This window comes from Bradyrhizobium sp. LCT2 (assembly GCF_009931255.1).
GTDB lineage: Bacteria > Pseudomonadota > Alphaproteobacteria > Rhizobiales > Xanthobacteraceae > Bradyrhizobium > Bradyrhizobium diazoefficiens.
Map to the genome: position 1 here is coordinate 115,343 of NZ_CP034431.1, position 57,671 is coordinate 173,013.

General features: G+C 61.3%; 40 protein-coding genes, 10 pseudogenes and 1 other annotated feature (2 of these 51 running past the window's edge). Of the genes and pseudogenes, 31 read left to right on the plus strand and 19 right to left on the minus strand.

Going from position 1 to position 57,671, the window contains the following annotated elements; genetic code table 11:
* The 3 genes from EI171_RS00430 to EI171_RS00440 form a co-directional block, all read right to left on the minus strand.
* Positions 1-2,638, minus strand: the 5' portion of a protein-coding gene (locus EI171_RS00430) for a DEAD/DEAH box helicase (RefSeq protein ID WP_161532275.1). 68 nt of this gene lie to the left of the window's left edge; 2,638 of the gene's 2,706 nt are visible here — the first part of the coding sequence; the start codon lies at positions 2,636-2,638; its stop codon lies beyond the left edge, outside the window.
* Positions 2,639-2,725: 87 nt separating this feature from the next.
* Positions 2,726-3,103 (minus strand): hypothetical protein, encoded by a 378-nt coding sequence (locus EI171_RS00435; RefSeq protein ID WP_161532276.1) that lies wholly within the window; start codon positions 3,101-3,103, stop codon positions 2,726-2,728.
* Positions 3,104-3,112: 9 nt separating this feature from the next.
* The gene (locus EI171_RS00440) at positions 3,113-5,314 is read right to left on the minus strand and encodes an ATP-dependent RecD-like DNA helicase (RefSeq protein ID WP_060913170.1); all 2,202 of its coding nucleotides are present in this window, start codon (positions 5,312-5,314) and stop codon (positions 3,113-3,115) included.
* A 1,739-nt stretch (positions 5,315-7,053) separates the two neighbouring features.
* Here EI171_RS00440 and EI171_RS00445 point away from each other — a divergent pair.
* Entirely contained in the window at positions 7,054-7,407 is a 354-nt protein-coding gene (locus tag EI171_RS00445) for a hypothetical protein (protein WP_161532277.1), read from the plus strand.
* Positions 7,408-7,842: 435 nt separating this feature from the next.
* Here the strand turns inward: EI171_RS00445 and EI171_RS00450 are convergent, their stop codons facing one another.
* Both EI171_RS00450 and EI171_RS00455 read right to left on the minus strand, forming a co-directional pair.
* The gene (locus EI171_RS00450; RefSeq protein WP_161532278.1) at positions 7,843-8,529 is read right to left on the minus strand and encodes an SMC-Scp complex subunit ScpB; all 687 of its coding nucleotides are present in this window, start codon (positions 8,527-8,529) and stop codon (positions 7,843-7,845) included.
* Between the two features lie 17 nt (positions 8,530-8,546).
* Positions 8,547-9,581, minus strand: a complete 1,035-nt coding sequence (locus EI171_RS00455; protein WP_246740220.1) for a DUF1403 family protein — start codon at positions 9,579-9,581, stop codon at positions 8,547-8,549.
* 29 nt (positions 9,582-9,610) lie between these two features.
* On the opposite strand from EI171_RS00455, the gene EI171_RS00460 reads away from it, so the two are divergent.
* The 3 genes from EI171_RS00460 (at position 9,611) to EI171_RS00470 (ending at position 11,588) form a co-directional block, all read left to right on the plus strand.
* Positions 9,611-10,756, plus strand: coding sequence for a tyrosine-type recombinase/integrase (locus EI171_RS00460; protein WP_161532279.1), 1,146 nt, complete (start codon positions 9,611-9,613; stop codon positions 10,754-10,756).
* Positions 10,757-10,899: 143 nt separating this feature from the next.
* Positions 10,900-11,166 (plus strand): type II toxin-antitoxin system VapB family antitoxin, encoded by a 267-nt coding sequence (locus EI171_RS00465; RefSeq protein ID WP_161532280.1) that lies wholly within the window; start codon positions 10,900-10,902, stop codon positions 11,164-11,166.
* The gene (locus EI171_RS00470) at positions 11,166-11,588 is read left to right on the plus strand and encodes a type II toxin-antitoxin system VapC family toxin (RefSeq protein ID WP_161532281.1); all 423 of its coding nucleotides are present in this window, start codon (positions 11,166-11,168) and stop codon (positions 11,586-11,588) included. The genes EI171_RS00465 and EI171_RS00470 overlap by 1 nt, the downstream gene beginning before the upstream one ends.
* Before the next feature lie 212 nt (positions 11,589-11,800).
* Here the strand turns inward: EI171_RS00470 and EI171_RS00475 are convergent.
* The 6 genes and pseudogenes from EI171_RS00475 to repA form a co-directional block, all read right to left on the minus strand.
* A pseudogene (locus EI171_RS00475) lies at positions 11,801-12,246 on the minus strand (plasmid maintenance toxin (PemK-like)).
* Positions 12,233-12,376, minus strand: a complete 144-nt coding sequence (locus EI171_RS00480; RefSeq protein WP_371740228.1) for a hypothetical protein — start codon at positions 12,374-12,376, stop codon at positions 12,233-12,235. The pseudogene EI171_RS00475 and the gene EI171_RS00480 overlap by 14 nt, the downstream one beginning before the upstream one ends.
* Positions 12,377-12,515: 139 nt before the next feature.
* A complete protein-coding gene (locus EI171_RS00485) occupies positions 12,516-13,133 on the minus strand; it encodes a hypothetical protein (protein WP_161532282.1) in 618 nt (205 codons plus the stop codon).
* A 79-nt stretch (positions 13,134-13,212) separates the two neighbouring features.
* Positions 13,213-14,532 (minus strand): plasmid replication protein RepC, encoded by a 1,320-nt coding sequence (gene repC / locus EI171_RS00490; RefSeq protein WP_161532283.1) that lies wholly within the window; start codon positions 14,530-14,532, stop codon positions 13,213-13,215.
* Between the two features lie 169 nt (positions 14,533-14,701).
* A pseudogene (repB, locus tag EI171_RS00495) lies at positions 14,702-15,556 on the minus strand (plasmid partitioning protein RepB); the annotation flags it as partial.
* A 236-nt stretch (positions 15,557-15,792) separates the two neighbouring features.
* A complete protein-coding gene (repA, locus tag EI171_RS00500; protein WP_161532284.1) occupies positions 15,793-16,980 on the minus strand; it encodes a plasmid partitioning protein RepA in 1,188 nt (395 codons plus the stop codon).
* A gap of 411 nt (positions 16,981-17,391) precedes the next feature.
* Here repA and traI point away from each other — a divergent pair, with 411 nt between their 5' ends.
* The 14 genes and pseudogenes from traI to EI171_RS00570 all read left to right on the plus strand — a co-directional run bounded on the left by traI (position 17,392) and on the right by EI171_RS00570 (position 29,913).
* Positions 17,392-18,018 carry an acyl-homoserine-lactone synthase TraI gene (traI, locus tag EI171_RS00505; protein WP_161532285.1) on the plus strand — a complete coding sequence of 209 codons (627 nt, stop codon included), beginning with the start codon at positions 17,392-17,394 and terminating at the stop codon, positions 18,016-18,018.
* A gap of 5 nt (positions 18,019-18,023) precedes the next feature.
* On the plus strand, positions 18,024-18,992 hold the full coding sequence (trbB, locus tag EI171_RS00510) for a P-type conjugative transfer ATPase TrbB (RefSeq protein WP_161532286.1): 969 nt from the start codon (positions 18,024-18,026) through the stop codon (positions 18,990-18,992).
* Positions 18,982-19,347, plus strand: coding sequence for a TrbC/VirB2 family protein (locus EI171_RS00515; RefSeq protein WP_161532287.1), 366 nt, complete (start codon positions 18,982-18,984; stop codon positions 19,345-19,347). The genes trbB and EI171_RS00515 overlap by 11 nt, the downstream gene beginning before the upstream one ends.
* The gene (locus tag EI171_RS00520) at positions 19,340-19,639 is read left to right on the plus strand and encodes a conjugal transfer protein TrbD (protein ID WP_161532288.1); all 300 of its coding nucleotides are present in this window, start codon (positions 19,340-19,342) and stop codon (positions 19,637-19,639) included. Before EI171_RS00515 ends, EI171_RS00520 begins: the two co-directional genes overlap by 8 nt.
* Positions 19,640-19,648: 9 nt before the next feature.
* On the plus strand, positions 19,649-22,099 hold the full coding sequence (locus EI171_RS00525; RefSeq protein WP_161532289.1) for a conjugal transfer protein TrbE: 2,451 nt from the start codon (positions 19,649-19,651) through the stop codon (positions 22,097-22,099).
* A complete protein-coding gene (gene trbJ, locus EI171_RS00530; RefSeq protein ID WP_161532290.1) occupies positions 22,071-22,868 on the plus strand; it encodes a P-type conjugative transfer protein TrbJ in 798 nt (265 codons plus the stop codon). The genes EI171_RS00525 and trbJ overlap by 29 nt, the downstream gene beginning before the upstream one ends.
* A complete protein-coding gene (gene trbK, locus EI171_RS00535) occupies positions 22,865-23,050 on the plus strand; it encodes an entry exclusion protein TrbK (RefSeq protein WP_161532291.1) in 186 nt (61 codons plus the stop codon). The genes trbJ and trbK overlap by 4 nt, the downstream gene beginning before the upstream one ends.
* A 17-nt stretch (positions 23,051-23,067) precedes the next feature.
* Positions 23,068-24,228 (plus strand): P-type conjugative transfer protein TrbL, encoded by a 1,161-nt coding sequence (gene trbL, locus EI171_RS00540; RefSeq protein WP_161532292.1) that lies wholly within the window; start codon positions 23,068-23,070, stop codon positions 24,226-24,228.
* A gap of 43 nt (positions 24,229-24,271) precedes the next feature.
* On the plus strand, positions 24,272-24,931 hold the full coding sequence (locus EI171_RS00545) for a conjugal transfer protein TrbF (RefSeq protein WP_161532293.1): 660 nt from the start codon (positions 24,272-24,274) through the stop codon (positions 24,929-24,931).
* 17 nt (positions 24,932-24,948) lie between these two features.
* Positions 24,949-25,788 (plus strand): P-type conjugative transfer protein TrbG, encoded by an 840-nt coding sequence (trbG, locus tag EI171_RS00550; RefSeq protein WP_161532294.1) that lies wholly within the window; start codon positions 24,949-24,951, stop codon positions 25,786-25,788.
* Positions 25,789-25,790: 2 nt separating this feature from the next.
* Positions 25,791-26,243: a conjugal transfer protein TrbH gene (trbH, locus tag EI171_RS00555; RefSeq protein WP_161532295.1), complete on the plus strand. Its 453-nt coding sequence runs from the start codon at positions 25,791-25,793 to the stop codon at positions 26,241-26,243.
* A gap of 11 nt (positions 26,244-26,254) precedes the next feature.
* Positions 26,255-27,559: an IncP-type conjugal transfer protein TrbI gene (gene trbI, locus EI171_RS00560; RefSeq protein ID WP_161532296.1), complete on the plus strand. Its 1,305-nt coding sequence runs from the start codon at positions 26,255-26,257 to the stop codon at positions 27,557-27,559.
* Positions 27,560-27,721: 162 nt separating this feature from the next.
* Positions 27,722-28,849: pseudogene (locus EI171_RS00565) on the plus strand (IS3-like element ISRj2 family transposase).
* Between the two features lie 248 nt (positions 28,850-29,097).
* Positions 29,098-29,913: an IclR family transcriptional regulator gene (locus EI171_RS00570; protein WP_161532297.1), complete on the plus strand. Its 816-nt coding sequence runs from the start codon at positions 29,098-29,100 to the stop codon at positions 29,911-29,913.
* A 134-nt stretch (positions 29,914-30,047) separates the two neighbouring features.
* Here EI171_RS00570 and EI171_RS00575 read toward each other — a convergent pair whose 3' ends face one another.
* The 5 genes from EI171_RS00575 to EI171_RS00595 form a co-directional block, all read right to left on the minus strand.
* Positions 30,048-31,274 carry a D-amino acid dehydrogenase gene (locus EI171_RS00575; RefSeq protein ID WP_161532298.1) on the minus strand — a complete coding sequence of 409 codons (1,227 nt, stop codon included), beginning with the start codon at positions 31,272-31,274 and terminating at the stop codon, positions 30,048-30,050.
* A gap of 372 nt (positions 31,275-31,646) precedes the next feature.
* On the minus strand, positions 31,647-32,045 hold the full coding sequence (locus EI171_RS00580) for a hypothetical protein (protein WP_161532299.1): 399 nt from the start codon (positions 32,043-32,045) through the stop codon (positions 31,647-31,649).
* Between the two features lie 90 nt (positions 32,046-32,135).
* Positions 32,136-33,257: a KamA family radical SAM protein gene (locus EI171_RS00585; protein WP_161532300.1), complete on the minus strand. Its 1,122-nt coding sequence runs from the start codon at positions 33,255-33,257 to the stop codon at positions 32,136-32,138.
* Between the two features lie 742 nt (positions 33,258-33,999).
* A protein-coding gene (locus tag EI171_RS00590) for an IS3 family transposase (protein WP_246740221.1) occupies positions 34,000-35,231 on the minus strand; the annotation gives its coding sequence in 2 pieces (ribosomal slippage) (positions 34,000-34,940 and positions 34,940-35,231; 1,233 coding nt in all).
* Positions 34,831-34,947, minus strand: a sequence feature (AL1L pseudoknot). It overlaps the preceding gene by 117 nt.
* A 12-nt stretch (positions 35,232-35,243) precedes the next feature.
* Positions 35,244-35,570, minus strand: coding sequence for a hypothetical protein (locus tag EI171_RS00595; RefSeq protein WP_161532302.1), 327 nt, complete (start codon positions 35,568-35,570; stop codon positions 35,244-35,246).
* Between the two features lie 443 nt (positions 35,571-36,013).
* On the opposite strand from EI171_RS00595, the gene EI171_RS46575 reads away from it, so the two are divergent.
* A complete protein-coding gene (locus EI171_RS46575) occupies positions 36,014-36,172 on the plus strand; it encodes a transposase (RefSeq protein WP_371740229.1) in 159 nt (52 codons plus the stop codon).
* Here the strand turns inward: EI171_RS46575 and EI171_RS00605 are convergent.
* Positions 36,145-37,258, minus strand: a pseudogene (locus tag EI171_RS00605) (IS630 family transposase). The gene EI171_RS46575 and the pseudogene EI171_RS00605 overlap by 28 nt on opposite strands.
* 38 nt (positions 37,259-37,296) lie before the next feature.
* Here EI171_RS00605 and EI171_RS00610 point away from each other — a divergent pair.
* Entirely contained in the window at positions 37,297-37,578 is a 282-nt protein-coding gene (locus EI171_RS00610) for a LexA family transcriptional regulator (RefSeq protein WP_161532303.1), read from the plus strand.
* On the opposite strand, the gene EI171_RS00615 is transcribed toward EI171_RS00610, so the two are convergent.
* Positions 37,570-37,707 (minus strand): hypothetical protein, encoded by a 138-nt coding sequence (locus tag EI171_RS00615; RefSeq protein WP_161532304.1) that lies wholly within the window; start codon positions 37,705-37,707, stop codon positions 37,570-37,572. The two genes, EI171_RS00610 and EI171_RS00615, sit on opposite strands and share 9 nt — an antisense overlap.
* A gap of 276 nt (positions 37,708-37,983) precedes the next feature.
* Here EI171_RS00615 and EI171_RS46360 point away from each other — a divergent pair, with 276 nt between their 5' ends.
* From EI171_RS46360 to EI171_RS46580, 7 genes and pseudogenes are all read left to right on the plus strand, one after another.
* Positions 37,984-38,106 carry a hypothetical protein gene (locus tag EI171_RS46360; protein ID WP_256380380.1) on the plus strand — a complete coding sequence of 41 codons (123 nt, stop codon included), beginning with the start codon at positions 37,984-37,986 and terminating at the stop codon, positions 38,104-38,106.
* A 351-nt stretch (positions 38,107-38,457) separates the two neighbouring features.
* Entirely contained in the window at positions 38,458-39,849 is a 1,392-nt protein-coding gene (locus tag EI171_RS00625; protein ID WP_161532331.1) for an aspartate aminotransferase family protein, read from the plus strand.
* A 222-nt stretch (positions 39,850-40,071) separates the two neighbouring features.
* Positions 40,072-40,377 (plus strand): annotated as a pseudogene (locus EI171_RS00630) (transposase); the annotation flags it as partial.
* 68 nt (positions 40,378-40,445) lie between these two features.
* Positions 40,446-41,574, plus strand: a pseudogene (locus EI171_RS00635) (IS3-like element ISRj2 family transposase).
* A gap of 143 nt (positions 41,575-41,717) precedes the next feature.
* A pseudogene (locus EI171_RS00640) lies at positions 41,718-41,897 on the plus strand (IS6 family transposase); the annotation flags it as partial.
* A 786-nt stretch (positions 41,898-42,683) separates the two neighbouring features.
* Positions 42,684-51,858 (plus strand): annotated as a pseudogene (locus EI171_RS00645) (amino acid adenylation domain-containing protein); the annotation flags it as partial.
* A 123-nt stretch (positions 51,859-51,981) separates the two neighbouring features.
* Positions 51,982-52,740 (plus strand): annotated as a pseudogene (locus tag EI171_RS46580) (thioesterase domain-containing protein); the annotation flags it as partial.
* Between the two features lie 510 nt (positions 52,741-53,250).
* Here the strand turns inward: EI171_RS46580 and EI171_RS00655 are convergent.
* Positions 53,251-54,380, minus strand: a protein-coding gene (locus EI171_RS00655; RefSeq protein ID WP_086023025.1) for an IS3-like element ISRj2 family transposase whose coding sequence is annotated in 2 segments (ribosomal slippage) — positions 53,251-54,128 and positions 54,128-54,380 — 1,131 coding nt in all. Because the reading frame shifts where the segments join, the coding sequence is not laid out codon by codon here.
* Between the two features lie 99 nt (positions 54,381-54,479).
* Here EI171_RS00655 and qatD point away from each other — a divergent pair.
* The 4 genes and pseudogenes from qatD to EI171_RS00675 form a co-directional block, all read left to right on the plus strand.
* On the plus strand, positions 54,480-55,043 hold the full coding sequence (qatD, locus tag EI171_RS00660) for a Qat anti-phage system TatD family nuclease QatD (RefSeq protein ID WP_246740222.1): 564 nt from the start codon (positions 54,480-54,482) through the stop codon (positions 55,041-55,043).
* A 95-nt stretch (positions 55,044-55,138) separates the two neighbouring features.
* Positions 55,139-56,239 (plus strand): hypothetical protein, encoded by a 1,101-nt coding sequence (locus EI171_RS00665; protein WP_161532305.1) that lies wholly within the window; start codon positions 55,139-55,141, stop codon positions 56,237-56,239.
* Positions 56,240-56,389: 150 nt separating this feature from the next.
* Positions 56,390-57,121 (plus strand): DUF6088 family protein, encoded by a 732-nt coding sequence (locus EI171_RS00670; RefSeq protein WP_161532306.1) that lies wholly within the window; start codon positions 56,390-56,392, stop codon positions 57,119-57,121.
* Positions 57,102-57,671 (plus strand): annotated as a pseudogene (locus tag EI171_RS00675) (nucleotidyl transferase AbiEii/AbiGii toxin family protein); it runs 608 nt beyond the window's last position. The gene EI171_RS00670 and the pseudogene EI171_RS00675 overlap by 20 nt, the downstream one beginning before the upstream one ends.

Below are 57,671 nucleotides of genomic sequence, written 5' to 3' on the forward strand. Positions count from 1 at the left end.
TCATCTCAGTCAACAGGATGTCAGCTCCGCCGCTAAGAAAATCCCCAGCCAATTGTTTCTTCGACTCAATCATATGGTCGATCTTTTCCTCCACGGTGCCGCGACAAACGAACTTGTGCACAAGCACGTTCTTGGTCTGTCCGATCCGGAAGGCACGGTCGGTGGCTTGGTTTTCGACAGCCGGATTCCACCACCTGTCGAAATGAATGACATGCGAGGCCGCTGTGAGATTGAGCCCGGTGCCGCCTGCTTTGACCGAGAGCACAAAGAACGGGACGTCTTCGTCTTCCTGAAATTGGCGCACCAGGTCCTTGCGCTTCTTAACCTCTGTCTCACCATGCAGGACGAGGCCGGGCCTTCCGAATACGGAGCCCAGGAACGCCACTAGTGGCACCGTTGTCTCCTTGAACTGGGTGAAGATAAGTGCCTTCTCCTGCCGGGCGGCAACCACTTCCGCGATGTCGCGCAGACGCACAAGCTTACCGCTATCCTCCTCATTCCACGCACCGTCGCCGAGCCACTGTGATGGATGGTTGCAGATCTGCTTCAAACGCATGAGAAAAGCTAGGACGATGCCTCTCCGCTTTATTCCATCGACCTCTTCGAGATGGCCGGCCAGTTCCGCCACTGCTTGCTGATAAAGCGCCGCCTGCTTGCGGCTCAAGGGGCAGAAGGTTTTCACCTCGGACTTGTCGGGCAGGTCGGCAATGATGCTCTTGTCGGTCTTCAGCCGTCGCAGGATATAGGGGCGCACCAGTTCGCGGAGCGGACCGTAAGGGTTATGTGGCCGGTCGGCGAGGCGTTTGACGAATGCCGAAAATTCCTTCGACGATCCCAACAGGCCAGGATTGATGAAGTCGAAGATCGACCATAGGTCGCCGAGCCGATTCTCGATGGGCGTGCCGGTCAACGCAATGCGCATTTCTGCCCTGAGCCTCTTGACCGATTTTGTCTGCTTAGCGCCCGGGTTCTTGATGGCCTGTGCTTCATCGAGCACCACAAACCGCCATGATGTAGTTTCTAGCCAAGGCGTACGCGTCAGAAAGCCGTAGCTCGTGATTACGAGATCGACATCTGCGCATCTGTCCGCACTGTAAGTGTTCAGTTTCTCGGACGGCGCAGCCGATGGATGGACCACGACTGTTTTCAAGCTTGGCGCAAATCGGGAAATCTCGGCGGCCCAATTGGCTAACAACGAGGCGGGGGCTACGAGCAGGCACGGTTTCCGTGCCATGTCCTCATTCTTGATCACCAGCAGCAGCGACAACACCTGGATGGTTTTGCCGAGCCCCATATCGTCGGCAAGGCAAGCCCCAAGCTTGAGCTGCGTTAGCAGATATAGCCATTGCACACCCGACTGCTGATAGGGTCGCAGCGTACCCTGAAAATATTGACCGGGGTCGACCCGCATGAGCCAATCGGGATGGCGCAAGGTCGCCAGCGTCTCCGCCAGCCAGGGGCCGGCAACGGTCTGGCTCCAATCGATGTCGGCTGGTGCGGCAGTTTTATCTCCGGCAATGCCAGCCCCAGCCAGCAGACGCATCGCCTCACCGAACGAAAGACCCTCGGCGGCGGCGCGGCGCTCGATGGCCTCAAATTGCTCGAGTGTGCGATGCAGTCGTTCATGATCGACCTCGACCCACTTGCCACGGATTAAGGTCAATCCATCGGAATGCGCCAGGAGTCGCTTGATCTCGGCCTTCGAGAGGCTTTCGCCCTCGAGCGTCACCTCCATTCGGAAGTCGAGCAGCGCGTCCATCCCCAGCTGTGATGGCGCATTGCCCCCGACCGTTGCTTTCACTTGCGGGCGTGCGGGGTGGTTCATGCGCCAACTCGCCGGCATTCGCACGACCACCCCGGCGCTTTCGATTGCGGGAACATCCTTCAGGAATTGCAGCGCCTGTTGTGGGCTCCAGCGCAGCGGATGAAAGATATCGCCGGCATTGACCATCGTCTTCAACCAAGGGCAACTCTCGGCGGCGCGCTGGACGGGCATCAGCAGCGAGAGCAGGCGTTGGCGGTTCCTCGCACCGGCATACTCCTGCAAGGCTTTGCCGAGCGGCAGATGCTGGGCCTTGGCCTCAGCCGAGAGTCGGGTCGTGTAGGTCGCAAGAAACGCGAACGGGGCTTCTTCGTCCTTCCGGTTCTCCGCGAGGTTGAAATGAACGCGCCCAACCAAATTCCAAGCCGGATGACGGCTCTTGAGGAACTCCTGCAGGGAGAGCTTGGCTTGCACCAACTCGGCATCAAAGGCCGCATCCATACCTTGCCAAAGATTGGCCAGGACAGACGTCGTCAGGTATTCCGCGCCGGTCATCGGCGGAACAGCCGCTGCCATCGTGTCCAACTCGCCATCGGCGGGGATCGGCACAGGCGGCTTGGTACGGCCGTCTCCAACACAAGGAAGCGCGCACAGCGCAGTCATGTAGCGCATTCCAAGCGCTCGCCAATACGACAACACCGGTGGGAGAACCGTCGCGACTTCGTCGGCGCCGAGCCACAACAATCCGTGCCCTGAGCCACGTAAAAATGCTTTCTCCAGCCGCAAGCCCTGATTGGGCTCCAACGCAGGAGCTTGCGCCGTTTGTCGCAGTGTCAGCAAACCATGCGGGGTAAGAACGGGTTCCAGCGTCATCATGACGGTGAGACCTTATGATCCCACCGGAAATGTCCGCGATTTTGGGGGTGAGCCGCGCGCCACATCGAGATGTAATTCGCCATTCTGTCACGAAGTACCGAGCATGGGCGCGGTCAGCAACTCCTTGACCCGCATGAACTGCTGAACGCACTCCGCGACTGCGGCCGGACTCTCCGGCAGAAGATCATCCTCCTCCAAAACATCGACATTCCTTTCGTTTTGCGAACGCTCGATTTGCGCCAACTGTGCGCCGATCTCATCCGGCGCGAACATGCGTCTCACCTCGGAAACAAACCGCGGCAGTTCCCGCGCGAAGTCGGGATGGCTGGAGGCAGTACTGGTAAAACTCATCAACTTCTCACCGACAAGGTAGTCGAAGGCCGCCGTGAGCCCGAATCGCGCCTTGATCGTTTGAGCCGCTTCGCACTGTTCGATCCAAATCTTATGCGCTTTGCCCGCATTCATAGTCGGCCCTCATCTTGTCGGCATCGATGCTATTCTTGACGCCAGCCACTCGTTCAATTTCGACCACCTTCGCCGCCCGGAAACGTTGCGAACCGCGATGGCAACGGCTTTCTTCTGACCGACCAGCACGACCAGCTTCTTGCCCCGGGTGACGCCGGTATAGAGCAGGTTTCGTTGCAGCATGGTGTAGTGCTGCGTCATCACCGGGATCACTACGGCAGGGTATTCCGAACCCTGGCTCTTATGGATAGTTGCTGCGTAAGCCGGCACCAGCGTGTCGAGCTCGCCAAACTCATAAATGACCGAGCGGCCGTCGAAGCTTGCGGTGAGTTCGCTGTCTTCGGAACTGACATCGTCGATATAACCGATGTCACCGTTATAGACCTCCTTGTCGTAATCGTTTTCGATCTGCATCACTTTGTCGCCGGACGCGAACGTCCAACCGAAGCGTTCAACCTTGCGCTCGCCGGCGGGGTTCAGAGCCGCCTGCAGTTCAATGTTTAGCGAGCGCGCACCGACGCCGCCCCGGTTCATTGGACACAGAACCTGAATGTCCCGAATTGGGTCGAGGCCGAAACGATTGGGGATCCGTGTCTTCACCAACTCGATGATACGCTGTACGGCGGTTTCTGGATCGCCCGCTTGCACGAAGTAGAAATCGCTATCCGTGCCGGGCGGGCTGAGATCGGGGATGGCCCCCTGATTGATGCGATGTGCGCTGATAATGATGCGGCTTTGCGCGGCCTGCCGGAACACCTCGGTGAGACGCACCACCGGCACAGCACCGGATGAGATGACGTCGGCCAGCACTTGGCCTGGCCCAACCGAAGGAAGCTGGTCGATGTCGCCGACGATCAAAAGGGCAGATCTGTCTGGCACGGCCTTGATGAGTGACTGCATCAGCACGACGTCTACCATTGAGGCTTCGTCGACAACAAGCAGGTCGCAGTCGAGCGGATTGTCTTCGCCGCGCTTGAAGCCGCCGCCCTTGGGGTCAACCTCCAGCAGCCGGTGGATCGTCCTGGCCTCAAAACCGGTCGCTTCGGTCATGCGCTTGGCGGCGCGGCCGGTCGGCGCGCATAGCAGGAGCCTCACGCCCTTTGCTGCGAGAATGCGGAGAATACCTTTGACGATGGTGGTCTTGCCGACACCAGGACCGCCGGTCATGACCAACGCTTTGGACATCAATGCGAGCCGGATCGCAGCGACCTGGCTTTCGGCAAGGGTAAGCCCGATCCGTTGCTCGACCCAAGGCAGTGCCTTGTCTGGATTGATCCAGGGCCAGGGCAGTGTGCCATTCGCAAGCCGGATCAGTCGCTCGGCAATCGAACGCTCCGCCCGATGCAGGCCCGCCAGAAATACGCATGACGTTTCGCCTACGCTGTCCGCGATGACTGTGCCTGCTGTCCGTTCGAGATCAAGCGCAATGCGCACCAGTTCCACCGGGACCTCAAGCAGCTTCTCGGCAAGCGGCACCAGTTCATCCGTCGGCAAACCGCAGTGCCCTTCGTCCATCGCCTCGGTCAGCCCATAGGAGATCCCGGCCCGAACCCGAATCATTGCGGTCTTTTCGATGCCGAGTTTCATCGCGATCGCGTCGGCAGTCTTGAAGCCGATGCCGCGAATGTCACGCGCGAGGCGGTAGGGGTTCTCGGTCATAACCTGTACGGCGTCCGCGCCATAGGTCTTATAGATGCGCACCGCCCGCGCTGTGCCGACGCCATTGCTGTGCAGGAAGACCATGATTTCGCGAACGATCTTCTGTTCAGCCCAGGCGGCCGTGATCCGGTTGGCCCGAACCGGGCCGATGCCCGTTACCTCGCGCAGGCGTTCGGGCTCCGCCTCGATGGTATCGAACACTTTCTCACCGAAGGCGCGCACCAGCTTCTTGGCATAGACTGGCCCGATGCCGCGGATCATTCCGGAGCCGAGGTATTTCTCGATGCCGTCGAGTGATGTCGGTTCCGAGGTCTTTAAGAACTTCGCCCTGTACTGTTGGCCATGGGTGCGGTCATTGACCCATTCGCCCGATGCGGTAATCCACTCGCCAGCGGAGATCACCGCGGCGTGCCCGACTACAGTGACCAGTTCGCGGTGGCCGCGCGCCTTGATCCGCAAAACGCAGTAGCCATTCCCGTCGTTGTGGTATGTGACGCGCTCAACAAGGCCAGCAAGAACTTCCCGGCTTGATGGTTTCGGCTGCGGTTTCATGCGGATCGTCGCATCATCTGTTCCGTCGCCGAGAGCACCATTTGCGGACAGCTCTCTTCCCCGAACCCAATTTGCTCAGTTGGATCGTCGTTGGCAAGCCACCACGGTGGTCAACCCCCTTCGGAGCCCACCGAGTTGGCATGCATAGCGTGACTGCATGGCCGATCAATGGGCGTCCGGCGATATGTGTCGGTAGCCGCCGTGCGGTGCAAGAATCGAACTGTAAAGGAGACCAGCCAGTCGTGATTTCGCTTTGCGGTTACCGCCGGCCGCGGCAACCTTGGTCTCGACCAGCAGCCGATCAATCGTGGCTGCGCTGACGCCGAGCACCAGTGCTCGATCGGCCTGGTCCTAGCTTGAGCCGGCCATGCCGCTCCAGCGAAGGCAGCAACGTCGGAATCATTACCCTGAGCCGCTTGCCGCAGATCCGATCCGAGGCCTCCCATAGCGCCACCAGTGTGAATCTGCGTGGGGTCCGGAGGCCGATCGGCGTCCAAGTGCTTGATTGACTTCGCGCGTGCGGGGTCAATGTTCAGCGTCGATTCACAATCGCCCCCCGGGCAATTACGGGTGCCGCAACGAGCGCCTTGCAGTTGCGCTGCGGAAGAAGCAAAAGGAGGCAATCTTAGCATCGGCTTTTTCAATGGCGTTACAAAAGCAAAAGATCACCAAAGACCAGCTTCATGAATTGATCCTAGACCGGTTTGGACTGACCAACTTCTTTCAGGTCAGCGAGGACAGGCAGCTCGGGTTTCGCACAACTGTGGTAGCGGCGCCGGAGGATCTCTGTGAGTTACATTCTCGGCTCGAACGTATTTGCAGTGAGTTGCGGCCAAGATTTGAGTTAGAGTAAGTCACGACCTCAGGCGGGATCTTCGAGGGGCTTTCGGCTGATTGGCGTTGGTCGAAGTATCTATATCTGGGCTCCGGTGTGTGTGTGTGCGCGTAAGTTCACAGAAGCATCGCAGACCGGGTGCTCCATATTCTTCGCGAATATTATTGCGGTCGTTCATATTGGTGACGGAGTTTACGGTGAATTACATGGCACCGATACAGGCTAGGTTCCTCGTACGAAGAGGAAGCGTCGACTGGATGGTTTATGATCGGGATCGCAAGGGGGCGGCCCAACTGAAGGATTACAGCTTGGCTGAGAAGCTGACGAAGGAACAAGCCGAGCAGATTAAGCAGCGGCTGGAGACGGCTTGACCGACGTTTGCAACGACTACCGGTGCTCGCACAACGTCCAGATGGACGCGGCGAGATGGCCGGACGAGATGCGGCTATCCGGTCTCCAGCCGCGGTTCACTTGCACAGTCTGAGGCAAGCGCAGCTCAATCATTCGTTCGGTCGATGAGCCGCCAAGGATGGGCACGCGCGGCTGACGGGGGCTACCCTGCCCAAGTTTGGCCGACATGGCCCACATGCTGGTACGAGCCATCTAAGGGGCTATCCGTTGACCTTGGCGGTGTCGTCCGGCAACGTCGTCGCCAAGGCTCTCACGCGCACATTCGGTCAATGGGTGCGAAGTGGTGGCGGTCGGAGTGTGCAGGCTAGCTGAAGCATCATTCCAACGGGCCGCGCCAAACTCGCGAGCGTTTGTAATCTTACAAATGTCACAGCCGCTGGCTAGAAACGTATCGACTGATCAGCACGGGCTCTTTCAATTGGCCATATTGCGATGGCGGCGAGCGAAGAGCACGCTTGCGGAATCCGGGGCGGCGGCTCGCAAAGGAGTACAGATGTTCAAGAGACAGGTGTCGGGCCGCCAGCTTAAGTGCGCAACCAAGCGACGTCGAGCGAAGCCGAAGCGAACAGCGCGTCGTCAACTTGACGGAGCGTTCAACTTTGCAACGCGCGTATTGTCAGATTTCGACCCAACCACGGGAGTCAAGGGTGAAATACGGGACCGTATGGTCAGGACGGCGGAAGGGCGCTTCTATTTGATCGAAGGTCCAGACATCAAGCCGGGTGCTGGTGAAGTCGTAACGCCTTATAGGCTCGAAGATGTCTTTGCGTGGTTGCAGGATTGTCCGGAGCAAATCGAGCGGACAGTGATCGTCGGCAACGCCAATTGCAATCTTTTAGAGCGCTGAGTTCTGCTTTGGGCGACAAAGGCGCGGGGCGTCAGACGACGCCCTGCGCATTACCGAGTTCCCGAGGGTTTCGTCAGCTTTCCGAAAGCTTGCCCGAACAACAAGCTGTTGCAATGAGAATCAGTTACGACAATGCCCCCTCCGACGGGCAGAGTCCGGCCAGCAGCGCGATGCGCTGACCGGGGCTGCCATGCTGCTTACGGTCGCTTTAGCTGCTCAAGGACCAGCCTCTTTCGCTGCTGACGAGAGGGAGTGAGCCAGTCAGGCGCCCCCCGAGCGCGGCCCCAAGGACAACCCCACCGGGAAAATATCTCGTCAATGCATGTAAGCAGCGCCGGCTCGCGTAGTTGCTGCGCATGAAGCGCAAGGAGATCACAGAAAACGAGGCGACTGCTCGTCGGTCAGTGCATTGTCGGAGACTGCCTCGGCAGCGATTCAAGTCACATGATCGTCTTCGTCTCGGTCCGCCTCGAGTTGGTCGGCCTCGTCCGACGCCGGCACAGGAAACTCCCCCGCCAGCATTTTGTCCTTGCCGAGCAGGCCGGCGTCCTCCAGCGCTTCCATGTCCGGAAGATCGCGCAGCGTCTCCAGGCCGAAGTGCGACAGGAACGCCTTCGTCGTCACATAGGTGTAGGGCGCGCCGGGCTGGGGGCTGCGCGGCCCGGCAGCGATGAACTCCAGTCCGCGCAGACGGGCGATGGTATCGCGGCTGACCTCTTTGCCGAAGAAGGATGACAATTCGCTGCGATTGATTGGCTGGTAATAGGCGATGCAGGCGAGGATCAGCGCCTCGGTCTGCGATAAAGCCTTGTCGTCGCCGGCAGCGCCGATCGCAGCCCGGATCGCCTCGGCGAAGTTTTTCCGGGTCCGGTGCTGCCAGCCGCCGGCGACGGATACGAGCTCGTAAGGTCGGCCGCGCAGCTCATCAGAGATGTCGTCGATCAGAAAATCGATGCTACAGTCGCGGCCGACAACGCGCGCCAGAACTTCGCGCGTCACCGGCGCGGGCGAGGCGAAGATCACGGCCTCGACCCGGCCCATCCATTCGCGCCAACGCAGCTCCGGCGGCAGCTCGGCCAGCTCGATGTCGAGATCCTCTTTTGGCCGCGCGCGCCGCCCCAAATCACCCTCCCAAAATGTCAGAGCCCATACAGTCGGAAGGTGGGGCGGCCGGTCAGCTCGCGCACCGCGCCGAGCGAGACGAGCCGCTCGAATAGCCGCCGTGTGCTGCGGTCACTCGCGGTCCTGCCGGCGCCGGCCGCCTGGGCGTCCTCCATCAGCAGGATCGCCACCATCATGTCGGCATCCTTGGCCCGCAACTTCGGCGCGGAGGCAAGTAGCCGATGGGCGCGCCGCACGAGGTCGGCGTAGAGATCGACGGCAGCAGCAGCGGCGCGCGCAAAGGCCAGCGCGCAAGTCCTCGCCCAGGTCTCGTCGGGGCCGCCGGCCTTGCCGGCCGCGCGCAGCTCGGCGCGGCGCAGCTGGCCGGCGAGCAGCGGCACCGCCATCGGCCATTTCAAGCGATGGGCGAGCACAATGTCTGCGAGCCACAAGGCGAGCGGTTCGCTGTCGGGGACGACGCGCAGGCTTATCGCCGCGATCTCGGCAGCGGCCGCGACGGCGCTTCTCTGTCCTGCCGCCAATTTCGCCGCGGCGGTGACGACGTCCTCAAGCGCTTCATTGAAGCGCAGCTCGAACAGCGAGGACAAGGTAAGCATCCAGTCCGTCGGGGCCATGGCGGCCTGCTCGCCGAGATACCGCCAGGCCTTGAGGATGCGTCCGCCCGGCCCCGGGTCGTTGGTCTCGCGGCGCAGATACCAGGCGTCACGCAACGCCGCTTCGTCCTCGGTGCGACCACCCTGGCGAGCGAGGACGGCGGCGTTGGCGAGCGCCAGGCGTTGGCGCCAGAGCTGACCGAGGGGGTGCTCGCTGCGGGCGATCGGGTGGACCGCGGCAAGCGCGCCGCCGGCAAAAAACGTCGCATCGTCAACCGGTTGGGCGGACGAGCCCTGCCGCGCCCAGCTAGGCACAGGCGGGACGGTCGGCGGGGACTCGGGGATGATTCGCGCGTGAGAGAGCATGGCTAAGGGTAACAAACGACGGCGCTTGTGACCATTTATTTCGATAAAACCGCCGCGCCCGTCGGTGGATAACAACGACCGATAATGTTGCATTATCGTTCGTTTTATCCATTATATAGAGCATGCCCGTTGTCAGCGCCCAGAACCCGGAAAATCATGCTCCAGAGAGCTCTCGACCGCGTGAGAGCCCGGCGGCAGGCGTCGATCTTTCGGCGGGGGAGACGCCGGACGACAGCCGCGCCGCCCTCCCCGCCCCTGTTCCGGCAGTACAATCCGGCCTGCCGGCGCATCTCGAACGGCTCGCCGATCGGGCCCGCGAGTATGTCGACGCGGCGAGTTCGGCCAACACGCGCCGGGCCTACACCTCCGACTGGAAGCACTTCTCCGGCTGGTGCCGGCGCCAGGGCCTTGAGGTGCTTCCGCCCTCCCCGCAGACGGTCGGGCTTTACATCACCGCCTGCGCTTCGGGCGCCGCGACGGCCGATCGCCAGGCGAATTCGGTCGCGACGATCGAGCGTCGGCTCTCGGCCCTGACCTGGAACTATGCCCAGCGCGGCACGCCGCTCGACCGCGCGGACCGGCATATCGCGACCGTCCTCGCGGGCATCCGCAACACCCATGGCGCCCCGCCCCGGCAGAAGGAGGCCGTGCTGCCGGAGGACGTCATCGCCATGCTCGAGACGCTCGATCGCGGCACCCTGCGGGGCTTGCGGGACCGCGCGATGCTGCTGCTCGGCTTTGCAGGTGGCCTGCGCCGCTCCGAGATCGTCGGCCTCGACGTCCATCGCGACGACACCGAGGACGGCCAAGGCTGGGTCGAGATCCTCGACAAGGGCATGATCGTCACCCTGCGCGGCAAAACCGGCTGGCGCGAGATCGAGATCGGCCGCGGCTCGTCCGACGCGACCTGCCCGCTCGTTGCCTTGCAGACCTGGCTGAAGCTCGCGCGGATCGGCCATGGACCGATCTTCCGCCGGGTAACCGGCCAAGGCAAAGACGTCGGACCGGATCGCCTGAACGATCAACAGGTCGCCCGGCTGGTCAAACGCGCCGCGCTGGCCGCCGGGGTGCGCGCCGATCTGACCGAAGGCGAACGGGTCGAGAAATTCGCCGGGCATTCGCTGCGCGCCGGCCTCGCCTCCTCGGCCGAAGTGGACGAGCGCTATGTCCAGAAGCAGCTCGGGCACGCCAGCGCTGAGCAGACCCGCCGCTATCAGCGGCGTCGCGACCGCTTCCGGGTGAATCTCACCAAGGCCGCGGGCCTTTGACCGCCGAATACCGGCCTCGCTCGCACCACCGCGCACGGTCCGCTTTCCTCCAGACGGATAGACCGGACCTGACTGGCGCACATGCGGCAATTACCATGGATATCCCAATATGGATATGATAGATATCCACAAGGAGATATCTCATGCCCCTGTTCATTCGTGACGATCAGGTCGACGACCTCGCCAGCCGGCTCCAGGCCATGACAGGCTCGCGGACCAAAACAGAAGCCGTGCGTCTCGCGCTCGAGCACGAGATCAAGCGCCAAACTGAGAATATGCTGCCGAGCCAACGAATCGGCAATGCTCTCGCGATCGTCGCTGGCATTCGGGCCAACGCTGCGGAGCGCGGCCTCGCTGGCACGGACGATTTCGACATGAAGGCCTTCACCGACGAGATGTGGGGCGTCTGATGTTCCTCGATGCCTCGGCCATTGTCGCTATTCTCGGCGGCGAGCCGGATGGACCCGAGCTCGCCGGCCGCTTGAACGGCTCGAAAACGGGCTTCTTCGTCTCACCCCTCGTATTGTTCGAGTCGGCCGCGTCGCTTGCCGCGAAGCTCGCCCGCGAAACCGGCTTACCACGCGACGCCGCCCTCCTCGCCAAGGCGGAAACCGCGGTGCGGGAATTCGTCATCGGGCTCGGTGCACAGGAAATTTCCGTCTCGTCGGATATCGGTCGCAAAGCCCTCGAAGCGGCGCAGACCTATAGCCGCCTGGTCGATCATCCCGCGCAGCTCAATTTCGGGGACTGCTTCGCCTATGCCTGCGCCAAGGCTTACCGAATCCCGCTCCTCTACAAGGGTAACGACTTCGCGCAGACCGATCTCCGATAGCGCTGTTTGCGGAAAGAGGCGGGTGCGTTCGGGCTTGGAACGATCAAAACTTAAACTGTGTGGGGACGCCGCTCTTCCCGGATGAGGGCTTCAAGGTCAACGTCGGGGTCGCGACCGCTTCCGGGTGAATCTCACCAAGGCCTATGAGCGCCGAAACAGCCCCATACCTCCTCCAGACGGAATGGCCCGGAACTGTAACCGGCTGATGGTGCTCACGTCGTGCGCGGCACGCTTTGGTGGGGCGTGCTGGTCTCGACCTCACGGCGGGCGATCGCCACGAAGCGCCGCTTGACCTCAGTAAACAGCTTTGGCGGCAGCGCGCCGTAATAGCCGCTATCGCTGTCGATTGGCCGAAGGTCCGGGCCCGGCCAAGTAAAGCGATTGCTCTCGATCAACACGATCCAGGAGCGCTCATCATCGAGCCGGAGCCGCGCCTTCACCGCAGGCGGAATCTCGATCGCATCGGCCGGATTCGCTGGAGGGGTGTGGGTAATCGGCAGCACTCGGACGATGGACGTGCCCGCTTCGTCAGTCGCGACGATCGCCAGCACGAGGCAGGGCCGATCCTTGTCGCCCTCCTCGCGCCCTTCACGGTGCTGCCAGTCCCACAGATACGCGTACGAAAAATCCAGCCGATCCGAATCTCAGTCGGCAGCATGTTTTGCGTCGAGTTCAGCGTTGAGGTGCTCGGAACCCGGTGCCATCTCCGAGGCTTCGACCGCGGCGATGTCCGCCTTGCTCAGATCAACGGTGCGCTGAACACGGCGCTCGCGCTTCGACAGCCGCACGAAATCCTCTATCCTCCTAATTTCCGCAGTATACGGAAATCCCGGTAATCCCGCAAGCCCCGGAGTTCCACGACGAGCTCTGGTCCGCCAGCCTGATGTTGGGCATTGGCAAACAGAACTCCGACAAGCTGTATGCGGTTTACGAATTCAGGTTTGGTCGACGCGCCAACTCGGGCGAAGCGAGCATCTTGTTCATCACCTCCCCCATCGCCATTCGGAGCTCGTCCTGGGCATCATTCAGGCCGACGTGGCCCGTATAGGCCGCAAGTACCGCGAATTTCAGTGCGGCCAACATGGCGGCTTCGCTGCCCAGCTCGCGTGAGACCTGCTTCGCCGGATGCTTCTCCAGCACGGAAAGAGCAGACAGGGTAATCGTCTGCCCGAGTTCGTCAATCAGATCGTCGAACACCGCAAGCTCAAGATCGTCTTCGGAGCGGCTCGGCCGCGGCACAGGCGGGGTGTTTTGGACGGCAAGCGTCACTTCGCCCACCACCGCATCCACCAGGCCAACGATCTCGCCGGCGCGCGCGTCGAGCTCGTCCCATGGGATACACCGTGTCCCGAGGCCTTCCTGAGCCCGATGCTCGGCCGGGGTGCGCGCCGCGATCCGGGCGTTAATCGTGAGACCCGAGCGATCATCGCCAAAGATCGTCATGATCCGCACCCGAGCCGGGCGGTCGCTGAGGCTGCGCAGCTCCTCGGCCCGTTCGAGGGCGGATGCGATCGCGCCGCCGACTGATGTCGTGTCTCTGGTCAAGTCGCCCTCCCCGGTCTCTGCCCGAAAACCGTAGCCGAGTCGTCTGCTACGACTGAGTCCTTCCTGGCGCCGTTTCGGGTCATTTCGGCCGCCTGGCCATTGAGGCGCGCAATTCGGCATTGGCTTGGTAGGCGCCGGGTTGCGTGGGTTTGCCCGGCTCGGCGGGACCACCCGCGGGCGGCGGGGTTGGCTTCGACCCGTCCAGCTTGGCGCGCAGCAAGGCCATGATCATCGGCCAAACGGAGAATTTGCCCGCCTTGGCGCGGTCGGTCAGGCTTCGCAGATAGCCGCCGGCGCTGTTGATCTGGTCCGCTTTCTGGTAGATCGCGGCCAGCGTAATCGCGGCCTGTTGGTCACCCAGCACCTCCCTGGCCTCGCGCCAGGCGCTCGGGCTGATCCCCAGCTGCGGCCGGGCAAGCTCCGCCGCAGCCACCAAATCCTTCCAGTGCCGGATTTCGCTGCCTTTGATCAGCCAGCGCATGTTCGGGCAGGCATCCAACACAATTCCCAAGGGGAGCTCGCGTTTCGGCAAGCTCCGCAGGTTGTGGTTAGCCGCGGCGTTGCCGCCCGCTTCATCTTCCTTCGCTAGGCCTCGTTCAGATTCAGATGAAGGATCTGGATTTGAATTCTGTATGTGGCAACCAGAATGGGACTCATTGGCGTCCGGATTCTGTGTTTTGGCGAAAGTTTCCAATAGCTCACGGATCTCACGCCAGAGCTTTTCCATTTCGCCGCCGAGGCTTTCCAGGAGCCGCCGTGGGGCAGTCCGCGGAATCCGCCCGGCGATCTCCTGGTAGGCCTGCTGAAACCGCTTCCAGTTTCCCGGGACGCCCTCGTCCAGCCCGGCTTCGATCATCTTGACGATGTCCCGGCGCAGGATGGTGAGCCGCTCCTTGGCAACGCGGAACGCCTTCTTCTCGGCCTGCACGGCGCTCGCGAGCGTCTTGTACTCCTCGGCGCGGGCCACGATCGGAGCCAGGTCAAAGCCGTAGGCTTGCTCGATCTCTCCGCCCTGCCCCTTGCGTGCGTAGCGTTTGCCGTTCGGGCTGTCCCTGCGAATGACCAGACCGCAGTCGACCAGGACGGAAATATGCCGGCGCAGCGTCGTCGGCGGCATCCCGTTGGCCCGCGCCATCAGCTGCTCGTTGGAAGGCCAGACGATCAGCTCGCCGTCGGGCTCCAGCGCAGTCTCGGGATGGAATGACAACAGCGCGTGCAGGATTGTCAGCGCACGGTCGGTGGCACCCAGAACCTGGCGCGCCTCCTTGATGTGCTGAAAGACGTGCCATTTGTGAACAATGGCTGTCTCTGGTTTTGCCTTTGCGGCCAGCTGGCTTGAAATCATGCCAAGCGTCATCGGCCGCCGCCCAAAGGGCGTCGTTGATAAGGGTGTCTGCATTGTTCTTCACCTATCGCTAGGCAAAAGAAGTCCGCCCTCCAAAACGAGCGCATGACTGCGGCCGGTTGGGCTTGACACCGATTCGCGGAAGTGGGATTCTGTCAGTCGCCAAACGTAACAGAGAAGGGCTTCCGGAACCTCGTTTCGGGGGCCTTTTTCTTTTGCTGGGTTAGTCTCCTGTCTCCTGTGGAATCGACCCTCTGCGGAACGCCTCGTAGAGTTGATCGAGGTTCTCCGAGAGATACTCGCCGAACGCGCGGGCGTCAGATGTCTTGGCCTTGAGCGCCAGTGTGAACTTCTTCCCTTCGGCTGAAATCTCCGCCGAGAGTGCGCTGTCCGGGGGTGTCCAGTTTCGCCTGCTCGGCTGGTTCTGCTTGCGTGTCGGCTTCGACCTCAATTTGCGGACCAGAAAGTCGAACCGCGCATCGCTCGACAGCGCGGAAAAGGCCTCGTCCCGAATGGTCTCGAGAGCGCGCTCCTGGATTGCCGGGCTATCGAGCAGCAGCTTCAACTCATACCAGCGATCGCGGCCGACGTTCTTCGCTTGGCCGATGGCCTCCAAGATGGGGGGGGGCAGGCCTGCGACCGACAGCATCTTTGAGAGTGTCGTTCGGTCGATCGAGAGCGCGCTCAGAATGATTGCATTGTCTTCGTCGTAACGGAGACGCACAACGTCGGCGGCGAAGAGGGCGCGATCGATAAATGGAACGTCCGCACGCGCGGCGTTCTCCTGACCGAGCGCAAGCACATGCTCTCGATCCTCGATGTCCTTGACGACGGCGCGCACCTTTCGGCCGAGAGCCTGAGCGACTTTCCAGCGGCGATGTCCGAAGACCACCATGTACCGGCCGTCCGACTTCGGATTCGGCCTGACCAAAATAGGGGAGTCCTGGCCGCGCTCGCGGATCCGCTCCAGCAGCTGGTTGAACTCGGCCTCATCGTCAGCACGACGATCGCGGACGAACGAAGCGTCGATCAAGTCGGGCTCAAGCTCGACGACCGTTTCACCCTCGACGAGTTTGTCGGCCCTAGCCGCAAGCTCGTCGAGCGACTTAAGGAGCGAGCGAGACGCGCCTTGGCCGCATAGTCGGACACCGGACGGGACGGCCGTTTGTGATCGGCGGCGACGTCGTCAACCGCGGGCCGCTGATCGTCAAGAATGTTGGCGAAGGGGTTTTTACGAGCCATGACCAAACCTCCCGTTTCGCCTTAGGCTCTTGAAGTCGCAGAGATTTTCGGCGGTTTTGACTGCGGTCAACATTACAGACGCCCCCACGCCCGGTGGATGAGCGCCTGAATCTCGAAATTCACCGCGTCGAGTGCCTCAATGGCACGATCGTAGGTGTCCCGATTGAAGCTGCCGCGTTCGACCTCATACAAGGTCTGCTTCGTCAGTCCTGCGTCCGAGATGGCAGTCGACTTCAGCATGGGGTTCTTGAGGATCTCCTCAGCGAGCATTGACTGCATGAAGCCCAGCATTTGGGTTTGCGGAATATCCGTGGGCTCGAATCGGGTGATCAAATATCGAAGCCAGTCGATTTTGACGGGCGCGCCCTTCTCCCGGATTGCCCTAACGAAGTTTCCGAGCATCAGCAGGAACTGGCTCATGGACATAAGGTCCAGCATCTGCGGATGGACGGTAATCAGAACAGAGCTGGAAGCGGTCAGCGCTGTCAGCGTCAGGAAGCCCAGTTGCGGCGGGCAATCAACTACGACGACATCGAATCGATCGTCTACTTCCTCAAGCGCGCGGCCGAGGCGTTCATAGAACCGCTTCCCCTCGTTCGAGCCCTGCATCGAGAGCGGCGTGTCGTACTCGTATTCCTGAAGCTCGAGGTTTGCCGGGATGATCTCAAGCAAAGGGAAATTGGTCGGCAGAATGACGTCGGCAACGGGCCGACGCTTTTCGTCGTACCGGATCGCGTCGTACAGCGACGGATTCCGATCGAGCTCCGGCTGAAAGCCGTGAAGCGCCGAGAGTGAGGCCTGCGGATCCAGGTCAATTGCGAGCACACGATGCCCGGTCAGGGCGAGATGCTGGCTCAGATGGGCGGCCGTCGTGGTCTTCCCAGAGCCCCCCTTGAAATTAACAACAGCGATAACCTGGAGTTTCTCGCCGGGCTTGCGGGAGGGGACGTATTTCTTCGCGTCTGACCGTCCGTTTTTGTCGAGATAGTGCCGCAGCTCCATCATCTGTTCCGCGGTATAGAAGCGCCTTCCACTACCTGCGATAGTGGGCTCCGGACCTTTCTTTTCGAGATGTAGTCTTTTGAGGTTATTCGGGCTGACGCCGAGATAGTGGGCGACTTCCGACATCGGGAACAGACGTAGCGTCTTCTTCGCGTCCGGAGGAAATTTCTCCAGGCGAAGCTGATCAAGCTTCCTTGAGATCTCGTCGCCCTGTGCGAGGATTTTCTCGTCGAACTCGAATGTCGGGAGCAGGCCCATCCTAATCCACCCACCTAGAAAATAGCGCCATAAAGGGCATAACGTGCCGGTCAGGCGCCAGTATGGGAGATTCGGCCTGTGTGGCAAGTCCTTTAAGGTTAACAAAATCTTAACGGCTATTCTCAGCCGCGCAGAACGAGCGAGTGATTCGTCCGGATTCGTCTCATCTTATCGAGGACTTACGAAGGGCTCGTGGAGTGCGGCCGCGTGGTTTTCTGCCCCGTTAATTCTACAGTCAAAGCGATCCTTTTGGCCTCGACTAGAGCTGCAAGCCCACCAAATCCGACGCCGAAGGCGCGACTCACCGCGACTCGGACCTCGTCGGCCCCCCGGTAATTCAACAGAGCGTACGAGCCGCCGCGCCGTGCTGACTTGCCTCCGTTCACGCGAACGCGACGGAGGATTCGACGAATGCGGGCAATTGCGATCGATGCAAACGAGCACGGCGGATTGGGGTCTCTGGTCGATGAGATGCATCAGTTGCGCGCCCGAGTGTTCGCCGACCGGCTCGGTTGGCAGGTCAAGATCGAGTACGGCCGCGAGCGCGATGAATACGACGCGCTCGACCCGACCTACATCCTGGCCCTGACAGATCTCGGCGAAGTCGCAGGCTGTGCCCGTCTGCTTCCGACCTCGGGTCCAACCATGCTGTCACAGACCTTCCCGCAACTGCTCCCGGGCGGCCGGCTACGGGGCAAATCGACCATGATCGAGAGCTCGCGCTTTTGCGTCGACACGCGTGTCGGGAAGAGGAGGGGAGGCCGGTTCCTCCACGAAGCCACGCTGACGTTGTTCGCGGGAATGATCGAGTGGTCGATGTCGAATGGCTTCGTCGAGATCGCCACGGCAACGGACGTGCGCTTCGAACGCATCCTGCAACGGGCGGGCTGGCCGATGACGCGCCTTGGCGACGTAAAGCTCATCGGCGAGACCATGAGCGTCGCCGGCATCCTGCCGGCCGACCAGGCAAGCTTCGAACGGGTGTGCCCGCCTGGCTATCGGTCCGACCTGCGGCACCTTCAGCGCGTCGCTGCGTGAGCGATATGGCCGAACTTCGTTCACATTCGCGGCTCGTCCGCAAACTCCAGGATGCCCTGGGCGACCAGATCTGCGCCGCGCTCGATGATCCGGCGGTCGTCGAGGTGATGCTCAATCCGGATGGCCGGTTGTTCATTGAACGACTAGGCCACGGGATGACAGCTGCCGGGACCATGCTGGGGGCGACCGCCGAGATCATCATCGGCAGTGTCGCCCATGCGCTGCAATCGGAGGCCGACGACGAGCGTCCGATCATTTCGGGGGAATTGCCGATCGGCGGTCATCGCTTCGAAGGATTGCTGCCGCCCGTCGTCGGCGCCCCCACATTCACGATCCGAAAGCGGGCTTCGCGTCTGTTCGATCTCGAGGATTACGTGACGCAGGGCGTGATGACGGCCGACCACCTTGCGGTCATCCGCAACGCCATCGCTTCGCGCCTGAACATCGTCGTGTCGGGCGGCACGGGCTCAGGTAAGACAACACTCGCCAATGCCGTGATCGCGGCGATCGTGGCGCACGCACCGGAACACCGCCTGGTCATTCTGGAAGACACGGCCGAGATCCAGTGCGCGGCCGACAACGCCGTCTCGCTTCACACGAGCGACACGGTCGATATGGCCCGCTTGCTCAAGAGCACGATGCGTCTGCGGCCCGATCGCATCATCGTCGGAGAGGTACGCGACGGCGCTGCGCTCACGCTGCTCAAGGCGTGGAATACCGGCCATCCCGGCGGCATCACAACCATTCACGCCAACAGCGCTTCTTCGGCGCTGCGCCGTCTCGAGCAGCTCACAACCGAAGCCAGCCAACAGCCCATGCGCGAGGTCATCGGCGAGGCGGTCGATCTGATCGTCTCGATCGAACGAACGGATCGCGGCCGCCAGGTCCGTGACGTGCTCCATGTCGAGAGCTTCTCAGCGGGCCAATACCAAACCCAATCCTATACCCCGAAGGAGGAACGCCATGTCGCTTAACCGCATGATGATTGTAGGTGCCGGCGGCGTGCTGCTTGTACTCGTGATGTTGGATCCGGTTTTTGCGTCGACCAGCGGCGGCGGCAATCTGCCTTGGGAGAGCCCGCTTCAGCAGATCCAGCAATCCATCACCGGTCCAGTGGCCGGCTTCATCGCGCTTGCAGCTGTGGCCGTTGCAGGCGGCATGTTGATCTTCGGCGGCGAACTCAACGACTTTGCGCGACGCCTCATGTATGTCGTGCTTGTCGCCGGCATTCTCCTCGGCGCCACACAGATCGTGGCTCTATTCGGTGCGAGCGGCGCGTCGATCGGTGATGTCACACGCTCAGCGGCAGGGGACCTCGGCCATGGCTGAGGTCGGCGCCAATCTTCGACGCAATCGTATCCATCGCGCGCTGTCGCGGCCGAACCTGCTGTTCGGCGCCGATCGCGAGCTCGTGCTGCTGACCGGCCTTGCCGCCGTCATCCTGATCTTCGTCGTGCTCACCTGGTACGCCGCGATCCTTGGCGCAGCGATCTGGATCGTGGTCGTCGCGGCGCTGCGGATGATGGCCAAGGCGGACCCGATGATGCGGCGGGTCTATGCCCGTCACATCTCCTATCGGCCTCACTACCGGGCGACCGCGACGCCCTGGCGTCGCTACTGAGGTCCGCTCATGGTCGCGCTGCGCTCCTTCCGTCACTCCGGCCCGTCCTTCGCCGATCTCGTGCCGTACGCAGGGCTCGTTGCGAACGGCATCGTGCTGTTGAAGGACGGCTCGCTGATGGCGGGCTGGTATTTTGCCGGGCCAGACTCCGAGAGCTCGACGGATGCCGAACGCAACGAGGTCTCACGCCAGATCAACACGATCCTGGCGCGCCTTGGCTCCGGCTGGATGATCCAGGTCGAGGCGGTGCGGGTGCCGACCACGGACTATCCGGCGCGGCAAGACTGCTACTTCCCAGATCCGGTGACGCGGGCGATCGACGATGAGCGTCGCAGCCGGTTCGAGCAGGAAAGGGGACATTTCGAGAGCCGCCACGCGATCATCCTGTCCTGGCGGCCGCCGGAGCGGCGGCGCGCGGGTCTTGCGCGCTACATCTATTCCGACGTCGAGAGCCGATCAGCCTCCTATGCTGATACGGCGATTGAGAGCTTCCGCACTTCGATCCGCGAAGTCGAGCAGTATCTCGCGAGCGTCCTGTCCATCCGCCGCATGGAAACGCGCGAGGTGGAGGAGCGCGATGGCACGCGCATGGCGCGCTACGACGAACTGTTCCAGTTCATCCGCTTCTGCATCACCGGCGAGAATCATCCGATCCGCTTGCCGGATATTCCAATGTATCTCGACTGGCTGGCAACGGCCGAGCTCCAGCACGGCCTGTCGCCGACGGTAGAGAACCGCTTTCTCGGCGTGGTCGCAATCGACGGCTTTCCGGCCGAGAGCTGGCCGGGAATCCTCAATTCCCTCGATCTGATGCCGCTGACCTATCGCTGGTCGTCGCGTTTCATGTTCCTCGACGACCAGGACGCGCGGCAGAAGCTCGAGCGCACCCGAAAGAAGTGGCAGCAGAAGGTCCGCCCCTTCATCGACCAGCTCTTCCAAACGCAAAGCCGCTCGATCGACCAGGATGCGGCCGCCATGGTGGCCGAGACCGAGGACGCGATCGCGGAAGCCTCTTCGCAACTCGTCGCCTATGGCTATTACACGCCGGTCATCGTGCTGTTCGACGAGAGCAGCGCGCGCCTGCAGGAGAAGGCCGAGGCGGTCCGTCGCCTGATCCAGGCCGAAGGTTTTGGCGCGCGCATCGAAACGCTGAACGCGACGGAAGCCTTTCTCGGCAGCCTGCCGGGCAATTGGTACGCCAATATCCGCGAGCCGCTCATCAATACGCGTAACCTCGCCGACCTGATCCCGCTCAATTCGGTGTGGTCGGGCAATCCGACCGCGCCATGCCCGTTCTATCCTCCCGCCTCCCCGCCGTTGATGCAGGTCGCATCCGGCTCCACACCCTTCCGGCTGAACCTGCATGTCGACGACGTCGGTCATACCTTGGTGTTCGGGCCGACTGGCTCCGGCAAGTCGACGCTGCTCGCGCTGATCGCAGCGCAATTTCGCCGTTATGCCGGCGCGCAGATCTTCGCCTTCGACAAGGGCCGTTCCATGCTGCCGCTGACGCTGGCCGCCGGCGGCGACCACTACGAGATCGGCGACGATGCCGACGGCGCGGCGCCGCTCGCCTTCTGCCCATTGTCGGACTTGTCCACGGACACCGATCGCGCCTGGGCGGCCGAATGGGTGGAGACGCTCGTCGCCGTGCAAGGCGTCCTGATCACGCCCGACCATCGCAACGCCATCTCGCGGCAGATCGGCCTGATGGCCGAGGCCCGTGGACGATCGCTCTCGGACTTCGTGTCGGGCGTGCAGATGCGCGAAATCAAGGACGCGCTGCACCATTACACGGTCGACGGCCCGATGGGCCAACTGCTCGATGCCGAGAGGGACGGCTTGCTGCTCGGATCGTTCCAAACCTTCGAGATCGAGCAGCTGATGAATATGGGCGAGCGCAACCTGGTCCCGGTTCTGACCTACCTGTTCCGGCGAATCGAGAAAAGGCTGACCGGCAGCCCAAGTCTGATCATTCTTGACGAGGCCTGGTTGATGCTCGGCCATCCTGTCTTCCGCGACAAGATCCGCGAATGGCTGAAGGTGCTGCGCAAGGCCAATTGCGCGGTGCTGCTCGCGACGCAGTCGATCTCGGATGCCGAGCGCTCCGGCATTATCGATGTGCTGAAGGAAAGTTGCCCGACAAAGATCTGCCTGCCGAATGGCGGCGCCCGCGAGCCCGGCACACGCGAGTTCTACGAGCGTATCGGCTTCAATGAGCGGCAGATCGAGATCGTGGCCACCGCGGTCCCCAAGCGGGAATACTACGTCGCCTCGCCAGAAGGCCGTCGCCTCTTCAACATGGCGCTCGGACCCGTCGCGCTCTCCTTCGTCGGTGCGTCCGGCAAGGACGACCTGAAGCGCATCCTGGCGCTGCAGAAGGCCGAGGCCAATTGGCCCGTTCACTGGCTCAAGGAAAGGGGGATCGGCCATGCCGAGACGCTTCTCGCCGATTTGTAGGACGTTCATCGTCGCCACGATCATCGGATCGCCGGCGGCCGGTCCAGCCTTCGCCGGCGCCGCGGCCGGCGGCGCGACCGAGTTCACGCAAATTCTCAACAACGGCGAACTGGTCAGCCTCGTCGGTCAGTCGACGACGCAGATCAACAACCAGATTCAGCAGATCGCGCAGCTCGCCCAGCAGATTCAGAACCAGCTGAGGATCTACCAGAACATGCTGCAGAACACAGCGCAGTTGCCCTCACATGTCTGGGGGCAGGCCGAGAACGACCTCAAGCAGCTGCAGAACATCGTCAACCAAGGCCAGGGCATGGCGTTCTCGATGGGCAACATCGATGACGTGCTCAAGCAGCGCTTCCAGAGCTACGCGCAGTTCAAGACCAATCTGCCGAACGGCGCGAGCTTCGCCTCGACCTACCAGACCTGGTCGGCGACCAACCGCGACACGATCTCGGGCACGCTGCAGGCGGCGGGTCTCACCTCGCAACAGTTCGCGACCGAGAACTCGACGATGACGCAACTCAAGACCGCTTCGGAGAGCGCCGACGGCCAGATGAAAGCCCTGCAGGTCGGCCATGAGATCGCCGCGCAGGAAGTCGCCCAGATGCAGAAGCTGCGCGGTCTGATCGCGCAGCAGACGACGATGATGGCGACCTGGTTTCAGTCTTCGCAGGCGAGCAAGGACCTGTCGCAGGCGCGCCGGGAGCAGTTCTTCAACGCGACCTCGCCCGCGACCTCCGGCGGCCAGACCATGGAGCCGCGCTGGTGAGACCGTCCACGATCATCATCGTCGTCCTCGTGATCGGCGCCGGCGCTGCAGGAGCCTGGCTCGTCTTCGCGCTGCGCGCGTACGGGCCGGGGCAGCCGGCTGCATCGCGTTCCAGCGACTTCTTCAAATCTCCGCAGGACTACAAGACGTCCGGCGGCCAGCAGATGAAACCGCGTTGGTAGGATAAAGGGGGCAGGGGGTGCGTGGGATTAAACCGGGGTTTGTTCTGATCATTGCGATCGGCATCGTCGTTGCTGCGCATCCGGCACTGGCGCAGCAGGACGGCAGCGTTCTCACGACGCTGGAAAATTCGGTGACGACGGCCGCCAAGGGCTGGCAGACGACCGTCATGCGGGCGGCCAAGTCGTTGTTCTGGATCCTCGCTGGCATCGAAGTCGGACTTGCCGCGGTCTGGCTCGCCATTCAGACCGCAACCCTCGACGCGTGGTTCGCCGAGATGGTGCGGCGGATCATGTTTATCGGCTTCTTCGCATTCGTGCTCGACCAAGGACCGAACTTCGCAAAAGCGGTCGTCGACAGTCTGTATCAGATCGGTGCTGGCGGCGGCTCGGCGTCGCCGGCGGATGTGTTCAACGCGGGTCTCAAGGTTGCCTCCGCGATGTCGCAGAACGCGCAGTTCGGCCTGTTCCAGGACAATGCGCTCGCGATTGCCTCGGTGTTCGCCATGGTGATCGTGGTGATCGCCTTCTCACTGGTCGCGGCGATCTTCGTGGCGGTGATGGTCGAGATGTATGTCGGTCTGCTCGCCGGCATGATCATGCTCGGTCTCGGCGGCTCGTCCTTCACCAAGGATTTTGCGATCCGCTATCTCGTCTACGCCTTCTCGGTCGGCATGAAGCTGATGGCGCTGGTGATGATCGCCAAGATCGGCTCCGACGCCTTGCTGAACCTCGCCAACCAGACCGGCACCGGCAACGACGCCTTTGTCGGGACACTGGCGATCGGCGGCATCTCGGTCGTCGTCTTCATCATCTCGATGTACGTGCCGAGCATCGTCCAAGGCGTCGTGCAGGGCGTCTCCGTCGGCAGCGGCATGGAAGTGGTGAAGCATGCGGGACAGGCGGCGAGCTTCGCGGCCGGCGGCGCCACGCTTGCCATGGGCGGCGCAAGGGCAGGGGCAGCCGGGTTCAGTGCCGCGCGTGCCGACGGCGCCTCGTTTGGCGCAGCCGCCCTCAAGGCCATGACGCAAGGCATCGGCACGGCGGGCGGCGCGCTCGCCTCCGCCGCGCGCGATCAGGCGATCGGCGCGCCGGGCTCGTTCGGCACGTCGACGCTCGGCCTTGCCAACGCCAAGCTCGATCAGAGGGTCGCCCAGAACAAATCGACCGGAAAGACTTGAGCCGATTCAACCCGACAGATGAAACATGGAAAGCCTTTCTCGAATGCCGGCGAATCCGCCCGACAACCCCTATCTCGCCGCGCGCCAGGAATGGAACGAGCGCTACGGCTCCTATGTGAAGGCGGCCGCGACGTGGCGCACCATCGGCATTGTCGCCATGGTGATGGCGGTGATCGGCTTCGCCTATGCGCTGTTCCAGAGCACGCAGGTCAAGCTTGTCCCCTACATCGTCGAGGTGGACAAGCTTGGGACCGCAGCGAGCGCCGGCTATCCGCAGCAGATCGAATATGCGGATGCGCGGGTGGTGCGCGCGACGCTCGGCAGTTTCGTGTCGAACTTTCGATCGGTGACGCCCGATGCAGTCGTGCAGAAGCAATATATCGATCGGACCTATGCGTTGCTGCGAACGTCCGATCCCGCCACGCAAAAAATCAATGACTGGTTTCGCGGCAACTCGCCGTTCGATAAAGCCAAGACGGCGACGGTCGCCGTCGAGGTCAACAACATCGTCGCCCTGTCCAACCAGTCCTATCAGATCGACTGGACCGAATTCGAACGGGACAGGAAGGGAAAGGAAACCGGCGAGCACCGCTATCGCGGCATCGCCACCGTCACGCTGACTCCACCCCAGGACGAGCAGACCATCCGGCTCAATCCGATCGGCCTTTACCTCCGTGATTTCGACTGGACGGCGCAACTATGAAAGGGGCGGGGACGCCGATGCACCCAAACACGATCAGACTTCATGCATGCACTGTTCTCACGGCATCCGCCATAGGCTTGCTGTTTGCCGATGTCAGCGCGCACGCGCAGGGAATGACCGCCAAGGAGCGCAAGGGCACGAGCATCTCGAGCCAGTGGCGCGGATCGACTGGTCTTGTGACGCGCGGAACGGACGGCAAGGTTGTCTTTCTGTTCGGCGAGGTCCAGCCCTCCGTCGTCTGCTCGCCGCTCGAGGTCTGCGACATCGAGCTCGAGGCCGGCGAGGTCGTGCGGGATGTGCTGGTTGGCGACACCGTACGCTGGAAGGTCGAACCGGCGACGTCTGGAGCGGTCGGCGGACAAGCCATCCACCTGATCGTCAAACCGTCGGAGCCAGGGCTCGTCACCTCGATGGTGGTGACGACCTCGCGGCGGACCTATCACATCCAGCTCAAGTCGAATGCCACCCAATACATGGCGCGCATCGGCTTCGAATATCCGGAGGATGTCGCCAGCCGGCTCGCGGACGTCAACGCGCGCATTGGCTCGGACGCAATTCCAGGCGCTGGCGTTCCCGCCGAGCAGTTGAGCTTCGCCTACAGCGTGAGCGGCAGCGCGTCCTGGCGGCCGACGCGCGTCTACAGCGATGGCGTGAAGACCTACATCCAGTTTCCGTCATCGCTCTCCGGACAGGATGCACCGGTCCTGTTCGTGGTGTCGGGCGGCCAGAACCGCATCGTCAACTACCGGCTGAAGGGCGACATGATGGTGGTGGATTATCAGATCGACACCGCCATTCTGGTCTCCGGCGTTGGCTTTTGGAACCAGGACAAGGTGACGATTCGGAGGGGAGGCTGATCATGCGCCAGGTCTCCTCGATGCCTCGGCTCGTCCTTCTCTCCGTGCTCGGCCTGCCGCTCGCCGGCTGCGCGTCGTTAGGCGGCGGCGCCCTGGTGGCGAGCTCGGCGCCATCAGATCTGTCTGGTCCCGCGGCCTCGGCGATCGCCGGCGACATGGTGACGAAACTCGCCGAGCAGGTCGGGCCCGGCTCTGGCACGATCATCCTGAAGCCCGACGGCACGCCCTTCGGCCAGGCGCTGGAGACGTCGCTCAAGAGCTGGGGGTATGCGGTTGCGACCGATCAGAAGACCAAGGGCGAGAAGACCATTCCACTCGCCTATGTGATCGAGTCCTACAACGGTCAGGTCCTGGCACGCTTGTCGACCGGCAGCGTCGAGCTCGGCCGCGCCTATAGCGCAACCGCCGCTGGCGCATCGCCGGCCAGCCCGCTCTCCGTCATGCAGCGCGGCTAAAGGGGGTCATCATGGCGCAATCCCTGAAGCTTGGCGGCGCTCCGGAGGAAGCGGGTTCGACAGGAATCCGTCGCCTGAACCGGCTGCCGATCATCGTCGCCATCGTGCTGGTGGTCGTGTTCTTCGCCGTCATTTTCTATGGCTTGACCTCTCGGGGCCTGTACTTCCGCCGTGAGGCCGGCATCGACACTGCCTCATCGAACCCGGCGTCGACCTATGCCGATCAACTGAAGAAGGGCATCTCGAACGGCATCATCGGCGACCAAAAGGACGCCGAGACATTCCAACCCGCTCCGCAGCAACCCGAATCGCCAAAGCCGGCAAACAATCCCTTCGCCGGCCGATATCAGGCTGAGCCGGCCGGCTCGCAGCTCGAGCCGGAAGTGCTGTGGCGGGCCCGCCTCGAGCGGGAGGCACATGAACAATATTTGCGGGAGCAGCAGCGCGAGCGCATGGCCCGGGTGCAGGCGAACGGTGCCGCCTATGATTCACCGCTCGGCATCAATCTCAGCAAGCTGCAAACATCGAGCGCACCCCTGAGCAATGCAGCACCGTCGAGCACGACGACGACGCCTGGTCCCGCACGCGGTGCGTCGGACCTTTATGCGGCGGCGCTTCGCGCCGGCTTTGGAACGCAGAACATCGATCCGAACGGGCAAATGGCGAAAGAGGGTTTCTTCAACGCGGACCTCAAGAAGCTCGGCTACCTTCCGAACAAAGTGGTCGCGCCAACATCCGCCTACGAGTTGAAACGCGGCTCCGTCATTCCAGCGACGCTGATCACCGGCATCAATTCCGACCTTCCCGGACGCATCACCGCCCAGGTCAGCCAGAACGTCTACGACAGCGCCACAGGCCATCAGTTGCTGATCCCGCAGGGCGCCAAACTTTTGGGACGATACGATTCCAAGATTTCATTCGGGCAAAGCCGCGTCCTTGTCGTCTGGACCGACATCATCTTCCCGAATGGTTCGACCCTGCAGATCGGAGGCATGGCGGGCACGGACGCGGAAGGCTATGGCGGCTTCACTGACCAGGTCGACGATCACTATTTCCAGGTGTTCGGCTCGGCGATCCTGATTGCCGCGATTGGCGCCGGCTTCGATATGTCGATGCCCGCAAGTTCACCTTACGGGTATCAGCAAACGCCGACGGATGCCGCGCGCAACAGTTTCGCTGAGTCGTTCGGCCGCGTCGCCGAGCAGACGGTCAGCAAGAACCTGAACGTGCAGCCCACCCTCGAAATTCGACCAGGCTATGTCTTCAACGTCCTCGTCGACCAGGACATGGTGTTTCCCAGCGCTTACCGCGGATAAGGCTTTGGACGACGAAACGGCGCTCTCAAGACTCCGCACAAACAATCCAAAGGGCCTCGGCACTACGCTTACGAAGAGCTGGCCCCGCAAATTCGGACAGTAGCTTGAGTGGATTTTCTGCCTGACAGCGGCGAGGATTCTTGCTGCGAATCAGGAGCGAAGATGACGAAGAAGAGCCGCCGGACGCATTCTCCGGCATTCAAGGCGAAGGTTGCTTTGGCTGCGGTCAAAGGCGACAAGACCCTGGCGGAGCTGGCGCAACTGTTTGATGTTCATCCGAACCAGATCACGATCTGGAAAAACCAGCTCCTGGAAGGCGCCGCCGGCGTGTTTGGGCATGACAAGACATCGGCCGAGACGCCGGTCGATTTGAAGGCGTTACATGCCAAGATCGGCGAGCTGGCGTTGGAAAACGATTTTTTGTCCGGCGCGCTCACCAAGGCGGGCCTGCTGAGCGCAAAGCGATGATCGACCGCGGTCATGATCTTTCTATCGTGCGCCAGGCGAAGGTCCTGAAGCTGGCTCGCAGCACGGTCTACTATGAACCTCGGCCAGTTTCGGCCGAGGACCTTGCCTTGATGCGTCGGCTCGATGAGCTGCATCTCGATTATCCCTTCGCGGGAGCGCGTATGCTACGATCGTTGCTGCGGCGGGAGGGGTATACGCCGGTCGCCGCCACATCGCGACGCTATGAAGCGCATGGGGATCGAGGCGGTCTATCGTCGCCCGAACACGAGCAAGCCGGCTCCGGGTCACAAGATCTACCCGTACCTGTTGCGCGGATTGAAGATCGAGCGGCCCGACCATGCGTGGGCAATGGACATCACCTACATTCCGATGCGGCGTGGCTTCGTCTATCTCGCGGCGGTCGTCGATGTGTCCAGCCGACGGGTCCTGGCCCATCGCGTCTCGATCACAATGGAGGCGGCCTTCTGCGTCGAAGCGGTCCAGGAGGCGTTGGCGAAGCACGGCAGGCCCGAGATTTTCAACACGGATCAGGGCAGCCAGTTCACCAGCCTCGAGTTCACCGATGTGCTGCTGGACGCGAAGATCGCCATCAGCATGGACGGCAAGGGCGCCTGGCGCGACAACGTGTTTGTCGAGCGGCTCTGGCGCACGGTCAAATACGAAGAAGTTTATCTCCGCGCCTACGACAGCGTGTCCGAGGCGCGAGCGTCAATTGCCAAGTATCTGGCCTTCTACAATCAGGGACGCCCTCACTCGAGCCTTGACGGGCGCACGCCCGACGAGGCTTACTTCGGCACGCAAGCTATGGTGATGGCCGCATGACCGTCGCCGACGATTTTGTCGTCGCTCTGGTCGGGCTACGCCCTCCCGACGCAACGACAAAATCGTAAAGCCCCGCGTTCAGCATAACCCGGCAGGAATCCACTTAAATCCAGCGGGGCGCTGTCCAAACAACCGGGGCCAGCTCTCGATTAACCGACGTACAACCTACCTATATCGGGAGCTGGACTGTGTATTCGCATTGAATAGCAATGCCCAGGACCGCCCCGCCGCAAGGATGGATAGTAAAGATGCGAGCCAATAAAAATCAGGGCAGGACCGGGCTTAACTCGCCTGCTTTATTCGCGAAGACTGCGGTTGACGAAAGACTCTATCTTGGAACCATTGAGAAGAGCCTGCTTGTGCTTGGTACCTTCTGTGCCAATCCTCGACCAATGACACTCGCCGAAGTCTCGCAAGCATCTGGGTTGAACAAGAGTGCAACCCAGCGGGTGCTCTACACATTGCGGGCGCTCAGATATTTAAACCAGAGCGAAACAACGCGCCAATATTCCCTCTCAGCAAAGGCCTTGGATATCGGTAATGCCTATCTTCGGAGCAATCCCATAGTCGAAGCAACTTTTCCATACCTGCTGGAGGCCAACAGACGATCGCAGGAGACGGTCAACCTGACGGAGCTCGATGGTTCCGATATCATATTTATCTCTCGTGTTCCCAGCCGAAACGTGATGAGCTCCTACATAACGATCGGCACGCGCCTTCCCGCTTTGGCCACGGCGCCAGGGCGCGCAATTTTGGCGAACCTTGAGCCCGCAACAATAAATGAGCTTCTGCGCACGATCACTACCAATCCGCAAAAAACTCTGAAACACTTGCACAGAGTGCGTCAAAAGGGCTTCGCCATAGCTAATCAGGAGGCGGTGCCTGGAGACATTTCGACCGCCGCGCCCGTTTTCGGCTATGGCAAAAACGTTGTAGCTGCGGTCAACATAGCCGCTTCAACGGCCAATTGGACACCCGAGAGAGTGGAAGCAAAACTCAGCCCGATTGTAGTTGAGATCGCCCGTCAGATGTCCAACGTCGTTTCCCAGCACTGGCGAAGATGAGCTACGTTTCATTGAGGCATAAATTTTGAAAGATCAACTTCAAAGCAGGACTGTTAGTGGGCATCCCACGACAATATCTGCAGTTCGGCGATTCTCGCGGGTTACGCCCATCCCATAGTTGTCGCGAACGTAGCTCAAGCTTGCGCTTGAGCAATGAGGTCGGAAATCTGCTTTGCAGAGCCGCATGCCATCGTCCAGCCCAGCGGACCGTGACCTGTGTTCAGAAAGAGGTTCGCATAACGCGTGGGTCCGACGAGAGGGGGCCCGCTAGGTGTCATTGGGCGCAAGCCGGACCAATTCAGCGCTGCATCTGCGTTAATGTGGGAGCTCAAAGCTGGCACGATTTTCAGAATGTCGCTCAGGACGCGCTTTCCTTCCTCTTCGTTGACGCTTGTGTCGTATCCGGCGAATTCGGCTCGACCACCCATGCGCAGTCGATCGCCCATGGGCACCATCATCGCATGATATCCGTCATCCATAACGGGGCGTGTAGGTCCGCCCTTCCAGCCATTGAGTGTCACCGTGACTGAATAACCCTTCACGGGAATGATCGGCAATAAGAGGTTCAAAGGCCGAGCCAATATGGGGCTGTAACTGCCAAGCGAGAGAACATACACATCTGCAGATACATCGCCTCGTGATGTTGATATATGCGAAATCCGCGAGCGAGACGCCTTGACGATCTTTAAAATGTTGGTGTTCATCAAGAAGTGTGTACCTAGTTCAGTAGCCAGCCTCGCGATCTCAATGGTGAACTTGTGGGCATCGCCGCTCTCGTCATCCGGAAAGAATACTGCGCCGACGTAACGGTCAATTACAGCAGCGAGGCAGGGCTCTTTCTCAAGGATTCGATCTTGATCGAGCAACTCATACTGGACGCCCCATTGCTGCATCTCGCGGCACATTTGCGCGAACTCAGACATCCGCCCGCCGCGAGGAAAGACCCGCATCGTACCGCAAGTCCTTTGGTCGTAGTTTAACGATGCAACTTCGCGGATACTGCGCAACACCTCCAAGCTCACTTTTGCAGTCCTGATGTTCGAGATCATGCTCGCCTTGTGCCGCTCGCAAGTCGAGTTCGCTAGAAACTTGAGGCCCCATCCGACGATTGATGGTATGGCGCTTGGGTTGATCTTCAACGTGGAGCTCTTGCCGAATAGGGACCTCCCAATCTGCCTCAACGTGCTTGGCGAGTTCCACGGACTAGCATCGCTAGGCGTCATCAAACCTCCATTTGCAAAACTTGTCTCCATTCCTGGCTTGTCGCGACGATCAATAACCGTGACCTCGTGTCCCTTCGTCGCCAGCATGTAAGCCGTTGCGCATCCCACTACGCCAGCACCAAGAACAGCAACTTTCATTCGACTACATCCCTTTGACGTTCTGATATAAGCATCAAGCTGTGCTCACGCGAACTCATTTCGTCGAGGCACATGTAGATCTGACTTGATCGTTTAGATCCTGCGATCGACATCTTTGCGCCAGCATCGGAAGACATGTAGCGCAGGCTCGATGATTCCACGTTGCAACTCCGACATCAAAGTCAGTTTGACGATCGTTGGCGGATGACAATTTAGCAAAGATGACAGCGTTACCGACAGGACCCGCCAGCGCCGGAAAATGGCAACATGCGCCCCGATTCAGAAAAAGGTACAGCCGGCTAACGATCTCGTCGAAATGCCACAACCTCCTGCAGTGCCCATCGAATCGACGGATGCACTTTTCATGCTCCCTCAGCCTGCACCGATTGCAAGTTCTGGCTTCACGGTCTGAAGACGAATGGTGGCGTGAGTATGCCGAGCAATTCTGGTCAGGCTACTGTTGACTACATTGACCAGGTCATCAAGAACAGCGATCGGCTTTTCTTTGCCACTGCGGCCAAATTCTCCAAGCAGTAATAGAGCACAATTCTTGTCGGATGTGGCGCAGAAAATCAACGCGCTGCCATCCTCGTCCCATACAACGAACGCATCGTCAGATGACGTCCCGTGATATTGCTTGTATACCTCAAGCAGCCTCGATCGAATCACTGGATAGTCCTCAGGTGTCTCGATCACGCCCGCGAACGATAGATACGGTAAGCGTGGCGAGCTGCGCAGCCAAACTTTGGTTCCGTCCGCCTTAAGAAACATTCGGCATTCCTAGCGTTTGCCTGGGCTTCAGATCGTCTCGACTGGGATTGCAACGAAGTCCTCGCAGCAAACGCTTTTTCGGCCCAGTGCTCAAGAGTCCGGATCCTTCCAAGTTCTCCACTCGTAATTGCGTAGGATGACATGTCCGGGCCCCGAGCCGATTAGATAATTCGGATTGAGCGGCGTCTTACCGAGAGGCGTACAGATGACATATTGCGGCACCGCAAACCCGGATGTATGTCCGCGGAGATTTTCAATTATGTGCAGCCCCTGGGCTATTGAGGTCCTAAAATGTTCAGCGCCTCGCACTAAATCAGCATGATATAAATAGTACGGTCGTACGCGCGCCATAACGAGCGCGTGGACCAACCGTTTCATAACATCGACAGTGTCGTTGATTCCTTTCAGCAGCACGGATTGGTTTCCCACCGGAACCCCTGCTTCGAGCAGCCGTTGGATTGCTAGTTTAGCCTCAGATGTCACCTCTTTAGGGTGATTGAATTGAGTATTTATCCAGATCGGATGATACTTCCTGATCATCTGACAGAACTCGGGTGTAATCCGCTGGGGGAGCGTCACAGGAGCCCGCGTGCCAATTCGAATAATTTCTACATGTGGAATCTGCCTGAGACGCGACAAGACGTACTCTATCTTGTTGTCGCCGATCGTAAGAGGGTCACCGCCGCTCAACAAGACGTCCCGAATTTCGCGGCGTGCTTCAATGTAGGCAATTCCACTGTCAATCAAGGCCCGATCGCTAACGATCGAATCGTGACTCGCGTGGACTTTGCGCGAGCAGTGCCTGCAATACGTCGGGCACAAGTTGGTCAGGTGAAAAAGCACGCGATCAGGGTACCTATGAACGATGCAGCTCACCCCGGTCTTCCCCTCCTTCCATAGAGGATTCTCGGACTCCACACTTGATTTGTGAAACGATGGAAGCTGATCGATATGATAGATATCAGCGAGCTCTTTGATATTTGGGACAGCCTGGAGGCGAATCGGATCGTTAGGATCGTCCCGGTCCATCAGCGACAAGTAGTATGGACTTACTTGGAACACATATCGGTGACCCACTTTTTGTAGCGCTTCTTCCTCCTCCGGCGAGAGATTCAGGTGATCTCTCAAGGCGTCAGGCGTAGCAATGCTATTAGCAAGCTGCCAACGCCAATCATCCCAAGAGCCATTTTTCAACCCGTTAGCAAGTAGCATGCTAGATCTCCGTGTCGCCTCGTGTGTTCTTGATGAATCATTGGCAAATTGGCGTGAGCGAGAGTCAGCTCCCGCCGCGGTCTACACGCGCTGCTCCGTGCTCGTCACGCACACTCGGCTAAATCAAACATCGTGCCAATTATCGATGGACGAGTGGAAGCGTCTTAGTGCAATAACGCTCGATGTCGCGATGCAGGGACGACGCGTTGTGGCCAAAGTCGTCACGAAGCCTACAGGTTAGACAGCGCTTGGTTGGAATTCCAGCCTAGGAATATCGGAGTATCTGCGTTCCAGCTAGGTCCCGTTCGCCGCGGCTTCCGAAACCGACTGTGGCTTGATACAGTTTCGAACCGGACCTCAAACGCGAGAGACATGCGCCGTTTGTGACAAAAAGACCTTCTTTGTTGCATCACCAAGACGGCATCCATCCTGGGGCTCATGGGACCCTACCGCTTCAGGGTGGACAACGCCCACCTTCGTCGAAGAATGCCTCTGATGGCAATGTTACCGGAGGTGATTATGAACTTATCTCAAAACTGCCGGAACAGGATCAGCGCGCACGGAAGCTGCACCTAGCGCGGGGCAAGCGAGGCGTCTAGAGGACGCCGCTATGCGAAGCTTGCGGGGCGGCCTGAAGGAGTCTGAGCGACCGTCGAGAACACTTGGCGTCCTGCCTCATGTGGATCGTATGCACCAAAATATCTGAACCGCCCCGGGTTTGCCGGAGGCCATTTGGTTTAAGTTATGCCACCATGGCGGGTTGTTCCAGCATGGCGTAGTAGCGTTGTTCGGCTTCGGCCGGCGGGATGTTGCCGATGGGCTCCAGGAGCCGTCGGTTGTTGAACCAATCCACCCATTCTAGGGTCGCGAACTCGACGGCCTCGAAGCTGCGCCATGGCCCGCGCCGATGGATCACCTCAGCCTTGTAGAGACCGTTGATGGTTTCGGCGAGAGCGTTGTCATAGGAATCTCCGACGCTGCCGACAGAAGGCTCGACACCAGCTTCAGCCAGGCGCTCGGTGTACTTAATGGATACATATTGGCTGCCCCTGTCGCTGTGGTGCACGAGCCCGCCACGATGGACCGGCCGTCGATCATGCAGTGCCTGCTCCAGCGCATCGAGCACGAAGCCTGCATGCGCCGTGCGCGAGGCTCGCCAGCCCACGATCCTGCGGGCATAGGCGTCGATCACAAAGGCGACGTAGACAAAGCCGGTCCAGGTCGCGACATAGGTGAAGTCGGAGAGCCAGAGAACGTTCGGCCTTGGCGCCTTGAACTGGCGGTTGACGTGATCCAGCGGGCATGGCGCGGCCTTGTCGCTGATCGTAGTCTTGACGGATTTGCCGCGGATGACCCCTTGCAAACCCATGTCACGCATCAGTCGCGACACCGTGCAACGGGCAACATCGAAGCCTTCGCGCTTGAGCTGGCGCCAGACCTTGCGCACGCCGTAGACGGAGAAGTTTTGATCGAAGACGCGCCGCACCTCGATCTTCAGCGCGGCGTCCTGCCTGGCGCGCACCGACAGCTTGGCGGGATCGCGCCGCTTGGTCACATGGGCGTGGTAGGTCGAGGGGGCGATCGGCAAGACCTTGCAGATCGGCTCGACCCCATGCGCCCCACGATGATCGTCGATGAAGGCGATCATGGCTTGAACCGGCGGTCGAGCTCCGCCATCGCAAAATAGGCGCTTGCCTTGCGCAGGATCTCGTTGGCCTGCCGAAGCTCGCGGTTCTCCCGTTCGAGCGCCTTCAGCTTCTCGGCCGTGTCGGTCGGAACGCCGGCCCGCTGCCCGCTACCGACCTCGGCCTTCTTGACCCAGTCATGCAGCGTCTGCGGCGTGCAGCCGATCTTGGCCGCGATTGACGTAACTGCCGCCCAGCGCGACGGGTGCTCGCCGGCGTGATCCAGAACCATCCGAACCGCTCGGGTCCGGACCTCGGGTGAAAACTTGTTCGTCGTCTTGCTCGTCATGGCTCCATCCTCTCAGGAGTTGGAGCCTCCGGCAAACCCGGGGCGGTTCACTGTGCCATGCTCATCGTTGATTACGACCTCCTCGCTTGACAGGAGGTTGCTCCTGGCAAGTGCATCCATCAGCTCATCGCGGGACTGCTGGCCGTCGCTAGACACATTGGGGCGCAGGCTACCGCGCGACCCCCAATCGGGCATCGCCCAATCGGCCAGGCGCGCCGCTGCCATTTGCTGCTCAAAGGCTTCTTGCTCCGCCCGGTCTGCCTGCTGATCATCCATCAGTGCGTGCTGCACCTCTGAGGAGGCCGCTACATTGGAGGGGTCAAAATTGTGCGGGTCCACGCTAGCCTCTCGTCTACAGATCAACTGAGAAGCCTACCCGGGCAAGCTTTCGAGAAGCTGACGAGGCACTCGCCCGTGAAGCCACGCAGCTCCCAAATCACGAAATCGGGATACGGGGAGTCTCGCGACTCCGCCCCTCCCACACCACCGGACACACGGTCCGTATCCGGCGGTTCGGTGGATCATGCGGGCTGCTGCGCCGCGAGGAAGCCAAGCTGAGTGCGTTGAGGAACGCGATTGGCAGTAACCGGCATGAGGCCCCCACCTAGCCACCCCTCGGCTTGCGCGCGATACAGCCTGGCATGAGCTGATCGGTGGAGGTGGAACGATGGCAAATGCCATGCTTGATGCCAGGCAGGAAGATGACTCCTATCGTCGCGTCGAGGTGATCACTGGGGAGCGCCGACGGCGTCGGTGGACGGGCGAGGAGAAGGCCCGGATCCGTGGCGGAGAGCTTTTGGGAGAGTGCGAACATCTCCGAGGTTGCGCGGCGCAATGGCGTTTCGCGGGGGCTGCTTACGGTGTGGCGACGCCAAGTTGCGGCGGCGGTGGCGGGCAAGGTTCATCACAGTGATTATGACTCTTTGGCGGTGGCTGGATAGGCGCGGCCGAGTTTGGTGCGGGCTTTTTCTGTTGTGAACATCCATTTGATGCGGGCTCGGGTTTTATTCCGCCTCTTTTGCCATGCTGCGATCTCGTTTCGGAGCCTTTTGGGATCTGCGATGCGGCGGCCGAGACACTGGCGCTGTAGCACGCTGATCTCGCACTCGACCATATTGAGCCAACTGGCGTGCTTCGGGGTGAAGTGGAATTCGAGGCGGCGCAGGATGCGCCGGGCCTCGGCGGGCGCGAAGGCCTCATACAGCGCCCCAGGCTTATGGATCGACAAATTGTCCTGCACGACACGGATGCAGGCGGCGTCGGGATAATGGACGTCGACGAGATCACGCATGCAGTGGGCGTAGTCCACGGCGGCGCGGCGGTCGGTGACCTTGACGTTGCGCCAGCCCCGATGTGGATCGAAGGTGACGAAGAGATTGGCGGTGCCGTTGCGGCGATACTCGTAATCGTAGCGCTCGCGCTGTCCCGGTTGGGCCGGGACCGGCTGGCGCACCTCGCCGATCAGCTGGATGGGGGTCTCGTCGAAGCAGACCAGCGGCCGGGCGGGATTCTGCGTCTCGGCGTAGAGGTCGAGCACGTCCTCCATGCGGGCAACGTATTCGCCGTCGACATGGGGAATGCACCACATGTCCCTGCGCCACGGCTTGAGGTCGTTCTCGGCCAGCCGGCGACGCACGGTCTCGCCCGACAGGCTGTTGTGATCGGTGAGCTTGACCATCGTGTCGGCCAGCAGCGTCAGCGTCCAGCGTTTGCAGCCAGCGGGCGGCTTGGCGCATGCGGTCGCCACCAGCAGGGCTTCCTCCTTGCCGGTCAGCTTGCGCTCAGCGCCCGGACGCGGCTCCTCGCTCAGGGCCCGCTCCAGATTGCCTTCCACGAAGCGGCGCCTGGTCCGGCCGACGGTGGAGAGGCTGACACTCACGGTCCGGGCAATCTCCTCGTCGCGGCCGCCCCTATCGGCCGCTCTGCGCCCGCTTCAGCTTGCGGGCGGCGTGCTTGCCGCCACCGAGCATCGCCGTCAGTTCATCGCGCTCGGCTTGGATCAATTCGACCCGATAACGTACATTCATGCTTTGCCTCCTTGTCGGAGGCCGGGACGAATCCAGTGATGAGTCAAAAATCAGGCGCGCACTTCACCGAGAAGCAGGGACATTACCTGGCCTTCATCCATACCTACGCCTACATGTTCGGACGCCCACCCGCCGAAGCCGACATCCAGCGCCACTTCCGCGCCAGCCCGCCTTCGGTCCACCAGATGATTGTCACCCTCGAACGAAACGGCTTCATCCGACGTCAACCCGGCGTCCCCAGACGCATCGAAATCCTCGTGCCGCCGGAAAGCTTGCCGATCCTCGAATGGCTCGGTATCAAAACGTCAAAATCACTGTGATGAACCGACGCATGGAACCTCGCCTGCCACCACCCCCATGGTCTGCGTCGTTATCTTCTGTTCCGGCATGAGCGGATACAGGTCAAGCCGGCCGCTGAATACAACAGCGATCCGGCCGCCGTCATCCATGATTTCGATCCCTTTCCAATGACGAGCGGGTGCTGCAAATCGTTGGCCGGTGAGCGGAGATCCTTTCGGGTTTCCGCTCCCCGTCGCCGCCATTTGTCGCTATGCTGTCGGTTGCGCCGGGGTGGTGGTGGTGGTGGAAGGCGCGGGTGCCGGTTGGGAGTGAGCCTACAAGCTTTGGCAGGCGACCAACTCAACGAGTTAAGGTATTCTGGGGAAACTCGGTCTCGCGGATCACCGCGCCAAGCCGGGACACCGACGAGATCAAGGAGATCACTGATGGCCCACAAGAAACTGGTCAATCAGAGCGGGTTGTTGCTTGCAGTGTTACTCATCACGCGTGTTGGCTCGGAGCCCAACCAGCCCGTGACGATGCGCGGCAGCAGCTGGGATACGTGCTAAACACACATGACACGCTGGCCTTCAGAGGAGCGGACGGCCTGAACGTGGTGGGCTCGAATACGTAACCGCGGTCCTCGGCGCTACGACCACCGACTCTCTACGGCCTGAACGCCGCCGGCAGTTTGATGGAAGCTCCCGTCGGCGACTAACGCGTCCCGGAAATCCGACGCTTTGTCGTGCTTGGACATCGTCACCTTAGACAGTGCGTTTAAGCCTGTCGTCAGGCATAGGCACACGCGAATCCCTTTAAAGCGATCGTCAACCACGACTGTCGCAAGGCCCAGAGAAGCCGGAAACGGACCGGCGCTTCCGCACATGATGCTCCGGTCCCTATCCAATTCTGAACCGATGATGACGCCGACCATGCTGCCCAGTTCTCAACAGGCCCGAGATGTGGCCTATCAGCTTCACGCCTATACCAACGCGCGGTCGCACCAACGGGCCGGGCCGCTCATAATTGAACGCGGCGAGGGCCCCTACGTCTTCGACACGGCAGGAAAACGCTACCTCGATGCGATGGCCGGTCTCTGGAGTGCGGGTCTTGGCTTCAGCGAAAAGCGGCTTATCGAAGCCGCGCATCGCCAGATGCAAATCCTGCCATTCTATCATACCTTCGCATCACGATCGAATGGGCCTTCCATCACGCTTGCCGAGAAGCTGGTGAAGATGTCTCCGGTGCCAATGAGTAAGGTGTTCTTCACAAATTCCGGCTCGGAAGCGAACGATACGGTGTTGAAGCTGATCGCCTATCGATCGAATGCAGCGGGCCAACCTCAGCGTAAGAAGGTCATCAGCCGGCTGCGCGGCTATCACGGCGTCACGATCGGTGCGGCAAGCCTGACCGGATTTTCAGACAACCACCGCTCTTTCGATCTGCCGCTCCCCAACATTATGCACACGGGCTCCCCCCATTTCTACAAAGACAGCCGTGCGGGCGAATCGGAGGAGGCCTTTGCAACGCGTCGGGCCGAGGAGCTCGAGTCGCTGATTCAGCGCGAAGGTGCCGATACCATTGCAGCATTCTTCGGTGAGCCTGTAATGGGCGCGGGCGGCGTCATCGTTCCGCCGCCGACTTACTGGGACAAAATTCAAAGGGTACTAAAAACGCATAGCATCCTTTTGGTCGCTGATGAGGTGATTTGCGGCTTTGGCCGGACCGGAAAAATGTTCGGTTGCGAAACCTACAACATCGCGCCCGATGTAATCGTGGTGTCGAAGCAGCTCACGTCCAGTTATTTTCCGTTATCTGCGATCATAATGAATGACTACATGTTCGAACCAATCGCGGACGAGAGCAATAAAGTTGGACTGCTGGCTCATGGCTTCACGGGCGGTGGTCACCCGGTCGGAGCCGCCGTAGCGCTCGAAAACCTCAAACTCATCGAGGAGCGGGGTCTGATTGCGAACGTTGGCCGCATCGGGGCCTACATGCAGGAACGGCTGCGCACGCTCGTTGACCATCCACTCGTTGGGGAGGTCCGTGGCGTTGGCCTTATTGCGGCAATCGAGCTGGTGCTGGACAAGAAACGGAAAGTCGCCGCTACTACACCGGGCGATGTTGGCAGCATTGCGAGCCGGTTGCTGCACGAGCGAGGGATCATCGTGCGGAATGTAGACGATGCATTGTCGATATGCCCACCTCTGATCGTCAACAAGGATCAAATCGACGAGCTCATCGACGGGATCACGGGCATGCTCCACGATCTTAAGGCGACTGTAGTTAATTGTCGCGAGCCTCACTAGCGTTCACTCAAATCCGCTTAGTGCGCCGCAAGTCCGATTGTCTGGACATCCATCGTTGTCCGTGAACAAGCCTCCAAGCACTTGATTGGGAGTCTGTTTTCCGGTTGCGACGGCATTTGAGATTGCAAGGGATTGAGGCTTCACAGCCCAAAACCCTGCAATTTCGATTTTGGATTTCCCTGCCGCTGCGAACCGTGATTCTGTGCTGCATTGGAGGCACCGATGCGACCAAAGAAGCATAGGACGACAGGCTCGAACGATCTGTTCCGGTCCCGGCTGGAGCAGATCATCAACATGCGACACGAGCTGGTTCTGCTCGCCGGCAGGGTCGATTGGGACTGGATCGACGGCGAGATCGCGCCGCTCTACAGCGACAACGGCAGGCCGGGTATCGCGACCCGATTCGTGATCGGATTGCTGCTGCTCAAGCACATCTACGGCCTGTCCGATGAGGGGGTGTGCGAGCGCTGGGTCCACGATCCGTACTTCCAGTTCTTCACCGGCGAAGAGAGCTGGCCCCGCAAATTCGGACAGTAGCTTGAGTGGATTTTCTGCCTGACAGCGGCGAGGATTCTTGCTGCGAATCAGGAGCGAAGATGACGAAGAAGAGCCGCCGGACGCATTCTCCGGCATTCAAGGCGAAGGTTGCTTTGGCTGCGGTCAAAGGCGACAAGACCCTGGCGGAGCTGGCGCAACTGTTTGATGTTCATCCGAACCAGATCACGATCTGGAAAAACCAGCTCCTGGAAGGCGCCGCCGGCGTGTTTGGGCATGACAAGACATCGGCCGAGACGCCGGTCGATTTGAAGGCGTTACATGCCAAGATCGGCGAGCTGGCGTTGGAAAACGATTTTTTGTCCGGCGCGCTCACCAAGGCGGGCCTGCTGAGCGCAAAGCGATGATCGACCGCGGTCATGATCTTTCTATCGTGCGCCAGGCGAAGGTCCTGAAGCTGGCTCGCAGCACGGTCTACTATGAACCTCGGCCAGTTTCGGCCGAGGACCTTGCCTTGATGCGTCGGCTCGATGAGCTGCATCTCGATTATCCCTTCGCGGGAGCGCGTATGCTACGATCGTTGCTGCGGCGGGAGGGGTATACGCCGGTCGCCGCCACATCGCGACGCTGATGAAGCGCATGGGGATCGAGGCGGTCTATCGTCGCCCGAACACGAGCAAGCCGGCTCCGGGTCACAAGATCTACCCGTACCTGTTGCGCGGATTGAAGATCGAGCGGCCCGACCATGCGTGGGCAATGGACATCACCTACATTCCGATGCGGCGTGGCTTCGTCTATCTCGCGGCGGTCGTCGATGTGTTCAGCCGACGGGTCCTGGCCCATCGCGTCTCGATCACAATGGAGGCGGCCTTCTGCGTCGAAGCGGTCCAGGAGGCGTTGGCGAAGCACGGCAGGCCCGAGATTTTCAACACGGATCAGGGCAGCCAGTTCACCAGCCTCGAGTTCACCGATGTGCTGCTGGACGCGAAGATCGCCATCAGCATGGACGGCAAGGGCGCCTGGCGCGACAACGTGTTTGTCGAGCGGCTCTGGCGCACGGTCAAATACGAAGAAGTTTATCTCCGCGCCTACGACAGCGTGTCCGAGGCGCGAGCGTCAATTGCCAAGTATCTGGCCTTCTACAATCAGGGACGCCCTCACTCGAGCCTTGACGGGCGCACGCCCGACGAGGCTTACTTCGGCACGCAAGCTATGGTGATGGCCGCATGACCGTCGCCGACGATTTTGTCGTCGCTCTGGTCGGGCTACGCCCTCCCGACGCAACGACAAAATCGTAAAGCCCCGCGTTCAGCATAACCCGGCAGGAATCCACTTAAATCCAGCGGGGCGCTGTCCAAACAACCGGGGCCAGCTCTGTTCACGATCAGGTCGCGAACCTTTTCCACATCCCCTATCCCGGAGCCGCCACCGCCGACTTCCGTCGTGCTTCGCGCGAGCGGGCCTTTGCGACTTGGCGCGAGATCTCCATGACAAGCGCTATCGCCGACTCTCGACCTCTGAGAATCGCCTCCTTCGGCTCGGCGGGCGATTAAGTTGACGATGCCCTTAATCTCGGTGTCCATCAAACCGGCAGTGACCTGGATGGAGTTAGTCCGGCCCGCACCACCCTTGCTTTTTCGCCCCCCCGCCCCCCGCGCATTGCCGCGTGGCTAGTCGGTTGCGGATGTGCTCCGTCAAGCAGGTAACAAGCTGTCGGATTATCCGCGAAGCGAAGCCATCACCCATGCTACGCTGCCTCAAGCCTTGGTTTCAGGAAAAGCTGGAAGGTTTGGAATCGCAGGCTCTCATTCTTGCTGGAGAGCTGCCGAAGGCTGAACTCATCCGACGCCGGCCTGCAACATCTATTGTCAACACCTATGGATGCTTACCGATCTTCGCGCACGCAGTTGCTTGTTTCGGTGATCGTCGCCTTGTCGTCGGTGTTGTTGTTTGAGCTGTGTCTGGTTCACCACATCGATGCCTCAAGTCGAACAGTAAAACTCCTCTATCACGGCTATAGGCGCGTCGTTCTTTGAGGAACTCTCGCGCAACATCGTTGGCACGTCGGTTGCTTAAGATGCGTAGAACTCTGTGACGATCATCTCGTTTCGGTTCGGATTAGACGTTCTCAAATCGGTCCAAATGTAGAAGCGATGGCGTTGTCGCAATCAGGTGCTTGGAGGTGTCGTCTAACCGCTCGGGCTTATGGGCGGGCTCTCTCTCGTTGAAATCACCCCGACCATTGGCGGGTGGCGACAGGTACGGAGGATGTTGATGTTTGTTTCGGCGGCTCAGATGGTCGGCCCGTGGATGCGCGGGCACTCGCGAGGAATTCCGGCATGGATCTAGGCCACCGCCTCCCGACCTTAAGCGAAGCTGAGGCGAGAAGCACAGCAGCTGCCCACGAATTGTTAACATCTCGTGAAGAGTTCTGGCGACAGCGACTAGAGCAGTTCAACATAGTTCAGCTTCCGTTTTCTTCGCTAGAAGGCAAGGCTCCGGCGACATGGCAGTCGAGCGTTTGGCTCGTGCCGAGTGCGTTGGCTGAGCTATCTCCCAGTGATCGCACGGAATTCTTGCTAACTGCTTGGCTGGGCTATCTCGCCCGCATCACGGGGGAATCAGAGCTTCAATTGGGATGGACTCCCGTGCCGAGTGGATCGCGAGCCGGCGTGAAAGCGCTCGAGGTGCTTGTCGCGTCTGTCGTGCCGATGGCAATTACTATCGACCTCGATAATGATTTCGCAGAGGCGCGCACGGCGGTCGCGGCCGAATTCGCTCAGCTGAACGAGCAGGATACCTTTGCGCGGGATCTTATTGCGCGATGCCCGACGTTGCGCGGGGTGGAGGCGCTACGATTGCGCCGGCCCTGGCCGATTGGCGTTACGCTTACCGGAGAGAGCTGTTCTGCTGCTGAAGAGTCGGCTTCGAGCTCCAGTTCTGAGATAGCTCGCTCCGGTGAGTTGCTAACGCTCGAGATTTGCGCTCTGGATGGGAACTTCCGATGGCACTTTGATGCAAGTCGCCTGGAGCCGAATCAGATCGAGCGTATGACACAGCATTTGCAGAATTTGTTGTTTGCTGTGAAGGCCGATGCGCAGCAGCCAGTGTCGCGGGTTGAACTGTTGTCATCCTCTGAGCGGGCGTATCTGTTGGAGGAGCTGAACCGGACCGCTGCGGCCTATCCGTCGGACCGGTGCATCCATGAGCTGTTCGAGGCCCGGGTGCGCCAGGTGCCGGATGCGGTGGCGGTGGTCTATCGGGACCAGCGCGTAAGCTATGGCGAGCTCAATGCGCGGGCCAACCGCCTGGCGCATCATCTGATCGCAATTGGAGTGAAGCCGGACCAGCCGGTGGCGATCTGCCTGCAGCGCAGTCCGATGATGGTGGTGGGGCTGCTGGCGATCCTCAAGGCGGGTGGGGCCTATGTGCCGCTGGACCCGGCCTATCCGAGTGCGCGGCTGCACCAGGTGATCGAGGATGCCACTCCGCAGTTGCTGCTGGCCGATGCGGCCGGCCGCGCGGCGCTGGGCGCTAAGGCGCTGGCCGATCTGACGGTGGTCGATCTGGCGGCGGCGACGCCGGAATGGGCAAATCTGCCAGCGTCGGATCCGGACCCGCGCGCGCTCGGCCTGACCTCGCGCCATCTCGCCTATGTGATCTACACCTCGGGGTCGTCAGGCATGCCTAAGGGCGTGGAAATGCCCCACAGGTCGCTTATGAATTTGCTCTGGTCCTCGCCGGAGTGTGACGCGCCAAAACGACGTACACTTCAGTTCACGACTTTGAATTTCGACGTCTCGTTCCAGGAATTGTTCAGTTGCTGGAGGGACGGCGGGCTGCTCGTGCTGGTGCGGGAAGAGATCCGTGCCGATTTCTCCGAGTTGTTGGACTTTGTGTGGAGAGAAGAGATTGAAAGGCTTTTCCTCCCATTCGTGGCCTTGAATCATTTTGCCGAAGTTTGCTGCGCTCGGGGGACGCTGCTGCCTTCTTTGAGGGAAGTCTATACAGCGGGTGAGCAATTACGAGCCACCCCCGAGATCAGGTCGTTCTTCGAAACGCACCCGAGAGCAAGGTTGATAAATCAGTATGGGCCCACGGAAACCCACGTTGTTACTGAGCACCATCTCGCGGCTGATCCATCATGCTGGCCGCAATTGCCTCCGATTGGCCGTCCGATTGCGAACACGCGGGTGTACCTGCTGGACGGACACGGTGCGCCGGTTCCGTTTGGGGCGGCGGGTGAGCTTTACATTGGCGGGCGGGTGTTGCGCGCGGCTATCTGAACCGGCCGGAGCTGACGGCGGAGCGGTTCATCGCCAGCCCGTTTGTGGACGGCGACCGGCTGTACCGCACTGGCGATCTGGCGCGCTATCTGCCGGACGGCAATCTTGAGTTTTTGTGCCGCAACGACGATCAGGTGAAGATCCGCGGCTTCCGGATTGAGCCGGGCGAGATTGCGGCGCGGCTCATCGAGCATGCCTGGGTGCGCGATGCGGTGGTGGTGGCGCAACAGGATGGCACTGGCGAGAAGCGGCTGGTGGCCTATGTGGTGTGTGCGCCTGAAGCTCGATCGGATGAGCTGGATGTCGCTGGAGCTGAGCTGGCCGCCACGTTGCGGGCGCATGTGGGCGCGCATCTGCCAGACTACATGATGCCGGCGGCGTTTGTGCGGCTGGCGGCCCTGCCGCTGACGGTGAATGGCAAGCTCGATCGCAAGGCGCTGCCGGCGCCGGACGATGAGGCGTATGCGCATCGCGCCTATGAGCCGCCCCAAGGCGAGATCGAGGCGGCGCTGGCACAGATTTGGGCCGAGCTTCTCGGTGTGGAGCGGGTCGGACGCCACGACCACTTCTTCGAACTGGGCGGCCACTCGCTCTTGGCGGTGCAGCTGATGGAGCGGCTGCGGGGGCGGTCGCTGGGGGTCGAGGTGCGGACCTTGTTTGCAAAGCCCGTGCTGGCGGATCTTGCCGCGAGCCTCGGCAGTCATCACGAGGTGGCGGTCCCGGCCAACCTGATCAGCGAACAGAGTCCGGCGATCACGCCAGAGATGCTGCCGCTGATTGAGCTGACGCAGGGCGAGATCGAGCGGATCGTCGCCACAGTGCCCGGCGGCGTCGGCAACATCCAGGACATTTATGGCTTGTCGCCGCTGCAGGACGGCATCCTGTTCCATCATCTGTTGGCGACAAAGGGCGATCCGTACCTGCTGGTCTCGCAGATGGCGTTTGCCGATCGTGACCTGTTGGAGCGCTATCTTGTCGCGGTTCAGCGGGTGGTGGATCGGCACGATATCCTGAGGACGTCATTTGTCTGGGAAGGGCTGTCGCGCCCGGCCCAGGTGGTGTGGCGGGAGGCGCGACTGGAGGTGATCGAGGTCCAGCTGGATGCCGCTCATGGCGGTGGAGCCGAGCAGCTCAGGGATCGGTTTGATCCGCGCCGGCTGCGCATTGAGCTTGGCCGGGCGCCGCTGTTGCGGTTTGTGATCGCGCGCGAGCCCGGCAGTGCGCGCTGGCTGCTGCTGGAGCTGCAGCATCACCTGATCGGGGATCACACCACGCTGGAGGTAATGCACGCCGAGGTCCGGGCCGTGCTGGCGGGACGCGAGCATGAGCTGGCAGCCCCGCAGCCGTTCCGCAATCTGGTGGCGCAGGCGCGGCTTGGCATCGATGCCAAGGCGCATGAAGCGTTCTTCCAGGAGATGCTGGGCGACATCGACGAGCCGACGCTGCCGTTCGGGCTTCGCCAGGTGCATGGCGACGGCAGCGGGATCGGCGAGGCGCATCGGATGCTTCCGCAGGCGCTCAACGATCGGCTGCGCGCTCAGGCGCGGCGGCTCAGGGTGAGCCTTGCGAGCCTGTGCCATCTGGCCTGGGGGCAGGTGGTGGCGCTGAGCAGCGGCCGAGAGCAGGTGGTGTTCGGCACGCTGCTGTTCGGCCGCATGCATGGCGGGGCGGGTGCCGACCGTGCGATGGGTCTGTTCATCAACACGCTGCCGCTGCGGCTTGACCTGGACGGGACCCGGGTCGAGGCGAGCGTGCGGACCACCCATACGCGGCTGGCCGAGCTGCTGGCGCACGAGCATGCCTCGCTGGCGCTGGCGCAACGCTGCAGCGGCGTTGCGGCGCCGGCGCCGCTGTTCAGCGCGCTGTTGAACTACCATCACAACACGCCGGCGGCGATCTCCGCCTCCGCAGCCGATAATGTGCTGTCCGGCGTGGAATGGCTGGGCGGGGAAGAGCGCACCAACTATCCGCTAACCTTGTCGGTGGAGGATTTTGGCGAGGCGCTCGGCCTGACGGCGCAGGTGGCGGAGCCAATCTCTGCGGATCGGGTCTGCGGCTACATGCAGCGGGCGCTCGCGCAGCTGGCAGATGCATTGGAGCAGGCTCCCGACAGGCCGGTGCGGGAGCTGGACATCCTGCCACCTGACGAGCGCGCGTATCTGCTGGAGGAGCTGAACCGGACGGCATCGGCCTGTCCGTCGGACGTGTGCATCCACGAGCTGTTCGAGGCGCAGGTTCGCCGTGCGCCGGACGCGGTGGCGGTGGTCCATGAGGAGGAACGGCTAAGCTATGGCGAGCTGAATGCGCGGGCCAACCGCCTGGCGCATCATCTGATCGGGCTCGGGGTCAGGCCGGACCAGCCGGTGGTGATGTCCGTTGCGCGCAACGTGGCGATGGTGGTCGGGCTTTTGGCGATCCTCAAGGCGGGCGCGGCGTACCTGCCGCTGGACCCGGCCTATCCGCCGGCGCGGCTACGGCAGGTTCTCGACGATGCGGCGCCGCGAGTGCTGCTGGCCGATGCGGCCGGCCGATCCGCGCTGGGCGCCGATGCGCTGGCCGATGTGAGCGTGGTGGATCTGGAGACGGCCATGCCGGCGTGGGCAAACCTGCCGGCGTCGGATCCGGACCCGCGCGCGCTTGGCCTCACCTCACGCCATCTCGCCTATGTGATCTACACCTCCGGATCAACAGGCACCCCTAAGGGGGTCATGGTCGAGCATCGCGGAGTGGTGCGTCTGGTGGCGGAGAACGATTTCGTCGAGATCTCGCCGCAGGACGTTTTTCTCAACGCTTCCTCGCCGACATTCGATGCGACCACGTTCGAAGTCTGGGGAGCCTTGGCGAACGGCGCCAGTGTTGTGCTCTATCCTGAACGCTATCTCTCGACGGCAACGCTGGCCCGGATCATCCGAGACCAAGGCATCACTATCGCTTGGATGACTGCGCGGTTGTTCGACGTCTATGTCGGGGAGGGGCGGAGCACCAGTGGGCTGCAGCAACTGCTGGTCGGGGGCGAAGAGGTCTCAGCCAGTTCCATCAGAGCGTGTCAGAAGCGACATCCGACGCTGCGAATCTCAAATGGCTACGGCCCGACCGAGAACACCACCTTCAGTCTCTGCTACCCGGTGCCTGCTCGCTTCGATGGCCAGCAACGGGTGCCACTGGGACGACCAATCCGGAATTCGGTGGTCTATCTGCTGGATGATCATGGCGGGCTGGTGCCGTTCGGTGCGGTGGGAGAGCTCTGCATTGGCGGGGCGGGGTGGCGCGCGGTTATCTGAACCGGCCCGAGCTGACCGCGGAGCGGTTCATCGCCAGTCCCTTTGTGGACGGCGACCGGCTGTACCGCACCGGCGATCTGGCGCGCTATCTGCCGGACGGCAATCTGGAGTTTTTGGGCCGCAACGACGACCAGGTGAAGATCCGCGGCTTCCGGATCGAGCCGGGCGAGATCGCGGCGCGGCTTTGCGAGCACCCGTTCGTGCGCGAGGCGGTGGTGGTGGCGCACGAGGGCCCCGGCGGCGAGCAGCGTCTTGTCGCCTATGTGGTGTGCGCGCCGGAAGCAGCTTCGAACGGGCTGGAGGGAAGCGAGCTTGCCGGCGCCTTGCGCGCCCACATAAGTGCACACCTGCCGGAGTACATGGTGCCATCGGCGTTCGTGCGGCTGGCGGCGCTGCCGCTGACGGTGAATGGCAAGCTGGACCGCAAGGCGCTGGCTGCGCCGGACGATGAGGCGTATGCGCATCGCGCCTATGAGCCGCCGCAAGGCGAGATCGAGATCACGCTGGCACAGATCTGGGCCGAGCTTCTGGGTGTTGAGCGGGTCGGACGCCACGACCACTTCTTTGCGCTCGGCGGGCACTCGCTGCTGGCGGTGCAACTGATCGAGCGTTTGCGGCGGCGGTCGCTGGGGGTTGAGGTGCGCACGCTGTTCGCCAGGCCGGTGCTGGCCGATCAGGCCGCAAGCCTGGGCAGTCATCAGGAGGTGGCGGTCCCGGCCAATCGGATCACCGAACAGAGTACGGCGATCACGCCAGAGATGTTGCCGCTCATTGAGCTGGCGCAGGGCGAGATCGACCGGATCCTCGCCACAGTGCCCGGCGGCGTCGGCAACATCCAGGACATTTATAGCTTGTCGCCGCTGCAGGACGGCATCCTGTTCCATCATCTGTTGGCGACAATGGGCGATCCGTACCTGCTGGTCTCGCAGATGGCGTTTGCCGATCGTGACCTGTTGGAGCGCTATCTTGCCGCGGTTCAGCGGGTGGTGGACCGGCACGACATTCTGCGCACCTCGTTCGTGTGGGAGGGGCTGTCGCGCCCGGCGCAGGTGGTGTGGCGCCACGCACCGCTGGAGGTGAGCGAGGTCGAGCTGGACGGGTCTGCTGGTCCTGGCGCCGCGCAGCTTAAGGATCGGTTTGATCCGCGCCAGCACCGCATCGATCTTGGCCGAGCGCCCTTGTTGCGGTTTGTGATTGTGCGCGAGCCCGGCCATGGGCGCTGGCTGCTGTTGGAGCTGCAGCATCATCTGATCGGGGATCACACGACGCTGGAGGTGATGCGTGCCGAGGTCCAGGCTGTGCTGGAGGGACGCGAGCACGAGCTGAGCGCGCCACAGCCGTTCCGCAACCTGGTGGCGCAGGCGCGCCTGGGCGTTGATGCAAAGGCGCATGAAGCGTTCTTCCGGGGGTGGCTGGCAGACATCGACGAGCCGAGCACGCCGTTCGGCTTGCGCGAGGTGCGCGGCGACGGCAGCGGGGTTCGAGAGGCGCAGCGGATGCTGCCGCAGCAGCTGAACGCGCGGCTGCGCAGCCAGGCGCGACGGCTGGGGGTGAGCCTGGCGAGCCTGTGCCATCTGGCCTGGGGTCAGGTGGTGGCGCGCAGCAGCGGGCGCGAGCAGGTGGTGTTCGGCACGGTGCTGTTCGGCCGCATGCATGGGGGTGCGGGTGGCGACCGCGCGATGGGCCTGTTCATCAACACCCTGCCGCTGCGGCTTGATCTTGATGGGACCGCGGTCGAGGCGAGCGTGCGAACCACGCATGCCCGGCTGGGCGAGCTTTTGGCGCACGAGCATGCCTCGCTGGCGCTGGCGCAGCGCTGCAGCGGCGTTGCGGCGCCGGCGCCGCTGTTCAGCGCGCTGTTGAACTACCGCCACAACACGCCGGCGGCGATCTCCGCCTCCGCAGCCGATGATGTGCTGTCCGGCGTGGAATGGCTGGGCGAGGAGGAGCGCACCAACTATCCGCTGACCTTGTCGGTGGAGGATTTTGGCGAGGCGCTCGGTCTGACGGCGCAGGTGACGGAGGGCGTCTCAGCGGATCGGGTCTGCGGCTACATGCAGCACACGCTCGCGCAGCTGGCGGAGGCGCTGGAGCATGCGCCGAGCACGCCAGTGCGCGAGCTGGACATCTTGCCAGCCGCCGAGCGCGCCTATCTGCTGGAGGAGCTGAACCGGACGGCGGCGGCCTATCCGTCGGACGTGTGCATCCACGAGCTGTTCGAGGCACAGGTTCGCCGTGCGCCGGACGCGGTGGCGGTGGTCTGCGAGGAGGAGCGGCTAAGCTATCGCGAGCTCAATGCGCGGGCCAACCGCCTGGCGCATCATCTGATCGGGCTCGGGGTCAGGCCGGACCAGCCGGTGGCGATCTGCGTTGCGCGCAGCGTGGCGATGGTGGTCGGGCTTTTGGCGATCCTCAAGGCGGGCGGGGCGTACCTGCCGCTGGACCCGGCCTATCCGCCGGCGCGGCTGCGGCAGGTTCTCGACGATGCCGCTCCGCAGTTGCTGCTGGCCGATGCGGCCGGCCGCGCCGCGCTGGGCGCTAAGGCGCTGGCCGATCTGACGGTGGTCGATCTGGCGGCGGCGACGCCGGAATGGGCAAATCTGCCAGCGTCGGATCCGGACCCGCGCGCGCTTGGGCTGACCTCGCGCCATCTCGCCTATGTGATCTACACCTCCGGCTCAACCGGCACCCCCAAGGGCGTCATGATCGAGCATGCGAGCACGGTGAACCTGCTGCATTGGAGCAGCGGCGTGTTTGCGGAGGAGACCAGCCGCATGCTGTTCTCCACCTCGATCAGTTTTGATCTGTCGGTCTATGAGTGCTTCGTTCCGCTGTCACAAGGAAGCACGCTTTATCTTGTCGAGAGTGCGTTGACGCTGGCGCACACGTCCTTGGATGTCTCCTTGATCAACACAGTCCCCTCGGCGATCGCCTCTCTGGTCGATAACAAAGCCGTGCCGCCCTCGACAAGGGTCATCAATTTGGCGGGCGAGCGGCTGAAGGCAGGCCTCATAGAGAAGGCTTTCGAGAGCAGTCGGGTCGAGAAGATCTGCAATCTGTACGCGCCTTCGGAAACCACGACGTACTCGACCTGGATTTGCATGCGACGGGGAGAGACTGTCGTCGAGACGATTGGCCGTCCGATTGCGAACACGCGGGTGTACCTGCTGGACGGACACGGTGCGCCGGTTCCGTTTGGGGCGGCGGGTGAGCTTTACATTGGCGGGGCGGGTGTTGCGCGCGGCTATCTGAACCGGCCGGAGCTGACGGCGGAGCGGTTCATCGCCAGCCCGTTTGTGGACGGCGACCGGCTGTACCGCACTGGCGATCTGGCGCGCTATCTGCCGGACGGCAATCTTGAGTTTTTGTGCCGCAACGACGATCAGGTGAAGATCCGCGGCTTCCGGATTGAGCCGGGCGAGATTGCGGCGCGGCTCATCGAGCATGCCTGGGTGCGCGATGCGGTGGTGGTGGCGCAACAGGATGGCACTGGCGAGAAGCGGCTGGTGGCCTATGTGGTGTGTGCGCCTGAAGCTCGATCGGATGAGCTGGATGTCGCTGGAGCTGAGCTGGCCGCCACGTTGCGGGCGCATGTGGGCGCGCATCTGCCAGACTACATGATGCCGGCGGCGTTTGTGCGGCTGGCGGCCCTGCCGCTGACGGTGAATGGCAAGCTCGATCGCAAGGCGCTGCCGGCGCCGGACGATGAGGCGTATGCGCATCGCGCCTATGAGCCGCCCCAAGGCGAGATCGAGGCGGCGCTGGCACAGATTTGGGCCGAGCTTCTCGGTGTGGAGCGGGTCGGACGCCACGACCACTTCTTCGAACTGGGCGGCCACTCGCTCTTGGCGGTGCAGCTGCTCAGTCGAGCACTAGAAGCTGGACTGACGTTTAGCGCTGCCGACCTCTTCCAAGCCCCTGTTCTGAGGGAGCTTGCATCGAAGATTCATTTGAAGCGACAGCTCAGCAGCCCGCAAGTGATTTCCATTCTGGAAACGGGATCACAGCCACCGCTCTTCTTTGTTCCCACAGGGTTGGGCGATTGTTCCTATGTCCTCCCCCTCGTGAAGGAAATGGACCTAGACTGTCCGGTCTATGCTTTGCCATGGCCGCATTTCGACGACGTACATCCACCAACTCTTGAGGCAATAGCTGCGGAAGTAATGCTAGCAGTTAGAGAGATCCAGCCACATGGACCGTATCGCTTTGCTGGATACTCATCAGGGGCAATCTTGGCTTACGCAATTGCGCAGCAGTTGCTGAATCTGAATGAACCTGTGTCATTCATGGCCTTTATGGATGCTGCGTTACCTGCAAATCGACGAAGCTTATCGCTGACCCAAATGGCACGGGAAGTGCTACTGGATTCTATGGAATTCTTGGAAGATGAGAGCTTCCGATTCTTAGAACGATTTGCTGCAAACAGCTCGATTGGCCAACTGATTCAAAAGGCACAGCAAATTGGGGCGATACCCCTGGATCGTGATCTAGAAAGCCTTCTTCTGACGTATGAAAAGGCCGCGCAGTTCCAAAGGGCACTGGAATTGTATGAAGTTCCACCTCTTGGAATCGAGATCAACCAGTTTTATGTCAACGCGCCTGTCCGCAGCCGTCGTGCACGACGTCCAATAGGTCAGGAAGCAAGTTCGTCGTCGCGGGGGTGGGACAGGGTTTTGCGTCCCGAGGCCATTCACGCCGTGTCCGTTCCGGGTGACCACACGACGATGATGAACATCCCAGAAAACCGCCGAGTTCTGGCTCGATGCCTTTCGATGGCCTTGACCAATTCACCAGACCGTCGGCGGCAATCGCAGGTGCCGCCGAGCTAGTCTAGAAAAGGATACCTGCAACGTTTCTCTGCACAGCAAGCATGACGAGTAGACCAACGACCAGAAATGGTCCGAACGGGTTCGACGTTCGTGCGGTGACGCCTTGCCCGACAACATGGCGGCAGAGTACTGTGGATCGGCGCGGCTTTTTTGGACGCCGATCCCCCGGCTTAGGGGGTCAATATTGCAAACGATGACGTAATTGCGGTCGGCGCCCGCGACTCAAAAAGGTCCGCTATCTTCAAGCCTTCCCGCAATCTCACGAATCGGAGGGGGCCATGAAGCAATATGTTGGGCTGGATGTCTCGCAAAAAGAAACGTCAGTATGTGTGGTCGACGAAGTGGGTCAGATCTTGTTCGAAGGAGAGCTGGCCCCGGTTGTTTGGACAGCGCCCCGCTGGATTTAAGTGGATTCCTGCCGGGTTATGCTGAACGCGGGGCTTTACGATTTTGTCGTTGCGTCGGGAGGGCGTAGCCCGACCAGAGCGACGACAAAATCGTCGGCGACGGTCATGCGGCCATCACCATAGCTTGCGTGCCGAAGTAAGCCTCGTCGGGCGTGCGCCCGTCAAGGCTCGAGTGAGGGCGTCCCTGATTGTAGAAGGCCAGATACTTGGCAATTGACGCTCGCGCCTCGGACACGCTGTCGTAGGCGCGGAGATAAACTTCTTCGTATTTGACCGTGCGCCAGAGCCGCTCGACAAACACGTTGTCGCGCCAGGCGCCCTTGCCGTCCATGCTGATGGCGATCTTCGCGTCCAGCAGCACATCGGTGAACTCGAGGCTGGTGAACTGGCTGCCCTGATCCGTGTTGAAAATCTCGGGCCTGCCGTGCTTCGCCAACGCCTCCTGGACCGCTTCGACGCAGAAGGCCGCCTCCATTGTGATCGAGACGCGATGGGCCAGGACCCGTCGGCTGAACACATCGACGACCGCCGCGAGATAGACGAAGCCACGCCGCATCGGAATGTAGGTGATGTCCATTGCCCACGCATGGTCGGGCCGCTCGATCTTCAATCCGCGCAACAGGTACGGGTAGATCTTGTGACCCGGAGCCGGCTTGCTCGTGTTCGGGCGACGATAGACCGCCTCGATCCCCATGCGCTTCATCAGCGTCGCGATGTGGCGGCGACCGGCGTATACCCCCTCCCGCCGCAGCAACGATCGTAGCATACGCGCTCCCGCGAAGGGATAATCGAGATGCAGCTCATCGAGCCGACGCATCAAGGCAAGGTCCTCGGCCGAAACTGGCCGAGGTTCATAGTAGACCGTGCTGCGAGCCAGCTTCAGGACCTTCGCCTGGCGCACGATAGAAAGATCATGACCGCGGTCGATCATCGCTTTGCGCTCAGCAGGCCCGCCTTGGTGAGCGCGCCGGACAAAAAATCGTTTTCCAACGCCAGCTCGCCGATCTTGGCATGTAACGCCTTCAAATCGACCGGCGTCTCGGCCGATGTCTTGTCATGCCCAAACACGCCGGCGGCGCCTTCCAGGAGCTGGTTTTTCCAGATCGTGATCTGGTTCGGATGAACATCAAACAGTTGCGCCAGCTCCGCCAGGGTCTTGTCGCCTTTGACCGCAGCCAAAGCAACCTTCGCCTTGAATGCCGGAGAATGCGTCCGGCGGCTCTTCTTCGTCATCTTCGCTCCTGATTCGCAGCAAGAATCCTCGCCGCTGTCAGGCAGAAAATCCACTCAAGCTACTGTCCGAATTTGCGGGGCCAGCTCTCTGCACTCGGAATGCATCCGCAGTTGGTCGCGGAGCGTTGGAGGGAAATTGATCTCTGGGAAAGACTCCTCGGCGAAACGAGGTATGTCGGTGAAGTCGGCCTCGACGCGGGTCCTCGCTACTTCACCTCGTTGGACCGTCAGACGGAGGTTTTTCGCCGCATCCTGCGCTGCTGCGCCCAAGCGGGCGGCAAGATTCTGTCGATCCACAGCGTGCGGGCGGCAACCAAGGTGCTCGACTTGATTGAGGAAGAGGTCCCGGACGGCCGCGCGAAATTCGTCTTCCATTGGTTCACGGGGTCTGCCGCGGACGCAAGGCGAGCAGCAAACCTCGGCTGCTACTTCTCGATCAACAGTCAGATGCTACAGACGGACCGTGGGCGGGCGCTGGTCTCCTCCTTGCCGATCGATCGTCTCCTCACAGAAACCGACGGCCCCTTCACATCCCAGGGCGACGGCCCTGCCCGGCCGCGTGATGTCGGGCAGACGGTGAGGCACCTAGCGACGGCGAGAGGCCTGTCGAGCGCGGAAAGTGCGGCCGTCGTGCTACGGAATTTGAAGATCCTGACGGCTTAGCGTTTTGCTCCCACAATCGGGCCGAGACGATTCGCCGATCGAACAGTGACAAACTGAGGTTCCGGGCAACAGGCCCTCCCTGGAGTATCGCGAAAATGATGCATCTGCAGAAGGTGAAAAAGTTCATCGCGGAGGCTCTCGAATGCAGCGTCTTCGTACGTCCGCGCGAACCGGGATTGACCTTCGCGGAAATCAAAGAAATCGGCGATCGCGGAGGATACCGAGAGGGCGAGATCGGGGACGCGTTTGTGACCATGGGTCTGCACTCGATGGGACGGGGATCGAAGCTTCTCGGTCCCGAACAGCAGACGCTCATCACTTGGAAGTTCTTTCTGCCCGAAACGCCGGAGTACCGCGATCTCGAGGCTTTCGACTTCGTTTATACCGAGTTCGGCGAACTTGCGCGGAATCTGGGACACGCGAAAGCTCAGATGGAGCGGGACACTTTGGTTTCGCGGGCCGTCTCACGAGGAATTTCCGAGACCGGCATCGAAGCCGCAATAACGATCCTGATATTCGCCGAGTACATGGCGGAAAAGGACGGCGTGCTCCGCTTCGCGATGCCGGTCAATGGGAATGGCCCCCTCCCAAGCGAACAGATGAAAGCGCAACGTGTCGCCATGCCCCGCGATACTCGTTCCCAACTGATGCCGATCGTGAAGGATGTGATCTCGAGAAGAACTGATGGGAGGCCCCGACACGCGGAGCCATTCGATGCATTCGCTGCGAGGCTGAGCTCGCTCGGCTACGCTGGGTTTCATACGTGGTGGGTGCAGATCGTTTCGGAGTTGAAACGCTCGGATGTCCAGTCGGCATCCGTCTCCGTATGCGTGCTGGCGGCGGCTCTCGTGGAAGGTGCGCTAACGTTCGTGGTCAAGCACGCGCGATCCATGCAGGTAGGCCCATTCGGATCCAACAACTTCGAACGGGATCCGTGTACCTGGCGGATCGACGATCTTGTCTCGAGCGCGGCGTCCGGAGGACGATCGAGCATCCTGGATCAGACCACGAGAAGCCGGGCAGACAGCCTAATTCAAACGCGCCAACGCATACACGCCGGGCGGATGTTGTCCGATCATCCTGCGGGCGTGCCCGATCTTCGACCGGAAGAGGCACGCGATGCCAAGCAGACGGCCGAGCTAGTCGTGCGGAGTGTGCTCGACTGGCTCGACCGGTTTCCGCCGGATCCAAAATAACCGTCGCGCGCGCCGCAAGCCCCCCTGAAGGACAAAGGCCCTTTTTTGGGCTTACTGACCAATATTTAAATATAAATTCTGGTCAGCGGTCAGTTCCGTTTGCTACTGACCAATTTTTATATACAATCTTCGGACAATCTATGGTGGCCGATGCCTGACCCCACGTCAGACACCCTCGATCGCATTCATGACCGGATCGCCCAGGCAGCGCCAGCCGGTGTGTGGTCGCGCGCCGATTTTCTCGACATAGGGACGCCGAACGCTGTTGAGAAGGCTCTGCAGCGGCTGACCCGGCGGGGCGACATCCGCCGGCCTCATCGCGGTCTCTATGACAAGCCGGGCCTCAGCAAGCTGACCGGAAAGATGGTGTTTCCGCCGCGGGCCTCGTTCATCGACGCCATCGCGCGGCGCGACAAGCTGCGCGTGCTGGTCGACGGCATGACGGCAGCGAACGACCTCGGCCTGACAACGGCCGTTCCGGCGCGGTCGACGATCTATGCCGATACTTATCCGCGAACGATCGAGATCGAGGCGAGCGCCGGTGATCCAAAGGCGACCAAGCCGGTCATCTACACGCTCGACTTCAAGCGCATTTCGGCCAAGACGGCATTCTGGGCTGGCCGTCCCGCCATGCGCGTGGTCCAGGCACTGACATGGTTTCGAGATGAGCGATCGAGCCTCGATGCGGCCGTGAACGGAATCGTCCGGCATCTGTCGCGCGATCCGAACCGGGAAAAAATCGCGCAGGATCTACGCGACAACATCCATGCGGTGCCAGCGTGGATGTATGCGCTGATCGAGACAATCACGCGCAAGCTTAGCGCGGAGGATCACAGCGGCGAGGAAAGCGCAAAGGGCACCCATGCAGAAGGCATTCATTGAAATCCTGCGCTCCAGCGTCGACGATCGCCGCGCACTCTTCTCGACGGTTGCCGCCTATCTGGAGACACAGGCTCAGAATATCGAGAAGGACCTCTATGTCTGCTGGGTGCTCGACTTCCTGTTCAATCGGCGGGGTGGTGATCCCATTGGTCTTTATTTCAAGGGCGTACAAGCCTCAGCAAGGCGTACGGACTGATCCGCCGCTTCTCCGAGGATATAGACATCGGCATCTACAAGGCCGATTTGCACGTCCCGCTGGAAGCTGAGATTGCCGCGCTGCCCTCCGTGAATCAGCAGCAGCGCGCGCTCGCTGAGAAAGTCGACGAGGCCGCACGGCAATATATCTCGGGGCCGCTCAAGGAGGAACTGACGAAGGAGATAGCAGTCGTCGAAGCTGCCGCTGAACAGCCGCAACATTTCTCGCTCGGCTTCGGCTTCGATACCTATCGTAACAAAGAAGCGCTCGACATTCTAGTGGTCGGCTACAAGAGCGTCTTCGATGCCGGCGCCTATGTGCAGGCGGCGGTCCGCATCGAAGGCGGCGCGCGTC

What these genes read in the sequence shown, in the direction of transcription:
- EI171_RS00610 (WP_161532303.1), top strand. Translation starts at nt 37,297, where the DNA reads ATGAGTCAAAAATCAGGCGCGCACTTCACCGAGAAGCAGGGACATTAC.
- EI171_RS00445 (WP_161532277.1), top strand. Translation starts at nt 7,054, where the DNA reads ATGTTCAAGAGACAGGTGTCGGGCCGCCAGCTTAAGTGCGCAACCAAG.
- EI171_RS00670 (WP_161532306.1), top strand. Translation starts at nt 56,390, where the DNA reads ATGCCTGACCCCACGTCAGACACCCTCGATCGCATTCATGACCGGATC.
- EI171_RS00625 (WP_161532331.1), top strand. Translation starts at nt 38,458, where the DNA reads ATGACGCCGACCATGCTGCCCAGTTCTCAACAGGCCCGAGATGTGGCC.
- EI171_RS00585 (WP_161532300.1), bottom strand. Translation starts at nt 33,257, where the DNA reads ATGCTACTTGCTAACGGGTTGAAAAATGGCTCTTGGGATGATTGGCGT.
- EI171_RS00515 (WP_161532287.1), top strand. Translation starts at nt 18,982, where the DNA reads ATGTCGCTTAACCGCATGATGATTGTAGGTGCCGGCGGCGTGCTGCTT.
- EI171_RS00435 (WP_161532276.1), bottom strand. Translation starts at nt 3,103, where the DNA reads ATGAATGCGGGCAAAGCGCATAAGATTTGGATCGAACAGTGCGAAGCG.
- repC (WP_161532283.1), bottom strand. Translation starts at nt 14,532, where the DNA reads ATGCAGACACCCTTATCAACGACGCCCTTTGGGCGGCGGCCGATGACG.
- repA (WP_161532284.1), bottom strand. Translation starts at nt 16,980, where the DNA reads ATGGGCCTGCTCCCGACATTCGAGTTCGACGAGAAAATCCTCGCACAG.
- EI171_RS46360 (WP_256380380.1), top strand. Translation starts at nt 37,984, where the DNA reads ATGGCCCACAAGAAACTGGTCAATCAGAGCGGGTTGTTGCTTGCAGTG.
- trbG (WP_161532294.1), top strand. Translation starts at nt 24,949, where the DNA reads ATGCACCCAAACACGATCAGACTTCATGCATGCACTGTTCTCACGGCA.
- trbB (WP_161532286.1), top strand. Translation starts at nt 18,024, where the DNA reads ATGGCCGAACTTCGTTCACATTCGCGGCTCGTCCGCAAACTCCAGGAT.
- EI171_RS00460 (WP_161532279.1), top strand. Translation starts at nt 9,611, where the DNA reads ATGCCCGTTGTCAGCGCCCAGAACCCGGAAAATCATGCTCCAGAGAGC.
- EI171_RS00455 (WP_246740220.1), bottom strand. Translation starts at nt 9,581, where the DNA reads ATGCAACATTATCGGTCGTTGTTATCCACCGACGGGCGCGGCGGTTTT.
- trbI (WP_161532296.1), top strand. Translation starts at nt 26,255, where the DNA reads ATGGCGCAATCCCTGAAGCTTGGCGGCGCTCCGGAGGAAGCGGGTTCG.
- EI171_RS00575 (WP_161532298.1), bottom strand. Translation starts at nt 31,274, where the DNA reads ATGAAAGTTGCTGTTCTTGGTGCTGGCGTAGTGGGATGCGCAACGGCT.
- trbH (WP_161532295.1), top strand. Translation starts at nt 25,791, where the DNA reads ATGCGCCAGGTCTCCTCGATGCCTCGGCTCGTCCTTCTCTCCGTGCTC.
- EI171_RS00440 (WP_060913170.1), bottom strand. Translation starts at nt 5,314, where the DNA reads ATGAAACCGCAGCCGAAACCATCAAGCCGGGAAGTTCTTGCTGGCCTT.
- traI (WP_161532285.1), top strand. Translation starts at nt 17,392, where the DNA reads ATGCGGGCAATTGCGATCGATGCAAACGAGCACGGCGGATTGGGGTCT.
- EI171_RS00470 (WP_161532281.1), top strand. Translation starts at nt 11,166, where the DNA reads ATGTTCCTCGATGCCTCGGCCATTGTCGCTATTCTCGGCGGCGAGCCG.
- EI171_RS00525 (WP_161532289.1), top strand. Translation starts at nt 19,649, where the DNA reads ATGGTCGCGCTGCGCTCCTTCCGTCACTCCGGCCCGTCCTTCGCCGAT.
- EI171_RS00615 (WP_161532304.1), bottom strand. Translation starts at nt 37,707, where the DNA reads ATGGATGACGGCGGCCGGATCGCTGTTGTATTCAGCGGCCGGCTTGAC.
- EI171_RS00465 (WP_161532280.1), top strand. Translation starts at nt 10,900, where the DNA reads ATGCCCCTGTTCATTCGTGACGATCAGGTCGACGACCTCGCCAGCCGG.
- EI171_RS00580 (WP_161532299.1), bottom strand. Translation starts at nt 32,045, where the DNA reads ATGTTTCTTAAGGCGGACGGAACCAAAGTTTGGCTGCGCAGCTCGCCA.
- EI171_RS00665 (WP_161532305.1), top strand. Translation starts at nt 55,139, where the DNA reads ATGATGCATCTGCAGAAGGTGAAAAAGTTCATCGCGGAGGCTCTCGAA.
- EI171_RS00570 (WP_161532297.1), top strand. Translation starts at nt 29,098, where the DNA reads ATGCGAGCCAATAAAAATCAGGGCAGGACCGGGCTTAACTCGCCTGCT.
- trbJ (WP_161532290.1), top strand. Translation starts at nt 22,071, where the DNA reads ATGCCGAGACGCTTCTCGCCGATTTGTAGGACGTTCATCGTCGCCACG.
- EI171_RS00545 (WP_161532293.1), top strand. Translation starts at nt 24,272, where the DNA reads ATGCCGGCGAATCCGCCCGACAACCCCTATCTCGCCGCGCGCCAGGAA.
- EI171_RS00520 (WP_161532288.1), top strand. Translation starts at nt 19,340, where the DNA reads ATGGCTGAGGTCGGCGCCAATCTTCGACGCAATCGTATCCATCGCGCG.
- qatD (WP_246740222.1), top strand. Translation starts at nt 54,480, where the DNA reads ATGCATCCGCAGTTGGTCGCGGAGCGTTGGAGGGAAATTGATCTCTGG.